Below are 54488 nucleotides of genomic sequence, written 5' to 3'. Positions count from 1 at the left end.
GGCTCGGCATGCTCGACGCCAACGGCCGGATCCGGCAGGTGGCGCCGCTGTCGTCACCGCTGCGCGCCCTGGCGGCGAACCGATGAAACCCACTGCGACGAAACCAGTTCTGCGCATCGTGCGATCGAACACCGAGCCGAGAGGACACGTCGTGGGCGAGCCGACACCGGACGAACGGGCCGAAGCCGCGGTGGCCCAGGAGTTCTGGCGCGATCTGCGGCGCAACACCCAGGCCAGGATCGGACTCGGCCGCACCGGCGACGCCCTGCCCACCACCGAGGTCCTGACCCTGCGGGCCGCGCACGCCGCCGCCCGCGACGCGGTGCACGTCCCGCTCGACGTGGACATCTTCACCGAGCAGATCGCGAGCATGGGCCTGGGCGACCCGGTGACGGTGACCAGCAAGGCTGCCGACCGCTCGGAATACCTGCGCCGTCCCGACCTCGGCAGGCTGCCCGCCGACCTGTCCGGCGTCGGCGACCACGGGGCCGACATCGGTTTCGTGCTCGCCGACGGGCTGTCCCCGCGCGCGCTCACCGACCACGGCGCGGGCCTGCTCGCGGCCCTGGCCGACGAACTCGCCGATCGCTACACCCTCGCCCCGCCGGTGATCGCCACCCAGGCGCGCGTCGCCCTGGGCGACCACATCGCCGAGGCCATGGGCGTGCGGACGGTGCTGGTGATCATCGGGGAACGCCCCGGCCTCTCGGTCGCCGACAGCCTGGGCATCTACCTCACCCATGCCCCGCGCCCTGGCCGCGCCGACGCCGAACGCAACTGCATCTCCAACATCCATCCGCCCGACGGCCTCACCTACACCGACGCAGCCCGCGTCGTGGCGGGCCTGGTGGCGGGCGCGCGCGAGCTCGGCCGCTCGGGCGTCGACCTCAAGGACACCTCGCGCACCGGCGCGCTCACCGCCGCCGACCCGCTGACCATCGACGGCGCTTGACTCTCCCCACGCGGGAGAGTCCACGCTGGGTGCCATGAAACTGGACCTGGCCAAGACCGACCGCCCCTACTACACCGCCCCGGCCGACCCCGTCCTGCGCACCTTCCCGACCTACTCCTACCTCACCGCGCCCGGCCGGGGCGCTCCCGGCGGAGCCGCCTACAGCGCGGCCGTCGAATCGCTGTACCGGGCCGCCTACGGCGCGAAGAAGCAGGCCAAGGCCGCCGGCGCCGATTTCGTCGTGCCCAAGCTGGAGGGCCTGTGGTGGGTGGAATCGGAGCTGCCGCCGCTCACCGTCCCGCGCGACGAATGGCACTGGAAGCTGCTGATCCGGATGCCAGAGACCGTTACCGCGGACATGGTCGACGGTGTCGGATTCGAGCAGCTCACCGAGGGCGAGGCGATCCAGGTGCTGCACGTGGGACCGTTCGCCGACGAGCCGGCGACCCTGGCGCGGATGGACGCGTACATGGCCGAGCACGACCTGACGATGAACGGCCTGCACCACGAGATCTACCTGTCCGACCTGCGCCGCACCGCGCCGGAAGCGACACGGACGATCCTGCGGCACCCGGTTCGGCGAGAGCGGGAGCCGATCGCTCCCTAGAGTGATCTCCATGATCCGCACCGCCGCCCTCGCCCATGTCCGCGACCGCAGGCTGATCCAGACGCGCCCGGAGGGCAAGGACGTCTTCTACATGGCGGGCGGCAAGATCGATCCGGGCGAAACCCCGTTAGAGGCGCTACATCGCGAAATCGAGGAAGAACTCGGCGTCGGGCTGTCCGGCGTCGCCGAACTCGGCATCTTCGAGGCCGAGGCCTTCGGCCACGGCCGCAACACCGGCCTGCACATGACCTGTTTCCTCGCCGACTTCACCGGCGAGCCCCACGCCACCGGCGAGATCGCCGAATTCCGCTACTTCACCGTCAGCGAATACGCCGCCATGGACCACGTGGCCCCCGGCTCCATGATGGTCTTCCGCCGCCTCCACGAACTCGACCTCATCGATTGGTGACCACCCGAGCGGTGCGCTGGATAGATCGGATCGCCGCGGTGGCCACCGGGATGGGCGCCGAGATCTCCGGGGTGGGCGACCGCGGCAAGTACGGCGCCGCGCTCGACGTGATCGATCCGGACGGGCATGTCGTCCGGTTCGTCGCCGACAACCCGTTCCGGGCCGACCGCTTCCTCGGCGTCGATTTCGACGGCGCGGGCGGGTTCGCGGTGTACACCGAGCCGACCCTGCCCACCGAGGGTTGACCACGCCCGTTTCGGCGAAACGTTGTGTCCCGGTGCGACGATCACACTCTCGTGACGGGGACAGAGATTTTAGCCAGCACCGAATTGTCCGCGGCCGAGCGCAGGGCGGCCCTGCGCAGGCTCGTGGTCATCTTCGGGTTGATGAACAAGATGATCGAGCTCAGCGCGACCGGCGCGCCACGGCAGCTGGCCGAGCACGCGGCCGCCGCCAGGGATCTGGTCGGCGAGCTGGTGACCGATATCGCGCAGCTGCCCTAGCTCAGTCGGTCTTCGGGGTCTGGGGAGCGCCGTCGCCGGTGTCCGGCTCGATGGCGCCCGGTTCCGTGCCCTCGTCGGCCTTCTGGTCCGGTTCCGGGTGCTCGGGCTCGAACGTCTCGGGCAGGCCCTTGAGATGCTTGTTCATCGAGCGCACGAGCAGCACGGTGCCCGCCAGCAGGATCAGGATGACCAGCAGGCCGAGCGGCGACGCCTTGCCGAACTCGGGGCCGGTCGGGGTGTTCTGAGCGAGGTAGACCAACATCACCGGTCGGCGTCCTCGATGCCGGCGAACAGGTCGGTCTCCGGGATGGCGGTGCTCACCCTCGTCTTGGCCAATTCGAACTCCTCGGTCGGCCAGAGCCGCTGCTGCATCTCCAACGGGATCGCGAAGAACGCCCCGTTCGGATCGATCTGGGTCGCGTGCGCGCGCAGGGCGTCGTCACGCTGGGGGAAGTATTTGGAGCATTCGATCTGGGTGGTGACCCGGCCCCAGGAATCGCCGCGCTTGAACTGCTTCATCCGGTCCAGCCACTCCTGCAGCGGGAACGGTTCGCCGATGCGCTCGTACTCCTCGGCGAAGGCCTCCAGGCGCTTCATGCTGAAGCCGTGGTCGTAGTAGAGCTTGAGCGGCGTCCACGGTGCGCCCGCCGCGGGGAACTTCGCCGGATCGCCCGCCGCCTCGTACGCCGCCATCGACACCTCGTGGCACCGGATGTGGTCCGGATGCGGGTAGCCGCCGTTCTCGTCGTAGGTGGTGATCACGTGCGGCTGGAACTCGCGCACGACGCGCACCAGCGCCTCGGTCGACTCCTCGAGCGGCACCAGCGCGAAGCAGCCCTCCGGCAGCGGCGGCAGCGGGTCGCCCTCGGGCAGGCCCGAGTCGACGAAGCCGAGCCAGTGCTGGCGCACACCGAGCGCGTGCGCGGCCGCGGCCATCTCCTCGCGCCGGACCTCCTCGATCCGGTCCAGGACGCCGGGGGTGTCCATCGCGGGGTTGAGAATGCTGCCGCGCTCGCCACCGGTCAACGTCACGACCAGGACGTCAACGCCCTCGGCCGCGTACCTGGCCATGGTCGCGGCGCCCTTGCTCGATTCGTCGTCGGGGTGTGCGTGCACCGCCATGAGGCGAAGGCCACTCACGTCTCGTTCACCATCGCTCTCGCTCGCGGGTGTCAGAACTTCGTTCCCTATAGTTCCATCCGACCCCCCGTTTGTTCCGACCACCCCCGGGAGCGAGAAACCGATGACCGAGCCCGCACCGGACTCCGCGGCGACCTCGGCCGCCGCCGCAGCCCGACACGCCGACCGTTACGGCACCAAACCACCGGCGCGTCGGACATGGCTGCTGGTCGTGCTCGGGATCGGCGTGCTGGTCGCCGGGGTCGGCGTCGCGTTTCTGGGGTTCCAGAAGTACGGCCCGAAGGCGATCGAGACCGAGCAGCTCGGCTACGTGGTCGTCGACGACTCGACGCTGACCGTGCGGATGAAGGTCACCCGGGACAACCCGGAGCAGGCCGTCGTCTGCTTCGTGCGGGCCATGGACCGCGACAGCGCCGAGGTCGGCAGGCGCGAGGTACTCGTCCCCGGATCGGACTCCACCAGCGTCCAGGTGACCACCACGGTCAAGTCCTCCGCGCGTCCGTCGGCGGGCGACATCTACGGCTGCACCGAGCAAGTACCGGGCTATCTGCGCGTGGAATAGCAGCCTCGCCTAGCCTGACCTGCATATTTATGAGACATGCTAAAATGGCCTGATACACGGTTCCGGGGCTCGGAGCCGTGTTTGCTGCATTGGCGGCCAGCGGTGCTGTTTCCGGGTTACGGGTTCACCCCCCAGGATCGCTCCAGCCGTCGGGCTGGTGCATGCCCTCCTCCGGAGGGTATCGCGCTGGTTTCAGGGAATCCCGGTGCGCCGGGAACAACTACTAGGGAGTGATCGAGATGACCGAGAATGTGACCTGGCTTACCCAGGAGTCGCACGACAGGCTCAAGGGCGAGCTGGACTCGCTCATTGCCAATCGTCCGGTCATTGCCGCCGAGATCAACGAGCGCCGCGAAGAAGGCGACCTCAAGGAGAACGGCGGCTACCACGCCGCGCGTGAGGAGCAGGGCCAGCAGGAGGCGCGAATCCGCCAGCTGCAGGAACTGCTGAACAACGCCAAGGTCGGCGTCGCCCCCACCAAGTCCGGTGTGGCTCTGCCGGGTTCGGTCGTCACCGTCTACTACGACGGCGACTCCGACGACACCGAGACCTTCCTGATCGCGACCCGCGAAGAGGGCCTCGGCGCCACCAACCTGGAGACCTACTCGCCGAACTCCCCGCTGGGCGGCGCGCTGATCGACGCCAAGGTGGGCGAGACCCGCGAGTACACGCTGCCCAACGGCAACACCATGAAGGTGACGCTGGTCAGCGCCGAGCCGTACCACGGCTGATCCTGGCCTGACCGAGCCCGCACCGACCGAACCCGAACGCGAACGGCCGCATCCGAACATCGGATGCGGCCGTTTCGTCATCTGGGGGTCCCGGTCAGCTCAGGGCCTGCTCGACATCGGCGAGGAGATCGCTGATGTCCTCGATACCGACCGAGAGCCGCACCAGGTCGGCGGGGACCTCCAGCGCCGACCCCTCGGTGCTGGCGTGGGTCATCGCGCCCGGGTGCTCGATGAGCGACTCGATGCCGCCCAGCGACTCGGCCAGGGTGAAGATCTCGGTGCGCGAGCAGAACTTCAGCGCCGCCTCGCGGCCGCCGGCCAGCCGCACCGAGATCATGCCGCCGCTGCGGCGCATCTGCTTCTGCGCGATCTCGTAACCGGGGTGGGTCGGCAGGCCGGGGTAGATCACCTGCGAGATGGCCGGGTGGTTGGTCAGGAACTCCGCGATCACCTCGGCGTTGTCGCAGTGTTTCTCCATCCGCACGGCCAGCGTCTTGATGCCGCGCAGGGTGAGGAAGGCGTCGAACGGGCCGGGCACGGCGCCCGCGCCGTTCTGCAGGAACGCGAACGCGGTGTCGAGTTCCTTGCTGTTGGTGATCAGCGCGCCGCCGACGACGTCGGAGTGGCCGCCCAGGTACTTGGTGGTCGAGTGCACGACGATGTCGGCGCCGAGCAGCAGCGGCTGCTGCAGGTACGGGGTGGCGAAGGTGTTGTCGACGACCAGCTTGGCGTCGGCCTCGTGCGCGATATCGGCCAGCGCGGGAATGTCACCGATGCTCAGCAGCGGGTTGGTCGGGGTCTCGATCCACACCAGCTTGGTGTTCGGGCGGATGGCCGCGCGCACCTCGTCGAGGTTCGCGATGTGGGCGGGCGAGTGCTCGATGCCCCACTGGCTGAAGACCTTGTCGATGAGCCGGAAGGTGCCGCCGTAGGCGTCGTCGGGGATCACGATGTGATCGCCGGGGCGCAGCGTGGCACGCAGCGCGCAGTCGGTGGCCGCCATGCCGGAGGCGAAGGCCCGCGCGAAGCTGCCCGATTCGAGGGCGGCGAGGTTGCCTTCCAGCGCGGTGCGCGTCGGATTGCCGGTGCGCGCGTATTCGTAGCCGCCGCGCATGCCGCCGACGCCGTCCTGGGCGAAGGTGGAGCTCGCGTAGATGGGCACGTTGACCGCACCGGTCTGAGGATCGGGTTCATATCCGGCGTGGATGGCCCTGGTCGAGAATCCCAGCTCACTCATGGCCCCAGACTAGTTGGCCGGTTTCGGGGCCGTGCGCAGGGGTATTCGCGGTGTACCAAGTGCCGGATTCGCCGAAGACCGTGCGGCTACGCTGGCGCCATGGTGACTGTCGAAGAGTTGTTCGCGATCGACCCGTTGCTCTCCCCGGAGGAGCGCGAGATCCGCGACACGGTGGCCCGTTTCGGCGAGCGCAGGCTGCGCCCGCACATTGCCGAGTGGTTCGAGGCAGGCACCTTCCCGGCCAGGGAGATCGCCCCCGAACTCGGCAAACTCGGCCTGCTCGGAATGCACCTGGACGGCTACGGCTGCGCCGGCGCGTCGGCGACCGCCTACGGCCTGGCGTGCCAGGAACTCGAGGCGGTCGACTCGGGCGTGCGCAGCATGGTCTCGGTGCAGGGCTCGCTGGCGATGACCGCGATCCATTTCTTCGGCTCCGAGGAGCAGAAGCAGCAGTACCTGCCCGCGATGGCGGCGGGCGAGGTGATCGGCTGCTTCGGCCTCACCGAACCCGATTACGGCTCCAACCCCGGCGGAATGCGCACCAGGGCCAAGCGCGACGGCGACGACTGGGTGCTCAACGGGTCCAAGATGTGGATCACCAACGGCTCGGTCGCCGATATCGCCGTCGTCTGGGCGTACGCCGAGGAACCGGGCCAGGACAAGCCGCGGGTGCGTGGCTTCCTGGTCCCGGCGGGCACCCCCGGTTTCACCACCCGCGAGATCCACCGCAAGCTATCGCTGCGCGCTTCCCTCACCGCCGCACTGGATTTCGACGACGTCCGGCTGCCCGCCGACGCGGTGCTGCCCGAGTCGGGCGGCCTGAGCTCGCCGCTGGCGTGCCTGAGCGAGGCGCGCTTCGGCATCGTCTTCGGCGCGCTGGGCGCGGCCCGGGACTGCCTGGCCTCGGCGATCGACTACGCGCGCACCCGCGAGGTGTTCGACAAGCCGCTGGCCGCCTACCAGCTCACCCAGGCCAAGCTCGCCGACATGGCTCTGGAACTCGGCAAGGGCCAGTTGCTGGCGCTGCACCTGGGCCGGTTGAAGGACCGGCACGAGATCACCGGCGAGCAGATCAGCGCGGGCAAGCTCAACAGCACTCGGGAGGCCATCGCGATCGCCCGCGAGTGCCGAACCATTCTGGGCGCCAACGGGATCACGCTGGACTACCCGGTGCTGCGGCACGCGAACAACCTGGAGTCGGTGCTCACCTACGAGGGCACCGCCGAGGTGCATCAGCTCGTGCTCGGCAAGGCGCTCACCGACGCCAACGCCTTCCGCTAGGCGGCTTCGGGCCGGCCGGGTCAGCGCCCGGCCGGCACTCCCGGCCCGCGTCCGGTGACCGGCGCGGGCCGAATCAGGCCGCCCGCGAAGGCGATCGCCAGTATCGCGAGCACGACGGTCAGGACCGTGAGCGCGATCGGCACGGTGATCGCTGCCGGGATGCCGAGCACCGTCAACGACGCCAACCCGCCGCAACCCCACGCGAACGCGGCGACGAGGCGGCCGAGCAGCGGGGCGTACGGCGACCGGCGCAGCGACCGGACGACGCCCTCACGCGCCAAATACCCTGCGACAGCAGGAAATATCGGGGTCATGCCGAGCAGCTGGATGGCCGGTTCGGTGACGTCCACTACAGGCCCCTTCGCTCGCCGTGCTGGTTAGCCGAAAGTTGTCTCGAGTCGGTGCTACCCGCTCAGAATCCCCCCGGCGCCCCGTTGACGCAACTCCGCCGCACCCCGCGACCAGCGATAAACCCTTGACGACGACAGTGATCTGCGCCACAATTCTAACTGTGTTAGGTGAAACTACTCGCGATAGGCAGGCCGAACGCCGTGAGGCGACGCGGCGGGAGATCCTGCAGGTCGCGTGGGAACTCGCCAGGGAGAACGGGCTGACGCAGATCACCCTGCGCGATGTCGCCGCCAGGGTCGGCATGCGCGCGCCCTCCCTCTACACCCATTTCGCGGCCAAACACGCGATCTACGACGCGATGTTCGAGCAGGCGTGGGCCGAATACGAGGCGCACGCGGCCCGGGTCACCGCCACGTTGCCCACCGCGCCGCGGCCCCGGCTGCTCGCGCTCGCCTACAGCTTCTTCGATTTCGCGGTGGCGGACCTGGCCCGCTACCAGCTGATGAATCAGCGCACGGTGCCCGGATTCGAGCCGTCGCCCGAGGCGTTCGCGCCGTCGGTGCGGGTGGTCCGCGAAGCCGTCGCCATGTTCGCCGAGGCAGGTGTCACCGATCGCGGTGACATCGAGATCTGGTTCAGCCTGATCGGCGGCCTCATCGACCAGCAACTCGCCAACGATCCGGCCGGCGACAGCCGACGCAGGCTGATCGAACGCGCGATGACCATGTGGGCCGACAGCGTCGGCCTGCCCCCGGAACCGAGGGACCCGCCATGACCACCACGACCCCGGCGCCGACCACTCCGCGCCGCAGCGCCCTGCCCCGCCCCGACTCGATGACGCTGGCCGCGACCGAATACACCCGCGTCGGCGCCGCCCTCGCGGCGCTCGACCCCGCCGACTGGGAACGGCCCACCGATTGCCCGGAATGGACTGTGCACCAGCTGATCGCCCACGTGGTCGGCATGGCCGCGATGACCGCGTCGCTCCCCGAGATGATCCGGCAGAACCGGGTCGCCGATCGGCGGCCGAACGGCGAGGAACAGCGCATCGACGCGCTGACCGCCTTCCAGGTCGCCCGCTACGGCACGCACTCCCCCGCCGAGCTCACCGCCCTGCTCGCCCGGCTCGGCCCGCGTGCCGCGGCCGCCCGGCGCAGGCTGCCCGGCTTCCTGCGCAAGCTGACGATGCCCGGGTCCGAGCGGGTCAACGGGGCCGACGAGCGCTGGACGGTCGGCTACCTGACCGAGGTGATCCTCACCCGCGACCCGTGGATGCACCGGATCGACCTGAGCCAGGCGACCGGGCGACCACTCGAGCTCACCGCCGACCACGACGGACGCATCGTCGACGATGTCGTGCGCGAGTGGGCCCAGCGCCACGGCGCCCCCTACCGGCTCACCCTGCACGGCCCGGCGGGCGGCACCTGGGCGAGCGGCCCGACCGCGGCACCGGCCATCGAGCTGGACGCGATCGAGTTCTGCCGCATCGTGTCCCGGCGCGCCGACGGCTCCGGTCTGCTGAGTACCGAGGTGCCGTTCTGACCCGCTAGCCGACCGCGGGCAGTTCCAGGTTCTCCCGGTAGGTGCCCGCCAGGTAGTCGGTGTCGACCAGTCCGCGCCTGCGCAGTTCGGGCAGCAGGCCGTTGACGACGAAGTCGCGGGTGCGCTCCTCGGCCAGGCCGCCGAGGGAGATCACGTCGAGCACGTCCGCCCGGTAGCGCTCCTCGATGGCGTCGGCGAGCTGTTCCGGGGTGCCCGCGGCGGCCCAGTGGCCGGTGTCCTTCGCGGCGACGATCAGCTCGCGCAGGGTGGCACCGGTGGCGGCGAGCTTGCTGAAGATCTCCACCCGGCCCCGGCGCCGATGCACCGTATCGAGTTGCGGGAGCAGGCTTTCCGGGAGCGGCTTGTCCAACGGCAGCTCGGACAGGTCCACGCCGCCGCCGAGCATGTCGGCCAGCTGGCGGCGGCCCGCGTCGAAGTCGGTGGCCTCGGCCGCCTCGCGGACCAGCCGGGCGGCCTCGGCCTCGGTGGCGCCGTAGGTGGCGTGGAAGGAACTGAAGATGAGCGGAAGCCCGTCGGGCCTGCCGAGTTCCGCGGCGCGGGTGCGGATCTTCTTCGTGTAGGTGACCGCGTCCTCGAGCGTCGGCAGCGAGGTGAACACCACCTCGGCGAACCGCGCGCCGAGCTCGATGCCGCCCGCCGACTGCCCGGCCTGGAACTGCACCGGCCTGCCCTGCGGCAGCGGCGGGATGTTCAGCGGCCCACGGACCGAGAAATACTGTCCCGCATGGTCGATCGGTCGCACGAGCGCGTCGTCGAGGACCGCGCCGCCGTGCCCGTCGGGCCGCAGCGCGCCGGGCCGCCAGCTGTCGAACAGCGCGTTGGTCACGGTCAGCACCTCGCTCGCGCGGGCGTAGCGCGCCTCCGGGCTCGGGAGGTCCCCGTCGCCGTAGTTCTCCTCGCCGAGGGAGGAGGTCACCGCGTTCCAGGCCGCGCGGCCGTTGCTGACGTGATCGAGGGTGCCGAACAGCCGGGCCAGATTGTAGGGGTGGTGGAAGGTCGTGGTGACCGTCGCGATGAGGCCGACGTGGGTGGTCACCGCGCTCAGCGCGGCCAGCTGGATCAGCGGTTCCTGCGCGCCGATCGCCCCCTGGGCGCCGAAGGCGAGCAGGTCGGCCGCGAACACCGCGCCGATCTTGTTGTCCTCGGCGATCCTGGCGATCCGCCGCGCCTCGTCGAGGGTGGAGCGAGTCGGATCGAGCGCGGCGGCGTAGACGTCACGCGACCCGCTCACGCCGGTGACCGTCTTCAACTTGCGGCGTTCGGTGCCCATGCCGCCAGTTCAGCAGGGCAGCCACGACCTCGACCATGGTTGCGCTCACCATAATTCGAGCGGAATACCGCACGCTGCCCCGGCGTGCGGCGGCGGACGCGGAAATTCGGTTGCGTGGGTGGCCGTCCGGTTCCTAACGTGTGCCGCATGTCGTGCCAAGTATTCATTCGCATCCGCTACGTCCGGGCTCTGGCCCGCTAGCGGACGCGGATACCTCTATCGGCGTCCACCGGCGCGCCCAGGGCCCATCGAGCTCTCATTCACTCGATGACCCGAAGGGGCAACTGCCGTGGCGCAGGATTTTGCACACCGAAACTACTCACACACCCAGCGCAAGGTCACCGGGCACAGCGGCGGCCGGACCTCGCGTGACCTGGCGAGACGGACGCTCTCGCAGAACTTCCTGGTGGATCGGACCGCCGTCGACACGATGATGACGGTCGCCGATCCGGCGGGCGAGGTCCTCGAGCCCGGCGCGGGCGAAGGGGTCCTCACCCGGGCGCTGGCAGGCCGTGGCGCACGGGTCACGGCCTACGAGATCGATCCGCTGCTGGCGGCGAAGCTCTCGGCGCAGACCAGGGCCGAGCGCGGAATCCGCGTGGTACGTGGCGATTTCACCAAGGCCAAGGCGCCGCGCACGCCGTTCGCGGTGGTGGGGAACATCCCGTTCTCGGTCACCGCCGAGATCGTCGACTGGTGCCTGGCCGCACCGGCGCTCACCTCGGCGACCCTGCTCACCCAGCGGGAGTACGCGCGCAAACGCACCGGCGACTACGGACGCTGGAGTCTGCTGACCGCGACGAGCTGGCCGTGGTTCGGCTGGTCCCTGCACGGCCAGGTGCACCGCACCAGCTTCCGTCCGGTCCCCGCCGTCGACTCCGCCATCCTGCGGATCGATCGCCGACCGGAACCGCTTGTCGCCCACCGGGATTCCTACACCGACCTGGTGCGCACCGGATTCTCCGGCATCGGCGGCACGGTGCGCGCCTCGCTGCGCACCCGCTATCAGGGCGTGGACGCGGCCCTGGCCGAGGCGGGCATCGCCCGCGACACCGTGGTCGCCTACGTCCACCCGGAGCAATGGGTGGCGCTGCACTCGGCGCTCACCCGCTAGCCGGACCCCGCTGCCGCCCCTCCACCACGGGGCGGCAACGGGATGCAGCTTCAGGTTCACTTACCTCGGCCGGATCGGTACATCCGAGCCTCCCTCACGAGAAGCGCACAGCCGCACGAAATTCACAGCGGTCGATACTTCATAGGGCTTTTGAGAATCCACGAGCTCACGCAGAGCAGGCATACGAAACGCACTCTGCGCCCACCGCATCGCGAAACCCCGAACCACTTCAGCGATTCCGGTGTAGTCGTCCGGGCTCGAATTTGTGCGAGCCCGGACGAACCTGGCTCAGTGGCCGATGGAGCCGGTGCTGAGGAAGCCGAGGAGGTCGTGGCGGGTGATGACGCCGACCGGCTTGCCGTCCTCGACGACCATCAGGGCGTCGGTGTCGGACAGGGCCTTGGTGGCCGTCGAGAGGGGTTCGCCCGAGCCGATCAGTGGGAAGGACGGGCTCATGTGCTGGGCGACGGAGTCGGTGAGCTGAGCGCGGCCCTCGAAGACGGCCGAGAGCAGGTCGCGCTCGGTGACGCTGCCCGCGACCTCGCCCGCCATCACCGGCGGCTCGGCGCCGACGACCGGCATCTGCGAGACGCCGTACTCGCGCAGGATCTCGATGGCGTCGCGCAGGGTCTCCGACGGGTGGGTGTGCACCAGGTCGGGCAGCTCGCCGGACTTGCCGCGCAGCACGTCACCGACGAGCGGTTCCGGACCGGCCTCCAGCGGGGTGGTGAGGAAGCCGTAGGAGCTCATCCACTTGTCATTGAAGATCTTCGACAGGTAGCCGCGGCCACCGTCGGGCAGCAGCACCACGACCACGGCGTCGGGATCGCGGCGGGCGACCTCGATCGCGGCGACCACGGCCATGCCGCAGGAGCCACCGACCAGCAGGCCCTCCTCGCGGGCCAGGCGGCGGGTCATCTCGAAGGAGTCGGCGTCGGAGACGGCGATGATCTCGTCCGGGATGGTCGGGTCGTAGGCGGAGGGCCAGAAGTCCTCGCCGACCCCCTCGACCAGGTACGGGCGACCGGTGCCGCCCGAGTACACCGAACCCTCGGGATCGGCGCCGACGATCTTCACCTTGCCGCCCGAGACCTCCTTGAGGTAGCGGCCGGTGCCGGTGATGGTGCCGCCGGTACCGACACCGGCGACGAAGTGGGTGACCTTGCCTTCGGTGTCGCGCCAGATCTCGGGACCGGTGGTCTCGTAGTGGCTGTCCGGGCCGCCCGGGTTGGCGTACTGGTTGGGCTTCCAGGCGCCCTCGATCTCGCGGACCAGGCGATCGGAGACGTTGTAGTAGCTGTCCGGGTGCTCCGGCGGCACGGCGGTCGGGCAGACCACGACCTCGGCGCCGTAGGCACGCAGCACGTTGCGCTTGTCCTCGCTGACCTTGTCCGGGCAGACGAACACGCACTTGTAGCCGCGCTGCTGGGCGACCAGCGCGAGACCGACACCGGTGTTCCCCGAGGTGGGCTCGACGATGGTGCCGCCCGGCTTCAGCAGCCCTTCCTCTTCGGCGGCATCGATCATCTTGACCGCGATCCGGTCCTTGGAGCTGCCGCCCGGGTTGAGGTATTCGATCTTGGCGGCGACCAGGCCCGCGTTCGGGCCGACCACAGAGTTCAGCCGAACCAGAGGGGTGTTCCCGATGAGGTCGACGACATGATCCGCGATACGCATGCCCCCCATCGTTGCAGAGCCGTAGCTCGGCGTCGCGACCTGGTCGGATCCTGTGAGCAGTGGCACCACCGGCGGCGCCGCGCTGGGCCGGTCCGGGATCTGCTGCCCGGCCGATTCGCGTCGTAGAATTTTCGGATGTGAGCGCACCTCGAATCAGCTGGCGGACCGCTGTCGTCACCGGTGCCACCACCGTGCTCGCCGGATCGAGCGCGGGCACCGTCTCGTGGGCGACCTATCGGCTGCTGATGACCCAGGCCGGCGCGGCGCGGGCGGTCATCGGGCGCGACACCTCCAAGCCGCCGGAGGCCGACGGCGTCTACGCCCCGGGAGCGCAATTACCCGAACCGTGGCGCAAGGGCGTGCCGAGCGACCTGCACCTGATGATCTTCGGCGACTCCACCGCCGCCGGGCTCGGCTGCCTCGGGGCCGCCGATGTGCCCGGGGTGCGGCTGGCGCGCGGGCTGGCCGAGGCGACCGGGCTGCGGATCCGGCTCAGCACCAAGGCGATCTCCGGCGCCACCTCCAAGGGGCTCGCCGGGCAGGTGGACGCGATGTTCGTCGCGGGGCCGCCGCCGGACGCCGCGGTCATCCTGGTCGGCGCCAACGACATCACCAAGAAGCACTCCATCCGGGCCTCGGCGCGCAGGCTGGCCGCCGCGGTGTCGCGGCTGCGCGAGGCCGACGCGCTGGTCGTCGTCGGCACCTGCCCGAACCTGGGCACCGTCACCGCGATCCAGCAGCCGCTGCGCACGGTGGTGGCGAACTGGAGTGTGCGCCTGGCCAAGGCGCAGACCGTCGCGACCACGCTGGCGGGCGGGATCGCGGTGCCGATGGGTTCTCCGCTGGTCGCCTCGGAGTTCCGCGCGGCCCCGGAGATCCTGTTCGCGACCGATGGATTCCATCCCTCCGCGGCGGGGTACGAATTGGCGGCGGCTCAGCTGTTGCCCGTCCTCGTCGAAGCCGTGCAGACCCGCCCTGGTCTTCCCGTCGCGCACGGCGAGACGTAGATTCCAGAAAGACCGGCTTGTAAACGCCGTTCACTGAACCACCCGAAAAGGAGTCCTCATGCCCGAGGCCGTAATCGTCTCCGTCGCCCGTTCCCCCATCGGCCGTGCCGTCAAGGGTTCCCTGGCGGGTATGCGTCCGGACGACCTGACCGCCCAGATGGTGCGGGCCGCGCTGGCCAAGGTCCCCGCGCTCGACGCGAGCTCGATCAACGACATCATGCTGGGCACCGGCTCCCCCGCGGGTGAGGGTGGCTTCGGCATGGCTCGCAACGTCGCCGTGCAGCTCGGCCTCGACACCGTGCCGGGCACCACCGTGCAGCGCTACTGTGCGTCGTCGCTGCAGACCACCCGGATGGCCTTCCACGCGATCAAGGCGGGCGAGGGCGACGTGTTCGTCTCCGCCGGTGTGGAGACCGTCTCCCGCTACGCCCGGGGTTCGGCCGACAGCTGGCCCGACACCAAGAACCCCGAGTTCGCGCAGGCCATGGCCCGCACCGCCAAGACCGCCGAGGGCGGCGCCGGCGTGTGGCACGACCCGCGTGAGGACGGCCTGCTCCCAGACACCTACATCGCGATGGGCCAGACCGCCGAGAACGTGGCGTCGCTGACCGGCATCTCCCGCGAGGACCAGGACCACTGGGGCGTGCGTTCGCAGAACCGCGCCGAGGAGGCCATCAAGAACGGCTTCTTCGAGCGCGAGATCACCCCGGTGACCCTGCCCGACGGCTCGGTCGTCAGCAAGGACGACGGCCCGCGCGCCGGCGTCACCTACGAGGCGGTCAGCCAGCTCAAGCCGGTCTTCCGTCCCGACGGCACCGTCACCGCCGGTAACTGCTGCCCGCTCAACGACGGCGCGGCCGCGCTGGTCATCATGAGCGACACCAAGGCCAAGGAGCTGGGCCTGACCCCGCTGGCCCGGATCGTCTCGACCGGTGTCTCCGGCCTGTCCCCCGAGATCATGGGCCTCGGCCCGGTCGAGGCCGTCAAGCGCGCACTGGCGCTGGCGGGCAAGTCGGTCTCCGACATCGACCTGTTCGAGATCAACGAGGCCTTCGCGGTGCAGGTGCTCGGCTCGGCGCGCGAGCTGAAGATCGACGAGGACAAGCTCAACGTCTCCGGTGGCGCCATCGCGCTCGGCCACCCGTTCGGCATGACCGGTGCCCGCATCACCGCCACCCTGCTGAACAACCTGCAGACCCACGACAAGCAGTTCGGCGTCGAGACCATGTGCGTCGGCGGCGGCCAGGGCATGGCCCTGGTGATCGAGCGCTTGAGCTAGGAACTCCGACAAACACGAAAGCGGCCCCGAGCAGATTGCTCGGGGCCGCTTTGTTGATCTCGTGAGCACATGGGTAACTCACCGGGTACCGGCTAACCCAACATCCGCTCCGCCGCCGGCCGCGTTCGTGGTCGCCACGCACCTAGGTCTGGCCAGAATTCGCGGAGAGGCGGAACAGCTCAGTCGCGCTGGAAGTAGCTCAGGAGACGGAGGATCTCGATGTAGAGCCAGACCAGGGTGACGGTCAGGCCGAGGGCGACGCCCCAGGCGGCCTTCTCGGGGGCCTGGGCACGGATCAGCTGATCGGCGGCGTCGAAGTCCAGCAGGAAGCTGAACGCGGCGATGGCGATGCAGACCAGGCTGAACACGATCGCCAGGACGCCACCGTCGCGCAGGCCGAAGCCGCCGTCGGTGAAGAAGCTCGCGATCAGGTTGCCGACCATCAGGACCAGCACGCCGACCATGGCGCCGAGCAGCATGCGGGTGAAGCGCGGGGTGACCCGGATCGCGCCCGTCTTGTAGACGACCAGCATGCCGAAGAACACGCCGAAGGTGCCGAGCACCGCCTGGCCGATCAGGGCGCTACCGCCGACGCCGCCGAAGGTGACATCGGTGAACATCAGCGAGATCGCGCCGAGGAACAGGCCTTCGAACGCCGCGTAGGACAGCACGATGGCGGGGTTGTCCATCTTGTTGCCGAAGCTCGCCACCAGGACCAGCACCAGGCCGATCAGACCGCCGCCGATGACGAACAGCGGAGCCAGCGCGGGGTTCGCCGAGGACAGCGCGAACGAGGCGATCGCCGCGACGGTCAGCACCGCGAGGGTGATGCCGGTCTTGGTGACCACGTCGTCGATGGTCATCGCACGGGTGGCGGGGGCCTGCTGGAACTGCTGGCCGTACTGCTGCCCGTACTCGCCGTACTGCTGCTGGCCGTACTGCTGGTTGCCCAGCTGGCCCGCGCCGGCGACGCCCGAACCGAAGTTCGCGTAACCGCCGACTCCCTCCTGGCGAGGTAAGTTCTTGAACACCGGATTCGATGAGGTACGCACCGTGCGCCTTTCTTGGAGTGATTAGTCGCTGTTCGCCTGTCGGCGGGCAACAGCTCCAACTGCCCTGTTCAACGCCTCGTGATCGGACAAAGTTCCCGGCGGACCGGTCGCCCGCCGAACGGACAAATCGGACTCTACCCGGTTCGACCGGCTCTATCGTTGTACGTCGCGCAGACCACGAACGGACCGCGTCACCGTGAACTTCTGGTTCCGGCCGATCACATCGGTGTGCCCGACCATCCGCTCGACCACCCCGCGATAGTTCAGATGCGAGTTGTAGACCGTCCACAGCTCGCCGCCCGGCCGCAGCACCCGGCCGGTCTCGGCGAACATCTTGATCGCCGAGCCGGTGTGCACGGCCGCGCCGACGTGGAACGGCGGATTGCACAGCACCAGGTCGGCGCTGTTGTCCGCGGCCGAGGACATCGCGTCGTCGCGCACCACCGTCACCCGGTCGGCCACGCCGTTGGCGGCCGCGGTGGCCCGCGCCGAGGCGACCGCCGCGGCGGACTGATCGGTGCCGACGACCCGCAGGTGCGGCCGCGACTTGGCCAGCGCCACCGCCAGGATGCCGGTCCCGCAGCCCAGGTCGATGGCCTCGCGCGCGTCGGGCTTCATCCGGTCCAGGTGCTCGAGCAGGAACCGGGTGCCGATATCGAGGCGGGGCCCGGAGAAGGCGGCGCCGTAGGCGAGGACGTCGCCGTCGATCTCGGCGATGTGCTCGGCCACCGGGAACCGCGACTCGCCGACCGGCAGCGGCTCGCCGACGACCAGCACCCGGGACTTCTGCCTGCCGCGCCCCGCGCGCACCTGCCCGAAGGACTCGGCGAGCACCTCGTTCATGGCCGGGGTGAGGTACTTGTCGCGCCCGCCCGCGAACACGACGACGTCCGGCGCGGCGTACCTGGCGACGGCCTCGGCGATCTCGGCCAGCCCCGACAGCATCCGCGGCAGGCGCATCAGCACCACCCGGGCGCCGGTCAGCAACCCGGCGTCGAGGCCGTGCGCGGTGTAGCGGTCGGTCAGGCCCAGATTCTTGGCGTTGCCCGCGAGCGCGAGTTCGCCGGTGAGCAGGTCCTGATGCACGCGCAGGCCGGTGAGATCGTGGCGGGTGGCCGCGCCGATGGTGAGCGCGCCGTAGGCGTCGCCGATCACCGCAACTTCGCCGCTACCCGCCGCCGACAGGGCATCGGCCGCGGTATCGAGGAGTAACCGGTCGGCGGCGTCGACGGCATAGAGGTTCGGCGCCTCCACGTCCGGATACCGGCGCAGCCGGGTGAATACGTCCTCGACTCTGTCCACGCGACAAGTGTGCTAGATCGTTGCCCCACCGTCACATCCGACCCTGATATCCGCCGGTGGCCTTGCTCACAGTGGGTAGTCGGAGCATGTATTCCGATGGGCACGAACAGCTTCCATCGATTTGCGACACCCTTGCAGGTCGACGAGGATCGGCCGATCTCACGAATCCCCTTGTTCCCCAATGTTTCGGCCAGGTGAACCGGCGGCCACCGGCCCCGAACATCGCGGTGACGGCGGTTCCCCGGGCGGGCGAATCCGTCGCCACCGCGGGCCGATCGGGGCACCAGCGCCGATCCGAGCGCCCCGCGCAGGGTCGAGCGCCCCAGCAAACTCACCGTAGCCCGAACACGCCCCGCGCCGGTTCGCCCGCCGGACCGCCGACGCTGAGTACCATCAGCCCCATGCGTAACGCTCTCGTGTTCGGATTGGTCGCCGTCGCCGCGCTGACACTGCCCGGCTGCGGCACCGAGGACGCGCCGGCGGCCACGCCACCCCCGACGAGCACCACCAGCACCTTCGCCGACGCCACCGGCGCGGCCCCGAGCGACAACGCCCCCAAGTCCGGCGCGGCGTCCGCGGGCGCGGCGCTGACCGTGACCGACATCAGGATCGGCCACCAGCCCGGCTTCGACCGGGTGGTCTTCGCACTCGGCGGCACCGGGACCCCCGGCTGGCAGGTCGGCTACACCGATCGCGCGGTGCAGGACGGCAGCGGCAAGACCGTCGATGTGGCCGGTCGCTCGATCCTCGAGGTGCGCATCCTCGGGTCGATCTATCCGTTCGACTCGCCGGTGCCGTCCTTCAGCGGACCCGATCCGGTGACCGACCCGAGCGTCCCGGAGATCACCGGCGTCTACAAGAAGACCGTGTACGAGGGCACCACCCAGTCGTTCATCGGCGTCGACGCCGACGCGCCCGCCTTCGCCGTCACGGCGCTGTCCGACCCGCCGCGCCTGGTCGTCGACATCGCGCACCCCTAGCCACTACCCCTACCGTGTGCGGGTATTGCGGGTCACTCGATCGCGCTGGTTAGACTGGGCGCCGTGACCGACCAGCATTCGCGCGTGCGCGCACCCGGCATCGCCAGGGTGCTCGCGCTGCTGGCGCTGCTGGCCGGGATCCTGGCCATGCACTCGGCGGTCTTCGGCACCGCCCACGCCGCACACCAGGGTGGCACCGAGTCGTCCCACCCCGCTGCGGCCGCGCACGCCGAACCGGCAGCGGCGGCGCCTCCCGGTCAGGTGCGCACCGGCGGCCACACCGCCGACGAGCTGCTCACGGCCGACCATCTCGCCGCCGCCCACGTCGCACTCCCCGGCGAGGACAGGCACGCCATGGGATCCGGCTGCGGGGCCTCGGGGTGCGACGAACGCGCGGGCATCCACGGCTGCGTCTTCGTCCTCGCGGCACTGGCCGCCGCGCTCACCCTGGTCCTGCTCTACCGGCTCTCCGACGACGGCACGGCGGGCGGCACCACCGCCACCCGGCCCTGGCGTGGCAGGCGCGAGCGCCCGCCGCCGTGGACCGTGCTCTCCCTCTCCCAACTGGCGATTCTGCGGATCTGACAGGTCCGCCGCCCCGGCATGCCCGGCGGCGGGACCGAATCACATCCACCCGAATCCCCAGGAGGATCACCCATGTCCATCAGCCGTACCCGCGCCACCCTGCTCGCCGTCACCGCCGCGAGCGCCCTGCTGCTCGCCGCGGGCTGTAGCGACGACAACGACCAGGCCGCGCACGACACCCACGCCGCGACGAGCACCACCAGCTCGGCCGCGCCCTCGGCGGCGGCCCGCACCGACTTCAACGACGTCGACGTCACCTTCCTGCAGATGATGTACCCGCATCACGCGCAGGCCGTCGACATGGCGAAGATGGTGCCGACGCACACCCAGAACGCGCAGCTGATCGCGCTGGCCGCGCAGGTGGAGAAGGCCCAGGCGCCGGAGATGCAGCAGATCACCACCCTGCTGACCAGCTTCGGCAAGCCGGCGCCGAGCGCGAGCGGCGGCCACGACGGGCACGCCATGCCCGGCATGATGACCGACGCGCAGATGACCGCGCTGCAGGCCGCCCAGGGCGCCGATTTCGACCGGCAGTGGCTGGAGATGATGATCGCCCACCACGAGGGCGCGGTCGACATGGCCCAGACCGAGCTGAACGGCGGCGTGAACCCGGAATCCCGGCAGCTGGCGACGGCGATCGTGGCCGATCAGCAGGCCGAGATCGCCACCATGCGCGGCATGCTCGGCCAGGGCTGAGCGGGAGCGGCGCCGGGACAGCCGGTCCCGGCGCCGCGCCCGGCCGACGTCTCGGTTGGTCATCGAAATCGCCACCGCGAGCTGACGTCACCCGCCTCCAGCCAGTACGGTCGATATGTTCGGCTCCGGCGCAATCCGCGAGCCGGCGGTCCCGAGGGAGGAGAGGGAGACATGAGACAACGGGAACGAATGGGGGTCGGCACGGCGCTCGTGGCCGTGGCGACGGGCCTGGTCCTGGTCGCCTGCACCAAGCAGGTGCCCGGCGACGCGCAGGCCAACCAGACCGACCTCGCCTCCTATACCTCCGAGGTCGCCGCGTCGTCGGCGGCGCGGGTGGCCAAGGCCAACGACGCGGCCTGCGACGGCCTGCGCGCGGCGAACAAGAGCTCGGTGACCGCGTTCAACGCCTACATCGACGCCAGCAACACCAGGGCCGCCGACACCGACGCCAAGGCCAACGACGCGGTCACCACGCTGCGCAACAACGCCAAGGACCTCGGCCGCAAGATCACCAACGACGTGATCTCGACGCTGGCCACCCCGTTGCGCGCCTACCGCGACAACACCAACACCCTCGCCGACACGCTCGAACGCCGCGCGCCCACCGACGAACTCAACGGCGTGATCGACACGTTCAACGATGCCAAGGACACCGCGATCGATGTCTGCAAACCGTACGGAAACTGAGCACAAGTAACGAGAACGTGACTGTTCACGATTCCCTTCCGAAATCTCTTTCTGGAGGGTGGAGTGCACGGCTATCTGAAACATGTTGTGGCGGTGGCGGTTACCGCGCTGACGCTGTCGTCGGGCGCGCTGCTGCCCACGGTGGCCCAGGCCGCGCCGGTCACCGCCAAGCAGTGTGAGGTCAGTTCGGGGCGCACGCCGCAGACCGCCACGCCCGCCGAGGCGGCCCTGGACCCCGCGCGGGTCGCCGACGCCATGAACCTGGCGGTCGACACCACCCGCTTCAACATCCAGCTGTACCGCAACAACTGCCTGATCGCCGGGGGCCCGCGCAACGCCGAATCCGGCGGCGTGGCCTGGAATCTGTGGAGCGGGACCAAGAGCGTGGTCGCGCTGGTCGCCGGGCTGGCCGTGGACGAGGGCAAACTGCTCATCGACGAGCCGATCGGCCGCTACCTGCCCGCGGGCCTCGGCGACGAGGCGCACCGGTCCATCACGGTGCGCAACCTGCTCACCGAGTCGTCGGGGATGGAGGTCGCGGTCGCCGCCGAGGGCGCGACCGGGCTGGCCGCGCTGGATCCGAACGTCGTCGCGCAGGCGCTGGCGATGCCGATCGAGCGCCCGCAGGGCACCATGTTCCGCTACAGCCAGCGCGCGGTCGACCTGCTCGTCTACGTCATCGGGCAGTCGGTCGGCGAGGACTTCCAGAGCTTCGCGCAGCGGAAGCTGTTCGACCCGTTGGGCATCGCCCGCGGCGACTACTTCTGGGCCCGCGACCGCGCCGGAAACACCTACGGCCACGCGCATCTGATCCTGCCGCCGGACGACTTCGCGAAACTCGGCCTGCTCGTGGGCAATCGGGGCCGCTGGAACGACCAGCAGGTGATCTCGGACGAGTACATGCGCGCGGCGCTGTCGCCCTCGCCGAGCATGCCCTGCTACGGCTTCCTGTTCGTGATCAACGGCACGCCGTGCGTGCTCGAGTTCCCCGGCCTGCCGCTGGACGCGGTGAAGATGTCGGGCATGCTGCGCAACGACAGCTACATCGTGCCCAGCCTGGGCCTGATGCTGAACTGGACCGGTGTCGCGACGCCGGGCGCCTCGTCCACCTACACCCACAACGTGCTGCGCACGCTGGTCTCGGCCTTCGTCGACCAGCAACTCCCCGATCCCGGCCCGTACCGGGAACGCCCGGACGTGAGCGTCACCGATCCGATGATCGCCCGGCCCGACGCGCTGTTGGGCACCTTCGGTATCGGGCCCTACGCCTACCCGGGGTGCAGTTTCGTCGACTGCCTCGGCGAGACCCCGAAGCCGCCGTTCTCCGACTGGCCGCCCGGCTGCGTCGTCCTCGGCTGCGTCGGCAACAACCCCGCCACACCCGGGATCCGCTGACCGACACGGGTGGCGGCGGTGTGCCGCCACCTGCGAGGGGGCCATCCGCGCGCGTACGCTGACGGGTACCCACCCTGCACAGGGTCAAAGAAACGCTCGACGACCGGCAATTTTCCAGCAAAAAGCGTGCTTCAATCGATCGCCCGCAACGGACGATCGATCCCTCTCCCCCTCGAGGTGTGCCATGTCATTCTGGGAAGTCATCTGGCTCATCATTGTGAGCTTCGCGTTTGTCGCCTATCTACTGATGGTCTTCATGATCATCGGGGACCTGTTCCGGGATCACAAGACATCGGGCTGGGTGAAGGCGGTCTGGATCATCTGCTTGATCTTCCTCCCCTTCCTCACGGCGCTGGCCTACCTGATCTTCCGGGGTCAGGGGATGGCCGAGCGCTCGAACGCCCAGGCCAAGCAGATCCAGCAGGCGCAGGATTCCTACATCAAGGAGACCGCGGGCACCAACCCCGCGGCGCAGATCGCCGACGCCAAGAAGCTGCTCGACGAAGGCTCGATCACCCAGGCCGAGTACGAACAGCTCAAGGCCAAAGCGCTGTCCTGATCGCCCGCTCCACCCGCGAGCCCCGCACCGAGACCCTCGGTCAGCGGGGCTTTCGGCGTTCCGGCGGAGAATTTCCTGGGCCGCGGGGGCGGGGTCGCGTATTCTCGAACACACCGGACAGGACCAGTAGGGACCGGTGCACCCTCACCGAAGGAGCCACCTTCATGCCCGCACCGCTGCGCGACAGCGCAGTGCCCAAACACGAACAGCTGCGCGCGATCCTGTTGCAGAAATGCACGCGCGAGCTACAGCCGGGCGACCTGATGACCAGCGAGCGCAACCTCATGCAGGACTACGGCGTCAGCCGGATCACCGTACGCGAGGCGATCGGACAGCTGGTCAACGAGGGCTATCTGGTCCGGGTCCGCGGCAAGGGCACCTTCGTCGCGCACCGGCCGGTGCAGTCCCGGCTGCATCTGGCCTCGTTCACCGAGGAGATGCGCACCCTCGGACATCAGCCGACCACCCTGGTGCTGGTCGCCGAGGAGGCGGTGCCGCCCGAGGCCACCGCCCGCGCGCTGCGCCTGCCACCGGAGACCGCGGCCTATCACGTACGCAGGCTGCGGCTGGCCGACGAGGAACCGGTCAGCGTCGACGACGCCTGGTTCAACCCCGAGCTGCTCCCCGGCCTGATCTCGCACGACCTCACCGGCTCGATCTACCGGACCACCGCCGATCGCTACGGCAGGCCGATCGAGCGGGCCGAGCAGACCGTCGACGCCCAGGCCGCCGAGGCGGGCGTCGCGGCGCTGCTCGGCGTCAAAAAGGGCGCTCCCGTCCTGCATTTCGACCGGGTGTCGTTCAGCGCGGAGGTGCCGATCGAGCACACCCACAGCTGGTATCGCGCCGACCGCTATCGCGTGCAGATGGAAGTCGGCCACCGATCGCAGGTATGAAACTGGCATATTTCAGATACTGTATGAGCGCTATCACAGCGAAGTGCTCGGAGGTATCACCCCATGTCCATCCGTAAGTCCACCACCCGGGCGGGCCTGCTGGCCGCGCTCGCCGCGGGAACCCTGCTCGGTGCGGGCGGCACCGCCCATGCCGCCGGCGGCCTCGATTGGGACCTGTGGCCCTCGGGCTCGGTCGAGATCGGCCCACCCACCGGCAGCTCGATGGGCTCGGTCGACGCCGACTTCGGCAGCGGCACCGGCTCCTTCGACGCCGACCTCGGCTCCGCCGGACCGCGTCCGCCCGCGACGGGCTCCGCGGTGCTGCCCATCCCGGGCTCCGCGGGCTGATCCACGTTCGGCGCGCCACCCTCGGCGGCGCGCCGAACCCCGCTCAGATCGCCGTGCCCACGTCGGTGCGGACCAGATTCGCCAGCGCGCGCTCGGCGATCGCGGCGATGGTCATCGACGGATTGCAGGCCGCGGTATTGCCCGGCATGAGCGCGCCGTCGAGGACGTATAGTCCGCGCTGCCCGAGGACGCGGCCGTCCAGATCGCAGACCGTACCCATATTGGCGCCGCCGAGCGGATGCCAGGTGGAGGGGAACAGGGCGTTGGTGTCGATGAGCGTGCTGTCCGGGCCCGCGATGCGCTGTACGGCGGGGCCGATGTGGTTGTCCTGGATCGCCTGGTCGCCGTCGCCCGGCCACCGCAGAGTCGCGATGTCGGCACCCGGCTCGTAGGCGAATTCGCCACGCCCGGAACTGACGCCGTAGCCGACCAGCATGGTGGCGCCCGGGTCGATCGGCAGCGACGGGATCGAAGCCTGGATGACGGTGAACGCCGACCGCGGGTCGTCCCAGTTCTTGCTGCCGTAGACCACCGGACCGCCCTGCGCCGCGCCGAATCCGGCGGAGGCGTTGCGCCACACATAGATCCGGTCGGCGTTGGTACCCCAGCCCCGGCCCAGTTCGTCGGGCAGATCGGGGATGTGGCCGAGCGCCTGCGCGCGCACCAGCATCCGGGTGGTGTTGAGACTGCCCGCCGCCAGCACCAGCGCGCCGGTGGTGATGACCTTGTTCTCCAGCACGGTGCCCGCGGTGTCGACCCGGTCGACGCGCACCACCCAGCGACCGTCGGCGGCGCGCTCGATCCCGGTCACCTCGTGCAGGGTCCGCACCTCGACCAGGCCGGTCGCCTCGGCCGCCGCGACGTAGGTGACGTCGACGGAGTGCTTGCCGCCGTTGTTCACACCCATGGCGCCGTCGCCGTTGGTGTAGGACGGGGTCATCTCCCCGCGCAGTTCGGCCAGCGCGTAGTTCCAGTCGATCGGCATGGGGATCTTCGACAGCGGCATCCCGGCGCCCCGCACCCGGTCGGCGAAAACCCGGGCCGCGGTGTAGTTCTTGTGTTCGATCAGTTCGTCCGGGGCGGTGGCGAGCCCGAGCATGCGGGCCACCGTCGGGTAGTGGACCCGGTCCATCCGGTCCCAGTCCAGCCCGGCCGGGAAGTGCGTCTCGAACACCTCGCGCGTCGGTTGCAGCGACATGCCCTGGTAGATCAGGGAACCGCCACCGAGCCCGGCGGCGCACAGCGCGGTCATCCCGGCGCCCGGAACCGCTTCCACCAGACCGGCATACGGCTCGAACACCAGCGGGCGCCCGAACACCATCGGGTCGGAGCGGTACCAGAGCAGGCGCTTGTCCGGGCGGGTGGCCAGCGGGAAGGTCTGGGCGTTCGGCCCGGTCTCCCAGCGCCTGCCGCGTTCGAGCAGCAGCACCGGGACGCCCGCCTCGGCCAGGCGCAGCGCGGTCACGCCGCCGCCGAAGCCCGAGCCGATCACGACGACCCGGCGGTCCTCGGTGGTGAGGGGGATGCCGCCGGTGCGGGCGGCGACGGGCCGCGCGCCCGCGGTCCCGGCGGCCGCCAGGGTGAGACCGGCGGCGGCCGCGCCGGTCAGCAGGGTACGGCGGGAGAACTTCGACATTCGGCAAACCTTCATCGGGGGTAGGGATTTTCGGGTGTCCGGCTTACGCGCGGCGGTCGAGCAGCAGGCCGAGCAGTCCGGCCTCGCGGCCCTGGCCGGTGATCATGTCGCGGGCGGCGCGCTCGACCTCGCCGCCGTCGAGCAGCGCGTCGGCGGTGGCGGCCATCTCGATGCCGCCGTAGTGATGGCGCTGCATGAGCCGCAGGAACAGCACCTCGGCCTGAGTGCCGGTGGCGGCGGCGAGCTCGTCGAGTTCGCCGGTCGTCGCCATTCCCGGCATCGCCGAGTCGTGCTGTGCGGCATCGGCGCCGGCGTGCCGATGCGCGCCTGCCGGGCGCATCCAGGCCATCGGATCGGTCCCGGCGACGGGCGCGCCCGCCAGCCGCAACCAGCCGAGCAGCATGCCCAGCTCGGTGCGCTGGGTGTCGGCGATCTGCCCGGCCAGCACCAGGACCGCGGGATCGACGCCCCGGTCCAGGCGCTGGACCAGAACCAGCGCCTGGCTGTGATGGGTGACCATGTCCTGGACGAAACCGATCTCGGTCGCGGTCAGCACCGGCGGCGCGGCGGGGGCGGGCAGCAGCGGCCGCAGCGCGGCGCCCATGGCGAGCAACAGTGCCGCGCCACACGCCAGCGCGGCCACCCGGAAGCCCTTGCGCCCGCTCATGATCCGGTGGTCGAGAGCTGGTCGGCGGGCGGGGTGTACACCTCGGGCGCGAGTTCAAGGGCGAGGAATCCGTTGTCCGCGCAGGTGGTCCACAGCTGGTTGCCGCGCCATTCCGGCGGCGAGAAGCACCAGTCGGTCGACAGGTCACCGAAGGCCAGGGTGCCGGTCCGCGCGCTGAGCGCCTGCGCCGGATCGAAGGCGCCTCCGAGCATCGCCTGGGCGACGGTCGGCGCCGCCAGCAGCGGCGGTCCGATGATCGAGGCGAGCGCGTGCGGCGAGTTCCACAGTTCGCTGTTCTCGCCGGTGCGGGCGGGCGGGTTGAAGTAGCCGATCTCCCGGATGGCGGCGGGATCGCGGACGTCGAAGACCCGGATGCCCGAGGATGTCCAGCTGCACGCCAGCGCGGTCGGGTCCGCCGGTCGATCGGCCGCGCAGTAGTGCGCGTCGTAGGCGAACAGCGAACCACCCGAGGCGGAGGCGAGCATACTGTCCTGGTTCTCGGGCAGGTTGATCGCGAGCTTGATCGACCGGGCGATCCGGGGATTGCGCTCGTCGGCGACGTCGATGAGCTTCACCCCGCCCGAGCCCGCCTCGTCGACGGCGAACACGTACGGCTTGCCCTGATAGGTCACCGGGACGGCGTGCTGGGTGGCCCAGCCGTCGGTCCAGGACAGGTCGGCGAGTTCGGGGACGTGCGGTCGCGGGTCGCGGCGCTGCACGGCGGCGACGTCGAGGACCTTCAGGCCGCCCAGGTTGTTCGCGAGGTACATCCGATTGCCGTCGGGCGAGAAGCCGAAGCCGTGCATGGACAGGCCGGGCAGGCCCTGCCAGATCACCCGGGGATTCGCCGGATCGGTGAGATCGACCGCGCTGAGCAGGCCCGGCGCCGTTCCCGACGCCCAGTAGGTGCGGCCGTCCGGCGAGAAGCCGCCCTCGTGCGCGGTGATCGGTACTGGCAGGGCGAGGTCGGTGCCCGGTCCCGGATTGAGCAGCCGGGGATGGGCGCAGTCGGAGATGTCGTAGACCGAGAGCAGACCAGCGCCGGTCAGGGCCGGAACACCAGCGCCGACAAGGAGTTTGCGCGCGGCGTTGACCTTCAGGCTCTCCCAGGTTCCGGCCAGCATCGCCGGCTCGGTGAGCGTGGTGGTGTGGACCGGGGCGGACGGGTCGGCGATATCGAGCACCCGCACACCCTCGTCCGGGCCGAGCAGGTTGCCGGGGAAGAACGTGCCGACGTAGGCGCAGTGGTCGAAGGTGACCGAGGTGATGCCGCCGCCACGGCCCGGCGCACTGCCGAGCAGCCGCATATTGCAGCGGAATCCGTCGCGGGAGCGGCCGCTGTCGCGGTCGGCGGCGGGGACGTCGCCCTGCAGGCCGGTCTCGGGCAGGGAGCCGGGCAGGCAGGCGGTTCGGTCGGTGGGTGCACCGGTCGCCGTCGGGACGGCGGCGCCGAGCGGTAGCAGCAGCAGCGCCACCGCGACGAGGCCGTAGCGGCGGGCCGCACGGGGGAACAAACGAGTCATGGAGTTGTCGTCGGCCCCGCGAACGGGGCCGCCTTCCTGTGTCCTGCGAGCACGCGGCGGCAGCGGGCGCCTCGGCTCGGGAGTGGTCGGGTGTCGCGTCGTGCGGACGGGGCGTGCACCGACCCCATCCAGCGGTAACTGGGTTACCGCTGCGCGACGCTACCATTCACCCGTGAGCAGCGGAACGGAATCGGACGCATCGGCGAAGATCATCGCGGTGGTGCTCGGCCTGCTGACCACCGAGGGCTACGACGCCGTCCAGCTCCGCGCCGTCGCCGCCGAGGCCCATGTCTCGCTTGCCAAGATCTACCGGCTCTTCCGCACCAGGGACGAGCTGATCATCGCCGCGCTGGAACAGTGGATGGCCGCCAACGCCTACGCCGACGTGACCCCACCCGAACCCGGCGAACCCTTACGCGAGAGCCTGATCCGCCTGCTGCGCACCGTCTTCGAGCCCTGGGAGCGCAACCCCAAGATGCTCGAGGCCTACCACCACGCCCGCACCGGCCCCGGCGGCGAACGCCTCGACAGCCAGGGCCTGATCGCGGTGCTCCCGGCCGCCGAGGTCGCCCTGCGCGACCTCGACCCCGGCTACCTCGACGACCTCGGCCTGATCCTGGGCAATATGGTGCTGGCGCTGATCGCGCGATTCGCCGCGGGCAGCCTGCCGATCACCGGCATCCTGCCGACCCTCGAACGCACCGTCTACCGGATGACCGCCGACAACGAGTCGGCCGCCCGCCGCCGCACAGCCACCCCGCCGTCGTCGCTCTGACCGCGCGGATCCGTTCCGGCGCGAACCAGAGCTGTTTCCGATCGACACAACGGGGCATATGCCCGATGTGACGTGCGATCCGGCACGTCACGACGTAGTACCCCGTATCGAACAGGTGAGCTCAAATGATTCTTCTAGGCGCAATACTCCTCATAGCCGGACTCGTTTTCGGCATCTCCCTGCTGTCCACCGTGGGTGTGGTCCTGCTGGTGATCGGCGTCGTCCTGCTCCTCGCCGGCCGCGTCGGCCGCCCGATCGGCGGCAGGCGCCACTACTACTGACCCCGGCCGGACCCTTCCGAGGAGGAACATCATGTCGGCGAATATGCCCCGAATACTGTCGATCCTGGTGCTGGTGTGGCTGGTGATCGGTGTCATCGCCGCGGGTCAACGCGGCTACTTCACCGATCGTGAACAGAACTGCGCCACCCTTGGCACCATCGCGGTGACGATGCTGGCCGGGCCGTTGAACTACCTGGGCGTCAACCCCAAGGTCGACGACTGCGCCTTGCCCGAACCCAGCCAGTAGCCCGGGCTCAGCCCTGACGCGGCCACTGCCTGCCGCTGTCGGACAGGGTGGCCGGGTCCGTGCTGCGCATGACCCCACCGGTCACGCGCACCGGATCCGGCCGCGCCCGGTCCCCGGCGTCGACGTCCAGTTCGGCCAGCCCGACCAGGATCACCAGCCCGGTGACCACCAGCGACACGCTCCCGATCAACGGCAGCAGCAGTTGCACCGGCGCCACCCCGTCGACCGGCCGCTCGGCGCCGCTGTGGTGCGCGCTCATCGCGGCCATCGCCGTGTAGTGCATGCCGCAGACCGCGACCCCCATCACCAGTGCCGCGCCCGCCGTCCGGACCAGACCGCGCACGTGCAGCATGAACCACAGCGCCGCGGTCGCCGCGACCACCGCGATGACGATCGAGAGCACCACCAGCGGCGGCCGATAGCCGATGACGGCCCCGCTGCGCATCGCGCGCATGCCCAGGTAGTGCATGGCGGCCACGCCGAGCCCGGTGATCGTGCCGCCCACCGGCAGGCTGAGCCATTCGCGCTTTCCCAGGGTCACGATGGTCAGCCCGGCCAGGACGACGCCGATCGAGATGACCGCGCTGAGCAAGGTCGTCGGCACGTCGTAGCGAATCGGTGTCCCATCGATACTGAATCCGAGCATGGCCGTGAAATGCATGACCCAGATCGCCGCCCCGCCGATCGCGACCGCCGCGGCGATCAACCACCCGATCGGCGCGGTCGACGTTTTGGCGTGCACCGCACACCGCAACCCCAATACCGAGCCGATGAACGACAGACTGAAAGCGAGAACCGGATTCATCCAGCCATTGTTGAAATGCTCGATGTGCAGCACATCATCCCCCGGAGGTCGATCATTTCCGCATGCGCGATGGCTAGAGACTAGACCATTCGACCTGGCCGTATCGGTTTTGCCGACGGTTCGAAATTCATGATTCGAATTCAGTTCCGGCACATTCTGTTTCGCAATTATCGAGATGAATCCAACGTGCGCGAACTCCTGGAACGACGCCCCTGGAAATAGGGGCATTCATTTCGAACCGACCGGTTGCGATCTTACGATCAGGAGTTCTGCGCCCGCGCCCTGATCAAATCCGCCAGCCGATCCAGCGATTCCTGATTGCGCGCGGCGAAGGCCAGATCCTGCGCCACCCCGGGAATCAGCCGCGCCGGCCCGCCGGACGCGCGCTCGGTCATCCGGATGGTGGTGTGCCCCGGCGTCGCCTCGGACAGGGTGAGCCGGATCCACGCCGAGCCGACCGACCACAGGCGCGCCTCCAGCTCCAGCCGATGCGGCGGATCGGCGGCGCGGACCACCGTGGTGTCGCTGATCAGTACCGGCCAGAGCCCGAAGCGATAGTGGATCCGGCTGCCGACGGCGGGCCAGTCGGGATCGACCCGGCCGATATGCGAGGCGCCGACCACCCAGCTCGCGTACAGCCAGCCGTCGGCCAGGGTCGCGAAGGCCGCCGCGCGGTCGACCGGCACGGTCACCTCGGCAGTCAGCATGTCTGATTTCCTCGTCCGTCGCGGGAATCCGGCCACTCCAGGGTAATTCGCGCGCGGGCCCGCCGCGCGCCGAGAACATCGGCGCCGAGACGGCGCGGCGCGCCGAAGCCGCGACGATGCGGGAAAATTGCTGTACACCGTTTGGACGTGGGATCGTTCCCGTATGTCCACCGAAGAAACGCGGCTCGGCGACCCGCCCGGCCCCGCCGACGAGGCTGGCGAACGGACCCTGTTCGGCCATCCGATCGGACTCACCAACCTGTTCGGTGTCGAGCTGTGGGAGCGTTTCTCCTTCTACGGCATGCTCACGATCCTGGGCTATTACCTCTACTACTCCACCACCGAAGGTGGACTCGGCCTCGACCAGAGCACGGCGCTCGGCATCGTCGGCGCCTACGGCGGGCTGGTGTACCTGTCGACGGTTCTCGGCGGCTGGATTGCCGACCGGGTGCTGGGTATGGAGCGCACCGTCTTCTACGGCGGTGTCGTGGTCATGGCGGGCCATATCGCGCTGGCGGTGCTGCCCGGACTGGCCGGGGTCGGCGTCGGCCTCGTGCTCGTCGCGTTCGGCAGCGGCGCGCTCAAGGCCAACGCCTCGTCCCTGCTCGGCACGCTGTACTCGCCGACGGACGCGCGCGTCGACGGTGGCTTCACCCTCTTCTATCTCGGCATCAATCTCGGTGCCTTCACCGGCCCGCTGCTGACCGGCCTGCTGCAACGCGAGTGGGGCTTCCACGCCGGTTTCGCCGCCGCCGCGGTCGGCATGGCCCTCGGCCTGACCCAGTACGTGGTCTTCCGGCGCAACCTCGGCACGCACGGCCGTGACGTGCCCAATCCGCTCACCCGCCGCGAGCTGAATCCGGTGCTGATCGGCGTGGCCATCGCCGCCGTCGCGGTGCTGGTGGCGGTGCTGACCGGGCTGCTCACCCTGGACAATCTGTCCGATGTCACCACCGGTGTCATCGTGGTCGCCTCGGTCGTCTACTTCGCTGTGCTGCTCACCAGCGCCAAGGTGACCCAGGTCGAGCGCACCAGGGTGCGCGCGTTCATCCCGCTGTTCATCGCCAACGCGGTGTTCTGGTCGCTGTTCCAGCAGATGTTCACCATGCTCGCGGTGTACTCCGACGAACGCGTCGACTGGCGCATCTTCGGCTGGGAGGCGCCGGCCAGCTGGATCGGCTCGGTGGAGCCGGTGTGGATCATCGCGCTCTCGCCGCTGTTCGCGCTGATGTGGACCAGGCTGGGCAACCGGGCGCCCAGCACCCCGATCAAGTTCGCGCTCGGTGTCATCGGGATGGGTATCGCCTTCTGGATGTTCGCGCTGCTGAGCGGTTTCGAGGGCAAGACCGTCCCGGTGCTCGCGGTCTTCCTCATCCTGGGCGGCTTCGCCGTCTCCGAGCTGCTGCTCTCGCCGATCGGTCTCGCGGTGACCACCCATCTCGCCCCCGCCGCGTACCGCTCGCAGATGATGGCCCTGTACTTCTTCTCGGTCGGTATCGGCACGTCCATGGCGGGCACCCTGGCCCGCTACTACAGCCCCGACAACGAGACCGCGTACTTCGGCATCAGCGGTGCCGCCGCCATCGTGGCCGGTCTCGTCGTGGCCGCGCTCGCGCCCTGGATCAAGCGCCATATGCAGGGCGTGCACTGACCTGCCGCCGGGTATCCCCCGAAGACGTTCGCACAGAAGGAGAAGACCGTGCCGACACCGGACGCCACGCCAGCGGCAGGCCGTTCCACAGGCCGAGGCAGCGGATTGTTCCGCACCAAATCCGTCGAGCAATCCATCCTCGACACCGATGAGCCCGATTCCAAACTCCGCAAAGACCTGACGGCCTGGGATCTGACGATCTTCGGTGTCGCCGTGGTGGTCGGCGCGGGCATCTTCACGCTGACCGCCCGCACCGCGGGCAATGTGGCCGGGCCGTCGGTCTCGCTGGCGTTCGTGTTCGCCGCCATCGCGTGCGGTCTCACCGCGTTCTGCTACGCCGAGTTCGCCTCGACCGTGCCGGTGGCGGGCAGCGCGTACACCTATTCGTACGCGACCTTCGGTGAACTGGTGGCCTGGATCATCGGCTGGGACCTCATTCTCGAATTCGCGCTCGCCGCGTCGGTGGTCGCGAAGGGCTGGTCGCAGTACCTCGGCACCGTCTTCGGCTTCGAGACCGCCACCGTGCAGCTCGGCTCGGTCACCTTCGACTGGGGCGCGGTCACACTGATCGCGGTGCTCGGTGTGCTGCTTGCCATCGGCACCAAGGTGTCCTCGCGGGTGTCGGCGATCGCGGTCGCGATCAAGCTCGCCGTCATCGCGCTGGTGCTGGTCCTCGGCATCACCTACTTCAAGGCGTCCAACCTGAGCCCCTACATCCCGCCGTCGCAGCCCGAGGAGGACGGCGCCAGCGGCCTGCACCAGTCGCTGTTCTCGTTCCTCACCGGCGCGGGCAACAGCAACTTCGGCTGGTACGGCCTGCTCGCCGCGGCCAGCCTGGTGTTCTTCGCGTTCATCGGTTTCGACGTCGTCGCCACCGCCGCCGAGGAGACCAAGAACCCGCAGAAGGCGGTGCCGCGCGGCATTCTCGGCTCGCTGCTCATCGTGACCGTGCTCTACGTCGCGGTGTCGCTGGTGCTCACCGGCATGGTGCCCTACACCGATCTGGCGGGCGAGAACGCAACGCTGGCCACCGCGTTCGCCATCCACGGCGTGGACTGGGCCAAGAACGTCATCTCCATCGGCGCGCTGGCCGGTCTGACCACCGTCGTGATGGTGCTGTTCCTCGGACAGACCCGCGTGCTGTTCGCGATGGCGCGCGACGGGCTGCTGCCGCGCTGGCTGGCCCACACCGGTTCGCGCGGCACGCCGGTGCGGCTGACCGTCATCGTCGGCATCGTCTGCTGCGTGCTGGCCGGCTTCGTCGACTTCGGCACGCTCGAGGAAATGGTGAACATCGGCACCCTGTTCGCCTTCGTGCTGGTCTCGGTCGGCGTGATCATCCTGCGCCGCACCCGCCCCGACCTGCCGCGCGGTTTCCGCGTCCCGTTCGTCCCGCTGATCCCCATCCTGGCCGTGCTCTCCTGCCTGTGGCTGATGGTCAACCTCTCGGTGGAGACCTGGCTGCGCTTCATCGTCTGGATGATCCTCGGCTTCGCCGTCTACTTCGCCTACGGCCGCCGCCACTCCGTCCTCGGTAATCGCCCGCCGACCGGCTGACCAGCCCCATCGGCGATAAGGTCGGTTCGGCGCTGTCACCGGCGACACGCCGGGCCGACCTTGTATACCGACACGATTCCGGTACACCCGTACGAGTCGCTAGGCTGTCCCGGACGCCCCTATAGCCCAATTGGCAGAGGCAGCGGACTTAAAATCCGCCAAGTCAGGGTTCGAGTCCCTGTGGGGGCACTTCATCAGGGCTGGTAGGCGCGTCGCGCCGCAGTTCAGGGGCGCAAACATGCGCCGCCACCCCGGCACCACCCCGGCGCGCGAACGGTTTGGCCGGGCTTGTCGGAGGTCGGTGGCACAATCGGCGCGTGGACCATGAACGCAAGATCGCCACCATTCAAAAGCAGATCGACGCGGTGGATGGCAACGGCGACGTAGCCGACCTTGAGCATTGGCAAGCACAGAACGAGGTCGCGCTACGCACGACACTTGGCGTTGACAACCCCACGTACAAGAAGCTGATGACGGTGGGATTCACTCCTGGCATCGCCTACGCCGGTATGTCCAATGACGTCTACGTTCGATCCCGTCGAAGCGGGGTTAAACAGTCGGTCGCTCTGATGAAGGCTGCTATCGGGGAAATCGAGTTGCTGGCACCCGCCGACGTTACCAAGGGCGAGACCACTGCGCCGGGAGGGACGAAGGTGTTCATTGTTCATGGGCACGACGATGTCCGGAAGCTTGAGGTCGCGACGCTGGTCCGCGACCTAACTGGTGTCAAGCCAACGATTCTGAGCGAGTATCCCAACCAAGGCGACACGATCATCGAGAAATTCGAGCGTGCGGCGAACGAGGCCGCCTACGCGATCGTCATCGCCAGCAGCGACGACGTCGGGGCTGCGAAGGGTGCCGCCGACAAACCTGCCCCCCGCGCACGGCAGAACGTGATTCTCGAGCTCGGCTACTTCATCGGCAAGCTTGGACGATCACGTGTTGCGTTCCTCGTCGAGTCCGGTATCGAGCGACCATCGGACACTGACGGCATCGTATACATCTCGCTGGACCCCCATGGCGGGTGGAAGTTGCCCCTTGCAAAGGAACTGAATAGCGCGGGCGTGGTGGTCGATTTTCAGGCCCTGGCCGACTGAAATGCCGCCTACCCCGACCGACGACCAAACGATGGCACCACATTCGACGGAACCTCAACCGCCGGAACAGGAGTAACGGCCGGGGCTGGCGGCTCGGGCAGCCGCGCTGCCGTCCTCCTCGGGGATCCAGTCACCGTAGGGTGTTCAGGGTCAGGGTGAACGTGCTGTGCCCCAACCACTTGGACACCTGCATGAAGTGCACGGCGCTCATCAGCTGCATCGCCGCGAATGTGTGCCGCAGGTCGTGCAGGCGTTCGCCACGTTGAGCGGGGATGGCCGGGGTAGTAGCGGTGGCGGGTACCTCGGGCGCGCTAGCCGGCGGGGACTCCCACCACATACCGCCGAACGGCGCCTCGTCGGTCCGGGCTACGCATCCTCGCGAGCAAGCCGACCGGACTGCGAGCATGCTCCGGCGGTCGGCGCGCTGCAACACCTTGAGCGCTGAGAGTCGACTTGTCCTGTCGGTGCTGGGTGAGTGCAGCACAACGCCCGCTCGCTGGGTTACGAACCACGGCGGAAGGGCGTCGTCGTGTGGCTGCTACCGGCCCCGGTTGGAGTCCTCAGTAAAAGCGAACATGATGCTCGTGGTGATGTCGCCGGTCGGCAGGAACTTGGCGCAGGCGAGCCGTAGAGGCGAGTTCGCCTGCGACGGGATGCAAACGTCCCGCCAGTACTCCAGATCAATGATCTCGGCCTGTATCGCTTTACGCGTGCTGGGCTCGCCGTTGTGCAGCCGCCCGTACCACTCGTTCAACGCGAAGATCGTGGACGTGATCGCTTGCGAGCACTGAGGAGACATTGCATTCACCGCGCTGACAGCGCCGTTGGAGAAACAGGGCGCGATCCGCTGGTCAACGGCGGTCACGTACGGCTGCGCTTCCTGAGCTAGCGAAATCGGCGGCATCTTCGTTGTGCTGGCAGACGCCGAGGCGCTAGCGGTTCCCGTCGCTGCATCTTGTTCATCGCCACCGCACCCAGCCAATCCCATCACGGCAACCGCCCCCACAGCGAATACGTACCTGTTCACGATTCCCTCGCTGTCTCATGTACCCGACCTGCGAGGAAACCTAGCATGACCTGGCGATAAGACGATTCCACTCTGGATCAATGCGCGCTAGACACATGTGCTTGGTTTGTCATGCCCAAGCCGGGCAAACCGCCGCTCAACCCGACGCTCAAGCCGTTCGGGGATCGGGTGCGTGCCCGGCGCTTGGAATTGGGATGGAGCCAGGAAACAGCCGCCGATGAGATCGGCGTGCACTGGACTCATCTCGGACAGGTTGAACGCGGACAACGAAGTGCGCGGGTTGAGAACGTACTTCGGTTCGCGGCTGGGCTGCAATCTACCCCCGGCGTGATGCTGGACGGGCTACCCGCGCCGGCTGAATATCGCCCGGCCACTCCGGCATTCGGCGGGCAATCGGAGGTGCGCGGCCGATGACCAGCGGTGCGCAAACGGTGGCGATTTAGTGCCCTCTACCTGCGGCGATACGACCACCGTCCGACCGTTTGCCTAGGTAGTCGGGGTGGTCCGTAGGCGGGCTGGAGGTACCAAAAGTCCGCCAAGTCAGGGTCGAGTCCCTGTGGGGGCCCTCAGCACGGCCCGGGTCGAGGGGTCACTGCGGGATGACGATGGGGCAGGACATGGCGCCGACGGCGCAGGCGAAGGCCTCGATGAGGTCTTGGGCGGAGCCGGTGCCGAGTGAGCTGCTGCCCGTGCCGGGGGTTTCTGCGGTGGCCGGGGCTGCCGCGAGGAGGAGTCCGGTGGTGAGGGCGAGCGCCGCGACACCGACGTGCGATATCCGAGTCAGGGGATTCATGACCGAATCGTAGAGTCGGGCCTGCGAATTCGATTGCCCCGAATGTCGGGGTCAGGGGTCGGATCGGGCTGAATGCCTCGTTAGAATCGCCTATGACATCGACGCACCCCTTCTTTCAGCTGGGAGCCGACAGTCGACGACTCGTTCATCTCTCGCTGTGCGACGATGCCCTGCTGACCTGGAACGATTACGTCCGGGGAAAGTCCGCCGCGCTTCGCTACCGCGACTCGGTGGTCGGGATGTGGCACGACGTCGATGTCGAGTTGCCCGCCGATGCCCTGCGCGCGGCGCACGCCGGTGTGGATCACGCGGATGTCGACAGCCGGTATCTCGAGCCCCTGGCCGCGCTCCAAGACGACGATCTGGCCTTTCCCGATTCGATCGAGCTCGGCTACTACGCGATCTACAACTGTTTCCGCAAATATGTCCGCGGTGACGACATCGCGGATTGGCTGATCGTCAACCAGGCTTTGTCGATTCATCCCCAGGGCGAGGTCGCCCAGCGACTGACGCGCGCGGTCGACGGGACGCGCTGATCGGCGTCCCCGCGGGGTTCTTCGGCCGTGGGGTGGTCTATGTTGGGTCGCGAGCCGACCGCGGTGACGTGGACGTGCGGATTCTTCGACAGTTCGACAGTTCGAGCGCAGCGGAGGGATCGTCATGCATTCGGTTGTTGCCTTGTTCGTCCGGCTGGGGTGCGTCGTCGCCCTGATCTCGGGAGTGGTCGGGTTCGCCGCGCCCGCCTCCGCGGGGCCGCCGGACTCGGCGCTGTGCGCGTGGCGGTTCATGTCGAACGACACCGTGCTGAATGTGGCGTTCCCCGACGCGAACTCGACGTACTGGCTGATGCCGTACGCGCTGGGGCCGGGCGACTCGATCGAGTTGTCGGGGACCTATCCGGCCGCGCGGTACTTCTCGCTGAACACCTACGGGACCGATCTGAACACCGTGGACACGTTGCGCGACAACCAGATCGCCCCTGACCCGGGTAGCGGCAACCCGTATGTCGACGCCTCCGCCGCCGCGCTGCCGACGGACCAGCAGCGGTGGCACGCCAGGTTGGTCAACGGCCCGGCCGACCACAGCCGCAACGAGATCCAGGCGGTCGCGAGCGGGCAGAGCACGCCGATCGGGTTCGTCATCGTCCGGGTCTACGTGCCGACCGATCCGGCCTCGCTCAGCGGTGGTGTTCCCCTGCCGGACGTGCGGCTGACCCTCGCGGGCAACCAGGTTCCGGCCCAGCCGTGCGAGCAGCCGTTCAACCCGGCGACCTACACCGGTCCCGTCGCCGACGCCGCGAAGGCGGTCTTCGATCAGGGCATTGCCGCGGCCGCCTCGGGCGCGTTCCCCGGCAATGCCCCGGAGGCCATTTTCGGCAATCCGGCCAGCACCGCCGGGCTCTTCCCGAACGGTGACAACAAGTACGTCGGGACCCGCATCAGCTATCAGCCGGGCCGCCTGGTGGTGGTGCGAGCGAAGGCCCCGACCTTCCCGGACACCAGGGCCGGGCAGTCACCGACCGAGCCGACCCAGGTGCGGTACTGGTCGATGTGCCAGAACGACCTGCGGACCCCGTACCCCGTCGTCGCCTGCGCGTCCGACTTCCAGACCGCGCTCGACGCCGACGGCTACTACACCTATGTGCTCGCCGCGCCCGCGGACCTGCCCGCGAATCTCCCGTCGACCGTGACGACGATTCCCTGGGGCAGCACCGACGTGGACAAGGTGCTGTTCCTGCGGAACATGACCCCGAGCGCGGCGTTCTACCCGAACTCGGTCCAGGCGTCGCAGGATTCGGGAACCGACCCGGCCGTCACGATGGGCCCGTACTACCCGAAGGCCGCCTATTGCAGCACCGAGACGTTCGCCGCGGGCGGCGCCGGGGCCTGCCTCGGCGCCTGACCACCCCTGCCACCGATCCGACGGTGTCGAAGCGCGGCTCGGCATCGGCGACCGCCCCGCCGTGACCGCCGGATAAGTCACCGCGGGGTCGGCAGCCCGCCGACTACGGACAGTCCGGGGCGGGAGCGTCGACGAAGAGCGGTTCGTTCGCGCGATTGAGGTAGGCGACGTACAGCTCGGCGGGCACGGCGCCGAGATTGCGGCCGACATGCACGTGGTCGGGACCGACCGTCTCGGACAGGCCCTGACCGGCGAAATACGTCACCGGCAGGCAGTCCGCCGCCTCGTACCGGGTGACCTCACCCGCGGTGACGAACGCGAGGACGTTGCCGTCGTGATAGTGCCAGCCGAGGGTGCCGCCGGGAGCGAGGGTGATCCGGCGGAAGGTGAACTTGCTCGGTAGCGAGGCGAACGGGCTGAAGGCGCTCACATCGACCTGCGCGAGCGGTTCGACCGTGACTCCGGACGACGGCGTCGCCGCGGCCGCCGGCGCGAGGCTGACCGCCGCGGTGACCACCGCGGCGCCGACGAGGACAACCCGACGGATTCGCATCTCCGCAGTATACGAGCCCGCCACCTGCGCGAACAGCGAAAACCCGCCATCCGCGCGGTAGCGCGCCCCGAGCTATCCGGCGATCAGACCCTTCGCGATGTGGGTGACCTGGATTTCGTTGCTGCCCGCGTAGATCATCAGGGACTTGGCGTCACGGGCGAGCTGCTCGACCTTGTACTCGGCCATGTAGCCGTTGCCGCCGAAGAGCTGGACGGCCTCCATCGCCACCTCGGTGGCGGCACGCGAGGAGTAGAGCTTCATCGCCGAGGCTTCGGCGAGGGTCACCTTGTCGCCCGCGGCGGTGCGCTCGATGGCGTTGAAGACCATGTTCTGCACATTGATCCGCGCGATCTCCATCTCGGCGAGCTTGAGCTGGATGAGCTGGAACTGCGCGATCTCCTTGCCCCACAGCTTGCGGGACTTGGCGTAATCGATGCACAGGCGGTGACATTCGTTGATGATGCCCAGCGCCAGCGAGGCGATGCCGATGCGCTCGGCCGCGAAAGACTCCTTGGCACTGTCTTTTCCGTCGCCCTTGGCCGGGTTCTCGGTCTCGCCGAGCAGGCGGTCGGGGGTGATGCGGACGTTCTCGAAGAACAGCTCGCCGGTGGGCGAGGAGTTCATGCCCATCTTCTTGAACGGCGGGCTCTGCACGAAACCGGGCATGTCCTTGTCCAGCACGAACGCGAGCACCTTGCGGTCGCGGCGGTCGGTGCCGTCCTCTTCGTCCAGCTTGGCGTAGACGACGGTGACGTCGGCGTACGGGCCGTTGGTGATGAAGGTCTTGCGGCCGTTGAGGATGTAGTCCGCGCCGTCACGCCGGACGTAGGACTTCATCCCGCCGAAGGCGTCGGAGCCCGAGTCCGGCTCGGTGATGGCCCAGGCGCCGACCTTGGCCATGGTGACCAGCTCGGGCAGCCAGCGCTTCTTCTGGGCGAGGGTGCCGCGGCTGCGGATGGTGCCTGCGGTGAGGCCGAGGCTCACGCCCATCGACGCCACCAGGCCCAGGCTGACCCCGGCCAGCTCGCTGTTGAGGATGACGCCCATGCTGCCCGCGCCACTGAACCCGCCGCCCGATTTGCCCGATCCGGTGGTGCCCGCCTCCTCGCGGGCGAGCGCCTTGTCCAGCCCTTCGCGCGCCATCTCGTCCAGACCGAAGGTGGCGTAGAGCTTGCGAATGATGTCGAACGGCGGCAGCGCCCCGCTCTCCAGCTGGTCGACGTGCGGGGTGATCTCCTTGGCGATGAACCCGCGCACAGCGTCGCGGAACATCAGGTCTTCGTCGGACCACTGGTACATATCTGGACTCCCGAGGGATCGCCGGAACTTTCCTCGAATATAGAACACGTTCTAGTTGAGGAGGGGGAGTAGGTTCGGGGTAGACGAATCGTCGACACGAAGGGGTGGTTTCGATGCGAGTGGTCGAGCGGATCAGGGGATACGCCACGGTGATCGGGCAGGCGCAGCGCAATCGCGGCGATCTGGTCGGCTGGCTGGGCCGACGCCCGCAGATCGGGGCGGCGACCATGGCCTACGAGACGGCGCTGCTGTTCAGCAACAAGCTCGATCCCCGGCTCAAGGAACTCGCCGAGCTGAAGACGGCGGGGCTGGTGGCCTGCCAGTTCTGTCTCGACATCGGCTCGGCGCTGGCGCACACCTCCGGACTGACCAGGGCCCAGATCACCGAGCTGCCCCGCTACCGAACCAGCGACGCCTACACCGAGCTGGAGAAGCTGGTGATCGAGTTCGCCGAGGCGATGACCTCGACCCCGGCGGTCGACCTCGACGAGCTGCGCGCGACCCTGCTCACCCACCTGTCCAAGGCCCAGCTGACCGAGCTGGCCGCGTCGATCGCGTGGGAGAACCAGCGGGCGCGGCTCAACCAGGGCCTCGGTGTGCAGCCGACCGGCATGGCCGACGGGATGGCGTGCGCGATGCCGGAACCGCGCGTCGCCCACCTCGACCGGAAGACCGCCGAACCGGGGCGCTGACTCAGCGGTCGGCCCAGGTGGGGGCGGCGCGCGTGACGATCGGGGCGACGTATTCCCGCAGCATCGCGCGTTCGTCGGCGTCGTCACGGCCCGGCGTGGCCAGGAACGAGACGATGACGCGGGTCAGCCAGCGGGCCAGCCTGCTGCGTTCGGGGTCGCCGAGGTCGATGTCGGCGAAGATGGTCGCGGCCAGCGACTCGATGACGTCGGAGTCCTGGCTGATGCGACCGGCCGTGCCGGAATCGCCGGGGCGGAACCAGGCGATGAGCAGCGGGTCGGCGCGGACCGCGGCGATCGCGGCGAGCATCGCGGCGATGATCCGCTCCCCCGGGTCGGCGATGCCGCGCACCTGATCGGTGAGCCCGGCGACGATGCGCCGGGTTTCGCGGTGCACGAAGGCGATCCGCACGGCCTGCCGATTGTCGAAGTAGCGGTACAGGGTGGCCCGGGAGCACCCGGCCGCCGCGGCGATATCGCGCATGCCGACCGCGGCCACCCCGCGCTCGGCGAACAGTTCGGCGGCCGCGTCGAGAATCCGCTCGGCGGCCAGATCCGCGCGGTCGGTGGCCAGCCAGTCGCCGCTCACGCCGCACCCGTCGCGTGGAACGGCACCGACAGCGGCCAGCGGACGTAGTTGCCGTGGGCCCACCGCACGGCGTCGAGGTCGACGGTGAAGTCGGGGCAGCGGGCCAGCAGTTCCTCGAGCGCGACGCGCGCCTGCATGCGGGCCGCGGCCGCGCCCAGGCAGTGGTGGTGCCCGTGACTGAACGTGAGGATGCGCTTCGGATTGCGGCGGATGTCGAGTTCGGCTGCCGTTGTACCGAATTCGCGCTCGTCCCGGTTGGCCGAGCCGTAGAGCAGCAGCACGCGCCGCCCGGCGGGGATGGTGGTGTCGTGCAGTTCGACATCGCGGGTGGCGGTGCGGGCCAGCCCCTGCACCGGCGAGGTCATGCGGAGGAATTCCTCGATGGCGACCGGGATGAGCGACGGGTCGTCGGCGAGCTGCCTGCGCTGGTCGGGGTAGGCGGTGAGGAGCTGGACCGCGCCGCCCAGATTGCCGGTGGTGGTGTCGTTGCCGCCGGTGATCATGGTGAACGCGAAGCCGAGGATCGCGATCAGGCCGTCGTTGTCGCCGTCGGCGCCGAGGCCGGAGGCCAGCAGGTGCGAGATTGTGTCGTCGCCCGGTTCGACCCGGCGACGGGCGATCAGCTCGGAGAAGTAGCCGACCAGCTCACCGACGGCGGTGAAGGCGTGCTCATCGCCCGCGGCCAGCCCGGCGCCGGCGACCGCGCCGCCGACGATGTTCTCGGTCCACTCGTCGAACTTGCCGTGATCGCGTTCCGGCACACCGAGATAGTGCGCGACGACCATGGTGGGCAGCGGCTTGAACAGCTGCTCGACAATGTCGCCCCCGCCCGCCGCGCGCAGCCGCTCGATCCGCTCGACGACGAACCGGCGGACCGCGGGCTCCACCGAATTCACCTGGCGCGGAGTGAATCCCGGAGCCACCCGGCGCCGGAAATCGGTGTGCTCGGGCGGGTCCATGAAGACGAACGGCTTGACGGCGCCGAAGCCCGCCGCCGCCAGGTCGACGTAGTCGACGGTCAATCCCGCCGCGGAGGAGAAGGTCTCGGGATCCTTGGCCGCGGCCCAGACATCGGCGTGGCGGGACAGCACGTAGAAGTCGTCGGCTTCCCGCCCGTCGGGGATCACCCGGTGGACCGGGTCCTGGTCACGCAGCGCGGAGTACATGGACCAGGGGTCGCGCCAGGTTTCCCCGGAGCGCAGCTCGAACCCGACCACATGAGACGTCGTTGAACTCATGCCTCCAAGGTAAGACAAACACTCACATATGTCTAACACTAGTTTCTGTCGGTGGCGGCGGGGAATATCTGGGCATGGGTTCCGGGGAGGATTTCGGCAGTTGGGGGGCGGCGCTCATCTGGGCGGTGCTCGCGGCGACGATCGGCGTGCCGATCTGGCTGTGGACCGGGCAGGAACTGTGGCTGGTGCTGCTGCTCCTGCCCGGCATCGGGTTCACCGGCGCGGGCCGGGCGGCGGTGTGGCTGGCGCTGGCCGCGCTGCCGCGGCGCGGAATACTGCTCGCCGGTTGGTCTTTCGTGGCGGTGGCGGTGGCGGACGTGGTCGCGGTGGTGGTGTGGAAGCTGTCGCCGTCGGGCTGGACGTGGCCGGTCGCGGTGGTGTCGGCGCTGGTGATCGCGGCGGTGATGTATCTCGCGGTCGCCGCCGAGGTGGTCGGCGGGTGGACGCTCACCCACGGTGCCGCCCTGCATCTCGTGGACAGCGGAATCGCCTGGGACAAGGCGCATCCGCAACCGGATCGCTACAGCTCGCTACTGTCCGCCGGGCGCACGGCGGAGGTGATCGGGCTGCGGCCGCCGCCGTTCGCGATCGGCACCCACGTCCTCGCCGACAAGCTCGGCGAGTTCCACAGCCGGATCGCGCGCAGGCACTGGGTCGTCGACGATACGGCCGCGGCGCTGCGGCACGCGGCGGAGTCGACGGCGGTGCGCCGCGAGATGGTCGCGATGCCGCTCGGCCGCGCCAAGACGACCAGCTTCGCGCAGTCGCTCTACGAGGAGGCGTTCTACCTCGACGAGCTCGGCCGGACGCGGGACGCCGTCGCCCTGCGGGCCGAGGAGATCGAACTGCGCCGCTGGATCGTCGGCCGATTCGACAAGAAGTTCCCGGCCCTGGTAGCGAAAGCGACGCGGCCGCAGGCGAAAACGACAACGAAGCGCCTGGTGATCGAGGTCGAGAAGCTCGGGCGGAGCATGAAGGACGCGCTCGCCCTCGCGCTGCGCGCCCAGGCGGACGGCCTGTCCGCACTGGACCGCGCCGACGAGGCGACCGCGCTGCGTGCCGAGGCTGACACCATCGCGCCACTGCCCGGCTAGCCGCACCGCGCCCCGACCCGGCAGCGACGAATCATGGGGAACACCTGGTCGGACGGCATCCCTGGAATCACTCGCGCGAGGACTTCTGGCACGGAACCGGTGGCGGAATGCCGCGGAGCCGTGCGGTAGGAGGTCAGAGTTGCCCTGGTGTGGTGCTCGGGGTGGGTGGTGCGTCGGGTTCACGCACCATGCGGAACGAATTGAGCAGGCCGAGGAGTCCGGCCAGGATCGGGACCAGCAGCGCCGCTTGGAGCGCGAGTGGCCGCGCGTCGGTGTTGATCCGGATGATCTCCTCGCTGATCGCCGGCGGCTGGCCCGCGAGCAGGGACTCGAGTTCGGTGTTGCTCATGACCTGCGCGTCGTCCTCGAGGACCTGGGCGACGTGCGCCTGCTCGGCGGGCGGGAGCACCTCGCTCGACTCCGCCATCGCGGTGAAGGTCAGCGACAGCGTGGCCAGCATGATCGCGCCGGCGAACGCCAGGCCGAAGGAGAGCCCGAACGACCCGGCGGCGGAGTTGGTGCCCGAGGCTTCGCTGACCCGCTCCTCCGAGATCGGCGCGAGCGTGTAGTTGTTCAGCTGCGAGACGAGCAGACCCAAGCCCGCGCCCGCCACGACGAGCGGCGCCAGCAGCGCCCACCCGAACTCCGCGCGCGGCACCAGCGGGAGTAGCACCGCGATACCGACGGTGACCAGGACGAACCCCCACCGGATGATCGGCGCCGAGCGCCGCGCCCCCGCCCGCCGACCCGCGATCAGCGCGACAGCGAACATGCTCAGCGAGAGCGGCGCCAGCGACAGGCCCGCCTGCATCGCGTTGTACTCGAGCACCATCTGCAGATAGATCGGCAGCGCGATCATCGTGCCGCCCAGCGCGATCTGCTGGAGCATCTGCCCGATGACCCCGAGCCGGAACGCCTTGGACCGGAACAGGTCCGGATCCATCAGCGCGGGTTCGCCCCGCCGCTTCCGGCGGATCAGCCAGTACGCCAGCCCGATCAGCGCGGCCGCACCGGCCACCAGCAAGGCCGCGACGGCCTCGCCGCCCTCCTGCCACACCAGGATCCCCAGCACGATGCCGCCCATGCCGAGGACCGACAGCGCGGCACCGACCACATCCACGCCGCGCGACCCCGTGTAGGGCACATCGCGAACCAGCCCGATCCCGGACAGGACGGCGACGATGATCACCACCTCGAGCGCGAACCCGACCCGCCACGACAGGAAGGTCGTGACGAAGCCGCCGAGCAGCGGTCCCACCGCGGCGGCGATCGCGGCCGCCGCGCCGACGAGCGCGTACACCTTCTTCTGCGCCGGCCCGTGGAAGTTGCCGTGCACCAGCGACTGCATGGCGGGCAGCAGCAGGGACGCGCCGATGCCACCGACCACGGCCCACAGCACGATCACCGCGGTGAGGCTCTGCGCGAACGTCATCGCGGTCGCGCCGGTCGCGTAGCCGAGCAGGCCGAGCACGTAGGCACGGCGGCGGCCGATCAGGTCACCGACCTTGCTGCCGATCAGGATGAAGGCCGCCGACACCAGCGCCTCGAGCGCGATCGCGGATTGCACGCCGCTGACGGTGGTGTCGAGGTCACGCACCACCGCCGAGATCGACACGTTCATCAGCGAGGTGTCCACGACGAGGACGAACATCGCCATCGCCAGCAGAATCGCCAGCAGCCGCCTGCTGCCCGACAACTGATCAGCACCCCCGGCAACCGCCCCGTCGACCATGGCAGTCCCACCACCTCACGCGTCGTGAACCGGCGGCAACCCGGTTCGGGCCAACCCAGTGCTCACCCCGACACTAAGCTCCCGGCGACCCGGAAAGCCGCAACCAGCCACGAACCGTTACGCCAGGCCCACCTCGGCGCTGCCACGCGGAAAAGCCGTTGCCCGCGCGCGGGGCGATGTGGCCTCCTTGGGGGGATGAAAAGACAACGGCCGGGGAATGCCCGGGATATCTCGGACGGGTTGAAACTGCACCGGCATTCGGTGCGGGGAGTACGTGGTGTGCGGACGGTGATCGCGCCGCGGCCGGGGACGCGCGCCCGGTTCAGCACGAATCGGTTCCACGAGACGTGGCATGTGCTGTCGGATGACCACGGCGCGAAGCTGCTGGCCAGGCTGCTGTGGGGGCTGTCGTATCAGTCGCGGCCGGGGACCGTGATCCTCCTCGACCGGGAGTTCCTGGTGCCGACGCCCTTCGACGCCGACCCTGCCGACCCCATCGTGCTGGTGCCGGGCTGGCACACCCGATTCGACGATCAGGCCGCGGCGGCACTGAAGCGGCAGACACGGGCAGGCGGGTCGGCGGGGACCGTCCGCTGGCAGACGTTCGGCCTGGACCGGACGCTGGAGCCCCGCGCCGCGGACGCGTGGTCGGCCGAGCACCGCCATCGCCGGGTCGGCGGGGACATCACGCGCCGCCGCGGGATGCTGGTGCTCACCCCACGCACCCCCGACGACTGCCGGGTCTGGGCGCTCGACGCCGCACGACTCGATTCCGCCGGATTCGGCACCGACCACGTGTATCTGGACGAATGGCGGCACGGTCACGACGGCGAGATCCAGATCTTCCGGGCCTTTCGCCCGATGGTCGGCGTCGCCCGGCAGGCGCGTGCCCGCGTTCTCGCCCGCGCCGACCGTCCGGCCTCCCCGGACGCCTTGCGCGCCGAAGTCTGGAGCGAAGCCGAAACCGTCCGGGGTGACGCCCATTTGCGTATTCGCGAATATCGCGGGCGCGGCGCCGAACTCGGGCACGCGGCGGCGGCGATGCTCGCGCACGCGGACGTGCGTTCGCTCGACGAACTCGCCGAACTCGGCGCGGTGGAAACCTATCGGCGGCTGCGCGCGGCGCAAGTGCGCGGCCTGAATCCGGAAATGCTCTGGGCGATGGAGGGCGCGCTCACTTTTCGCGACCGGCGATTCATCGGGCCCGAGCGGCGCCGGGAATTGGTCGCCGCCCTCGGTCCGGCACCCGTCCCCGCGCGGGTGTCCCCGCCGCGTTACCGCGCACCGGTCCGGCCGGGCCCGCGCGCAACACTCCGCGCCACGCCCGGGCGGAATTAGCCCGGCCGGGAATTCCATCCAAGACGGCGGGGCAATCCGAATCATCTGTGTTCATCGACCACGATATTTCGGATTCACCCGGGGGGCCGATTTCTTCGGGCGAATTCGGAGAGGGAGTTTCTCCGATATGTTCCAGAACTCGAGTTCCGGCCTCGGCCGGCGGCTGCTCGCCGCCGCCCTGCCGGTCGCCGTGGCCGTCACCTGCGCCGGGGTGGCCTCGGCCGATGTCGATGCCGATCAGCAGGCCCGGTTCGTCCAGGGGCTGGCCTCGCACGGCCAGGCCGAGGGCATCGCCTACCGCACCGACGTCACACCGGATCTGCGGACCGTGTCGGCGACCGTCGACGACGGACGATTCGTCCTCGGCCAGGACGGCATGCTGACGGTCGAATCGGCGACCGGCAGCCCGATCGCGCAGGTGCCCACCACCTTCGGCACCGTCGGCGGCAACACCATCACCGTGGCCACCGAGATCTCCGCCGACGGGCGCACGCTGCGGGCGACCCCGCAGGTCTCGCAGGCCGCGGCCACCGAACTGAAGACCATCGCCACCAACCCGACCGCGCAGAATTCCGATCCGGTGCACAATGCCGCCGCGATCGGCGCAGGCGTCGGCCTGATCGCCGCCGCAGTGGTGTGCGTGCCGATGATCACGACGATGATCCTGTACCTGCCGTGCGTCGGGCTGGTCGGCCTGCCCAACGCCCTGGTCGGCGCGCTCATCGGCGCGGCCGTCGGTGCCGTGGCGCCGGAGGTCATTCCCCAGGTGCTGCCCTGATCCGACGGTCCACGTCGCCGCGCATCGGAAGCCTTCCGGTGCGCGGCGCTGTCGTGTCGCTCAGGCGATGACGGACATCGCGATGCCGTCGAGGATGTCGTGCTCGCTGACGATCAGCTCGGAAACGCCCGCGCGCCTGGCCAATTCGTCGGCCAGCACCTCGGTGATGACGGCGCCGCCGCCGATGACGTCGACCCGGCCGGGGTGCATGGGGCCCAGCGCCGCGCGCTCGTCGTGGTTCATGGCGATCAGGCGGTCGCACACCTGGTGCACCTCGGCCAGGCTCAGCCGGGTCAGGTGGACCCGGGTCGAGTCGTATTCGGGCAGGTCCAGCGCGACGGCGGTGATGGTGGTCATGGTGCCCGCGACACCGACCCAGGTGTGCACCCGGTCCACCGGAACCTTCGCGAACGCCTCGTCGAGCTTGGTCTGCGCGAATTCCCGCGCCGCGTCGACCTGTTCGGGCGTCGGCGGATTGCCGGGCAGACAGCGTTCGGTGATCCGCACGCAGCCGATGTCGGCGGAGTAGGCCGCCTGCACGCCGTCGCCGTCGCCGACGACCAGTTCGGTGGAGCCACCACCCAGGTCGACCACCACGAACGGCCCGGCGTCGGCGGACAGTTCGCCGACCGCGCCGGCGAAGGACAGCCGCGCCTCCTCGTCGCCGGTGATCACCTCGGCGACCGCGCCCGGCACCACCCGGCCCAGCTCGGCGCGGGTCATGTCGAAGAAGTCGTCGCGGTTGGCGGCATCGCGGGTGGCGGAGGTGGCGACCATGCGCACCCGGGAAACGCCCTGGGCGAGCATCACATCGACGTAGTCGGCCAGCGCGACGCGCGTGCGCTCGATCGCCTCGGGCGCGAGCCTGCCGGTCGCGTCGACCCCCTGGCCGAGCCGCACGATGCGCATCTCCCGGTGCACGTCGGTGAGGCCGCCGTCGGCGCCGACCTCGGAGATCAGCAGACGAATCGAGTTGGTACCGCAGTCCACCGCGGCGATGCGCTCGGTCATGATGTTCCTCCTGGTCGGCCCGATCGCCCGGCGCCGGTGCGAATCCGGCGCCACGCGCTGTCCGCGATTATGCCGATTCTTCGGGCGTGCGTGCGGCGGGCCAGTCGGCGGGGATGGCGGTGCCGCGCAGGCCCGCGTCGGCGGCCAGGGCGACGGCCTCGTCGCCGAAGGGGTTCAGGCCGGGGCCCTTGGCCAGCGAGTGCGCGATCAGCACGTGCAGGCACTTCACCCGGTCGGGCATGCCGCCGCCGGTGAAATCGGTACCGAGCGATTCGATCTCGTCGCGTTCGGCCAGGTAGCTCTCGTGCGCGGCGCGGTAGGCCGCGGCCAGCTCGGGATCGGCGGCGAGACGTTCGGTCATCTCGCGCATCACCCCGGCGGATTCCTGCCTGCTCGCCTCGGCGGTCAGCCGGGGGTCGGTCAGGTAGTACAGGGTGGGGAACGGGGTGCCGTCGGGCAGCCGCGGCGCGGTCTTCACCACGGCGGGCAGGCCGTCGGGGGTGCGGTAGGCGACGGCGAGGACACCGCGCGGCTCGCGGCCCAGCTGCTGGGCGATGATCTCGAGGTCGCGCTCGTTCGGTGCGGTCACCTTGGTCCTTCCGGGGCCGGTTCGGAGATGCTGCGCCACAGGTCGGTGTACCAGGGGTCGGGCGCCGCTGTTCGGGTGCTCATCGGCGGCGGCGCCGGTGCTTCGATGCCGGGGATCTGCACGATGTAGGGGGTTTCGCCGGGCATCACCAGACGCAACCGGTCGCGGGCCTCGGAGCGGATGTAGGCCGGGTCCTGCTGCTGGGCCCGGCGATCACGCAGGGCCGCCAGGTCGGCGTCGAGTTCCGCGCGCTGCTGGGCCAGCGCGGCCGCCTCGGCCCGCTGACTGAAGTAGGTGCGGGTCGGTACGGCCAGGGTCAGCGCCAGGCCGCACAGCACGGCCGCGAGGATCACCGCCTTGCCGGTCGAGAGACCGAGGATGGTGTGCTCGCTGCGTTCGAGCCTGCCGCTGGTCTTGCGCTTGCCCGTGGTCGCGCCGGTGGCGGACTCGGGACGGCGCCGGGTGGTGCGTTTGGCCGCGGCGGGGCGGCCGGGGGCGTCGAGATGACTGGGGCGGGAGCGCGCGGCCCGCGACGTGCGGCGGTCGCCTCGTCCACCCGGACTGGTTCCACGCGCACGTCGCTCGGTCATTCGCTACCGCCCCGTCATCTCACTGCCTGTCTTGCGGTACTGCTACTGCTCAGAAAACGCCGGTGAAGCGCGGGAAGGCCACGTCACCCGCGTAACGCGCCGAGTCGCCGAGGGCGTCCTCGATGCGCAGCAGCTGGTTGTACTTGGCGACCCGCTCGGAACGGGCGGGGGCGCCGGTCTTGATCTGGCCCGAGCCCACCGCGACCGCGAGGTCGGCGATGGTGGTGTCCTCGGTCTCGCCCGAACGGTGCGACATCATGGTCTTGTACCCGTTGCGGTGCGCCAGCTCGACGGCGTCGAGGGTCTCGGTCAGGGTGCCGATCTGGTTGACCTTCACCAGCAGCGCGTTGGCCGCGCCCTTGGCGATGCCCTCTTCGAGGCGCTCGGGGTTGGTGACGAACAGGTCGTCGCCGACCAGCTGCACCTTGTCGCCGATGGCGTCGGTCAGCGCGACCCAGCCGTCCCAGTCGTCCTCCGACAGCGGGTCCTCGATGGAGACCAGCGGGTACCGGGTGAGCAGGTCGGCGTAGAACTCGCCCATCTCGGCGGCCGTGCGGACCTGGCCCTCGAACTTGTAGCCCTCGCCCGCGGTGTAGAACTCGGTGGCGGCCACGTCGAGCGCGAGCGCGACATCGGTGCCGAGCTTGTAGCCCGCGCGCTCGATGGCGACGCTGATCAGGTCGAGCGCCTCCACGGTGCCCGCGACGTCGGGGGCGAAGCCACCCTCGTCACCGAGGCCGGTGGACAGGCCCTTCTCCTTGAGCACGGCCTTGAGCGAGTGGTACACCTCGGTGCCCCAGCGCAGCGCCTCGCGGAAGGTGGGCGCGCCGATCGGGGCGACCATGAACTCCTGGACATCGACGCCGGTGTCGGCGTGCGCGCCACCGTTGAGGATGTTCATCATCGGCACGGGCAGCACGTGGGCGTTCGGGCCGCCCAGGTAGCGGAACAGTTCCAGGCCCGAGGACTCGGCCGCACCGCGCGCGACGGCCAGCGAGACGCCGAGCAGGGCGTTCGCGCCGAGGCGGGACTTGTCGGGGGTGCCGTCCAGATCCAGCAGGACCTGGTCGACGGTGCGCTGCTCGACGGCGTCGAGGCCGATGATGGCGGGCGCGATCTCGTCGAGGACACCCTCGACGGCCTTGGTGACACCCTTGCCGTTGTAGCGGTCGCCGCCGTCACGCAGCTCGACGGCCTCGTGCTCACCGGTGGACGCGCCGGACGGGACATCCGCCCTGGTCAGGGTGCCGTCGTCGAGGGCGATCTCGACCTCGACAGTGGGATTGCCGCGCGAATCCAGAATCTCGCGCGCTCCGACCTGTTCGATGATGGCCACGAAAACGACTCCTTACGACTGAAGGCACGGTAGGTCTCACGGGATGGGCCGTGCGGTGCCGAGCCTATCGTCTCGGCGTGACGTGGAGTAACCGGCACTCCGGCCGGTCGGTAACTACACCCGGCGGCCGATGCTGTAGGTGGCGGCGCGGTCGCGCACGACCCGCATGTATTTGTTCGACTGGTTGTAGGCGAACAGCGCGCGCTGCCAGCCGTCGGCCGAGGTCAGGTCGCCGCCGCGGACGCACAGGTACCGCGCGGCGGTGAGGGCCGCGTCGTCGATGTTCTGCGGGTCGACGACCCCGTCGCCGTTGGCGTCGACACCCCAGCGCCGCCAGGTCTCGGGGATGAACTGCAGCGGCCCGACCGCGCGGTCGTAGGTGGTGTCGCCGTCGAGGGTGCCGCCGTCGGTGTCGCGGATGTCGGCATTGCCCTTCGTGCCGTCCAGGGCGACCCCGATGATCGCCGGGCGCACCGTCCCGTCGGCGTCGACGCCGGCGCCGCGATGGGTGCCGTGCCCGCTCTCCACGCTGGCGATCCCGGCCAGCGTGGTCCAGGCGATCCCGCATTCGGGCTTGGACCTGGCCAGCACCGCCGCCGCGTACCCGTAGGCCTCCAGCGCCACCGGTTCGATCCCGACCGCCCCCGACTGCTCGTCGGCCCACGCGCGCAACTGCTCGGACGCGCGCCCCGGCGCGTCGACATCGATCGCGGGCAGCGCGGCACCCGGACCGGGCGGCATGTCACCGGGGATCGACGCGAGCGAACTACACCCCGCGAGCAGCGCGGTCACCGCCACGGCGGCGAGCACGCCGACTTTCTGCACAGACACCCCATCCATCATCCAGGTCGGTCGCATCCCTGGCACCTCTCACAGCGACTTCTCAGAGTGGAGTGGGACCGATCGTCGCGCCCTCACCATAGGAAAGCGCCTGGTCAGCCCAGCAGTGCGGCGGTGGCCTGGTGGGCCGGATCAGCGAAAACAGCGGCCGGGCTGCCGGATTCGACCACCCGGCCGTGGTCGAGCACGACCAGTTCGGTGCAGTGCGTCGTGACCAGCGCCATATCGTGGCTGATCAGCACGAGGGCGGTGCCCCGCGCGGCGCGCAGGTGGTCGAGCAGGGTCATGATCGCGGCGGCGGTGGAGCTGTCCAGGGCCGTGGTGATCTCGTCGCAGATCAGTACGGCGGGGTCGGCGGCGAGGGCGCGGGCCAGGGCCACGCGCTGGCGTTGACCGCCGGAGAGTTCGTGCGGATGTCGCGCGGCCAGATCGGTGGGGAGTTCGACGGCGGTGAGCAGGGATTCGACCCGGTCGCGCAGCTCCGCCCTCGGCACGCGGGCGATGCGGAGCAGCGGGCGCGCGAGGGTCTGTTCGACGGTGCGGCGGGGATTCAGTGCGGCGAGCGGGTTCTGGGTGACCAGTTGAATACCCTTGGCCCCCACCTTGATCCGACGTCGACGATCGACAGTTATTCGCGCACCGGCCAATTCGAGCGAACCCGCGCCGACGTGCAGACCCGCGATCACCCGGGCGAGCGTCGTCTTGCCCGCGCCCGACGGTCCGACCACGGCCAGCGCTTCGCCCGCGCGCACGGTGAAGTCGATGCTGGCGAGGATCTCGTGCCCGTCGGCGACCGCGCCGATCCCCTCGACGCGCAGGGTCGGCGGCTCTGCCGCGCCCCCGGCGTCGACCGTGTCTTCCTCGAGTAGGTCCGGCGTCGATTCGCGGTTCGCGCCCGCGACAACGGTCACCGGTGCGGGCGCGCGCCCAGCCGAACGCCCCACCTGATCGGACGGCTGGTCGTGGCGATCGGACGGTGTGCCGGTGTCGCCCACCGGTGCCCGGCCCGGCGGAGACACCTCGATCACGGTGTCGGCGATGGCGTGCACGGTGGCGGTGTCGTGGCCGGAGAGCAGGACGGCGGTGGATTCGCGGGCGGCGACTTCGGCGATGAGGCGGGCGATGTCGGTGCGGAGCGCGCCGTGCAGGCCGGCCAGGGGTTCGTCGAGGAGGAGGACCTGGGGCTTGCGGAGTAGTGCGCGGGCGAGCGCGACGCGGCGCTGCTGGCCGCCGGAGAGGCGGGCGCAGCGGCGGCGCAGGTGCGTGGCGTCGAGGCCGACGAGCGCGAGGGCGGCGTGGCGCTCGGCGTCGGTGGCCGTGGGCGCGGCCTCGGCGAGGAGGGCGCGCACGCGCAGCAGCGGGTTGAGTTCGGAGCCAGGGTCCTGGCCGACGTAGGCGACCCGGGACCGCCGAAACTTCCGCAGCGCACCGGAATCCAACGCGAACACGTCGTGCCCGGCGACCAGCACAGCCCCTTCCTGCCTGGTACCGGCGGGAAGATGACCGAGCAGCGCACGCATCGCGGTCGACTTGCCCGCACCCGACGGCCCGGTCAGCGCGGTCACGGTCCCGGCCTTCAGCCGGAAGGACAACGGCGACACCAACAACGCACCGCTATCGGTGATCACAGTCAGTCCTTCGACTACCGCGGCGTCCCCGGCATCGACCACCGAGATCCCGCAGTCCTCGTGCCGCCGGCCCGTCGGCCGATCCCGACCCCCGGCCCGGGTACGACTCACCACAGCAGGCCTGGCGACACCGGTCGCCGTGTCGGCGGGCCGCGGGGCAGTCACGGATTCAGCGGCCTGGCGATCGGGTTTCCGGGCCATCCCACCGGTGACGACGAGGTTGACGCCGACCGCGACGACCGCGATGGCCGCACTGGGCGCGAGCACCGCCCAGGGGTTCAGCAACAGACCGGAGGCGTTGTCGCGCACCATGTTCGCCCAATTGTCGTCGTC

Annotated in this window: 61 protein-coding genes and 1 tRNA gene (2 of these 62 running past the window's edge); 36 read left to right on the top strand and 26 right to left on the bottom strand. The window is 69.6% G+C overall.

Annotation, left to right across the window (positions count from 1 at the left end; all coding sequences use genetic code 11):
- The 6 genes from ACFYWJ_RS10460 to ACFYWJ_RS10435 form a co-directional block, all read left to right on the top strand.
- Positions 1-86: the 3' end of an ethanolamine ammonia-lyase subunit EutB gene (locus ACFYWJ_RS10460; protein ID WP_355273155.1), read on the top strand. The gene continues 1327 nt to the left of window position 1, outside the view; only the last 86 of its 1413 coding nucleotides appear in the window; its start codon lies off the left edge, out of view; it ends in the stop codon at positions 84-86.
- Between the two features lie 65 nt (positions 87-151).
- Positions 152-952 carry an ethanolamine ammonia-lyase subunit EutC gene (gene eutC, locus ACFYWJ_RS10455; protein WP_387161363.1) on the top strand — a complete coding sequence of 267 codons (801 nt, stop codon included), beginning with the start codon at positions 152-154 and terminating at the stop codon, positions 950-952.
- Between the two features lie 34 nt (positions 953-986).
- Complete coding sequence (locus ACFYWJ_RS10450) at positions 987-1559, top strand: GyrI-like domain-containing protein (protein ID WP_355273158.1); 573 nt, start codon at positions 987-989, stop codon at positions 1557-1559.
- 10 nt (positions 1560-1569) lie between these two features.
- Positions 1570-1968 carry an NUDIX domain-containing protein gene (locus ACFYWJ_RS10445; protein ID WP_355273161.1) on the top strand — a complete coding sequence of 133 codons (399 nt, stop codon included), beginning with the start codon at positions 1570-1572 and terminating at the stop codon, positions 1966-1968.
- Positions 1965-2213, top strand: coding sequence for a hypothetical protein (locus ACFYWJ_RS10440; RefSeq protein WP_355273163.1), 249 nt, complete (start codon positions 1965-1967; stop codon positions 2211-2213). The genes ACFYWJ_RS10445 and ACFYWJ_RS10440 overlap by 4 nt, the downstream gene beginning before the upstream one ends.
- 84 nt (positions 2214-2297) lie before the next feature.
- Positions 2298-2471 carry a hypothetical protein gene (locus ACFYWJ_RS10435; protein ID WP_355273166.1) on the top strand — a complete coding sequence of 58 codons (174 nt, stop codon included), beginning with the start codon at positions 2298-2300 and terminating at the stop codon, positions 2469-2471.
- Between the two features lies 1 nt (position 2472).
- On the opposite strand, the gene ACFYWJ_RS10430 is transcribed toward ACFYWJ_RS10435, so the two are convergent.
- Positions 2473-2733, bottom strand: a complete 261-nt coding sequence (locus ACFYWJ_RS10430; RefSeq protein WP_355274601.1) for a hypothetical protein — start codon at positions 2731-2733, stop codon at positions 2473-2475.
- Positions 2733-3593 (bottom strand): mycothiol conjugate amidase Mca, encoded by an 861-nt coding sequence (gene mca / locus ACFYWJ_RS10425; protein ID WP_355273168.1) that lies wholly within the window; start codon positions 3591-3593, stop codon positions 2733-2735. Before mca ends, ACFYWJ_RS10430 begins: the two co-directional genes overlap by 1 nt.
- 121 nt (positions 3594-3714) lie before the next feature.
- Between mca and ACFYWJ_RS10420 the strand changes: the two genes are divergently transcribed.
- Both ACFYWJ_RS10420 and greA read left to right on the top strand, forming a co-directional pair.
- The gene (locus ACFYWJ_RS10420) at positions 3715-4173 is read left to right on the top strand and encodes a DUF4307 domain-containing protein (RefSeq protein WP_355273171.1); all 459 of its coding nucleotides are present in this window, start codon (positions 3715-3717) and stop codon (positions 4171-4173) included.
- 239 nt (positions 4174-4412) lie between these two features.
- Complete coding sequence (gene greA / locus ACFYWJ_RS10415) at positions 4413-4904, top strand: transcription elongation factor GreA (RefSeq protein WP_110036717.1); 492 nt, start codon at positions 4413-4415, stop codon at positions 4902-4904.
- Between the two features lie 94 nt (positions 4905-4998).
- Here greA and ACFYWJ_RS10410 read toward each other — a convergent pair whose 3' ends face one another.
- The gene (locus tag ACFYWJ_RS10410; protein WP_355273174.1) at positions 4999-6141 is read right to left on the bottom strand and encodes a cystathionine gamma-synthase; all 1143 of its coding nucleotides are present in this window, start codon (positions 6139-6141) and stop codon (positions 4999-5001) included.
- A gap of 99 nt (positions 6142-6240) precedes the next feature.
- Here ACFYWJ_RS10410 and ACFYWJ_RS10405 point away from each other — a divergent pair, with 99 nt between their 5' ends.
- Positions 6241-7422 carry an acyl-CoA dehydrogenase family protein gene (locus ACFYWJ_RS10405; protein WP_355273177.1) on the top strand — a complete coding sequence of 394 codons (1182 nt, stop codon included), beginning with the start codon at positions 6241-6243 and terminating at the stop codon, positions 7420-7422.
- 20 nt (positions 7423-7442) lie between these two features.
- Here ACFYWJ_RS10405 and ACFYWJ_RS10400 read toward each other — a convergent pair whose 3' ends face one another.
- Complete coding sequence (locus ACFYWJ_RS10400; protein WP_355273179.1) at positions 7443-7772, bottom strand: hypothetical protein; 330 nt, start codon at positions 7770-7772, stop codon at positions 7443-7445.
- A gap of 161 nt (positions 7773-7933) precedes the next feature.
- Between ACFYWJ_RS10400 and ACFYWJ_RS10395 the strand changes: the two genes are divergently transcribed.
- Together ACFYWJ_RS10395 and ACFYWJ_RS10390 are read left to right on the top strand one after the other, a co-directional pair.
- Positions 7934-8548 carry a TetR/AcrR family transcriptional regulator gene (locus tag ACFYWJ_RS10395; RefSeq protein WP_355273182.1) on the top strand — a complete coding sequence of 205 codons (615 nt, stop codon included), beginning with the start codon at positions 7934-7936 and terminating at the stop codon, positions 8546-8548.
- The gene (locus tag ACFYWJ_RS10390) at positions 8545-9315 is read left to right on the top strand and encodes a maleylpyruvate isomerase family mycothiol-dependent enzyme (protein ID WP_355273185.1); all 771 of its coding nucleotides are present in this window, start codon (positions 8545-8547) and stop codon (positions 9313-9315) included. The genes ACFYWJ_RS10395 and ACFYWJ_RS10390 overlap by 4 nt, the downstream gene beginning before the upstream one ends.
- Positions 9316-9319: 4 nt before the next feature.
- Here the strand turns inward: ACFYWJ_RS10390 and ACFYWJ_RS10385 are convergent, their stop codons facing one another.
- Positions 9320-10606 carry an NtaA/DmoA family FMN-dependent monooxygenase gene (locus ACFYWJ_RS10385; protein WP_355273188.1) on the bottom strand — a complete coding sequence of 429 codons (1287 nt, stop codon included), beginning with the start codon at positions 10604-10606 and terminating at the stop codon, positions 9320-9322.
- A 373-nt stretch (positions 10607-10979) separates the two neighbouring features.
- Here ACFYWJ_RS10385 and erm point away from each other — a divergent pair, with 373 nt between their 5' ends.
- The gene (erm, locus tag ACFYWJ_RS10380) at positions 10980-11720 is read left to right on the top strand and encodes an ErmE/ErmH/ErmO/ErmR family 23S rRNA (adenine(2058)-N(6))-methyltransferase (RefSeq protein ID WP_387161458.1); all 741 of its coding nucleotides are present in this window, start codon (positions 10980-10982) and stop codon (positions 11718-11720) included.
- A gap of 288 nt (positions 11721-12008) precedes the next feature.
- Here the strand turns inward: erm and ACFYWJ_RS10375 are convergent, their stop codons facing one another.
- The gene (locus ACFYWJ_RS10375) at positions 12009-13397 is read right to left on the bottom strand and encodes a cystathionine beta-synthase (RefSeq protein WP_355273193.1); all 1389 of its coding nucleotides are present in this window, start codon (positions 13395-13397) and stop codon (positions 12009-12011) included.
- 137 nt (positions 13398-13534) lie between these two features.
- Here ACFYWJ_RS10375 and ACFYWJ_RS10370 point away from each other — a divergent pair, with 137 nt between their 5' ends.
- Together ACFYWJ_RS10370 and ACFYWJ_RS10365 are read left to right on the top strand one after the other, a co-directional pair.
- Positions 13535-14404 carry an SGNH/GDSL hydrolase family protein gene (locus ACFYWJ_RS10370; protein ID WP_355273195.1) on the top strand — a complete coding sequence of 290 codons (870 nt, stop codon included), beginning with the start codon at positions 13535-13537 and terminating at the stop codon, positions 14402-14404.
- Between the two features lie 58 nt (positions 14405-14462).
- Positions 14463-15683 carry an acetyl-CoA C-acetyltransferase gene (locus tag ACFYWJ_RS10365; RefSeq protein ID WP_355273198.1) on the top strand — a complete coding sequence of 407 codons (1221 nt, stop codon included), beginning with the start codon at positions 14463-14465 and terminating at the stop codon, positions 15681-15683.
- 179 nt (positions 15684-15862) lie between these two features.
- On the opposite strand, the gene ACFYWJ_RS10360 is transcribed toward ACFYWJ_RS10365, so the two are convergent.
- Together ACFYWJ_RS10360 and ACFYWJ_RS10355 are read right to left on the bottom strand one after the other, a co-directional pair.
- Positions 15863-16735 (bottom strand): Bax inhibitor-1/YccA family protein, encoded by an 873-nt coding sequence (locus ACFYWJ_RS10360; RefSeq protein WP_355273201.1) that lies wholly within the window; start codon positions 16733-16735, stop codon positions 15863-15865.
- Between the two features lie 153 nt (positions 16736-16888).
- Entirely contained in the window at positions 16889-18037 is a 1149-nt protein-coding gene (locus tag ACFYWJ_RS10355; protein ID WP_355273204.1) for a methyltransferase, read from the bottom strand.
- Positions 18038-18438: 401 nt separating this feature from the next.
- Between ACFYWJ_RS10355 and ACFYWJ_RS10350 the strand changes: the two genes are divergently transcribed.
- From ACFYWJ_RS10350 to ACFYWJ_RS10315, 8 genes are all read left to right on the top strand, one after another.
- Positions 18439-19017 (top strand): hypothetical protein, encoded by a 579-nt coding sequence (locus tag ACFYWJ_RS10350; protein ID WP_355273206.1) that lies wholly within the window; start codon positions 18439-18441, stop codon positions 19015-19017.
- 63 nt (positions 19018-19080) lie between these two features.
- Complete coding sequence (locus ACFYWJ_RS10345; RefSeq protein ID WP_355273209.1) at positions 19081-19602, top strand: hypothetical protein; 522 nt, start codon at positions 19081-19083, stop codon at positions 19600-19602.
- 72 nt (positions 19603-19674) lie between these two features.
- The gene (locus tag ACFYWJ_RS10340; RefSeq protein ID WP_355273211.1) at positions 19675-20298 is read left to right on the top strand and encodes a DUF305 domain-containing protein; all 624 of its coding nucleotides are present in this window, start codon (positions 19675-19677) and stop codon (positions 20296-20298) included.
- A 171-nt stretch (positions 20299-20469) separates the two neighbouring features.
- Positions 20470-20985, top strand: coding sequence for a hypothetical protein (locus ACFYWJ_RS10335; RefSeq protein WP_355273213.1), 516 nt, complete (start codon positions 20470-20472; stop codon positions 20983-20985).
- A gap of 93 nt (positions 20986-21078) precedes the next feature.
- Positions 21079-22380: a serine hydrolase domain-containing protein gene (locus tag ACFYWJ_RS10330; protein WP_355273216.1), complete on the top strand. Its 1302-nt coding sequence runs from the start codon at positions 21079-21081 to the stop codon at positions 22378-22380.
- 184 nt (positions 22381-22564) lie between these two features.
- Positions 22565-22939 (top strand): SHOCT domain-containing protein, encoded by a 375-nt coding sequence (locus tag ACFYWJ_RS10325; protein ID WP_355273218.1) that lies wholly within the window; start codon positions 22565-22567, stop codon positions 22937-22939.
- A gap of 164 nt (positions 22940-23103) precedes the next feature.
- Positions 23104-23835, top strand: coding sequence for a GntR family transcriptional regulator (locus ACFYWJ_RS10320; RefSeq protein ID WP_355273220.1), 732 nt, complete (start codon positions 23104-23106; stop codon positions 23833-23835).
- Positions 23836-23898: 63 nt separating this feature from the next.
- Entirely contained in the window at positions 23899-24183 is a 285-nt protein-coding gene (locus ACFYWJ_RS10315) for a hypothetical protein (protein WP_355273223.1), read from the top strand.
- A 43-nt stretch (positions 24184-24226) separates the two neighbouring features.
- Here ACFYWJ_RS10315 and ACFYWJ_RS10310 read toward each other — a convergent pair whose 3' ends face one another.
- From ACFYWJ_RS10310 to ACFYWJ_RS10300, 3 genes are read right to left on the bottom strand one after another with little or no spacing between them, the layout of a single operon-like run.
- Positions 24227-25819 carry a GMC oxidoreductase gene (locus tag ACFYWJ_RS10310; protein WP_355273227.1) on the bottom strand — a complete coding sequence of 531 codons (1593 nt, stop codon included), beginning with the start codon at positions 25817-25819 and terminating at the stop codon, positions 24227-24229.
- 43 nt (positions 25820-25862) lie between these two features.
- Entirely contained in the window at positions 25863-26486 is a 624-nt protein-coding gene (locus tag ACFYWJ_RS10305) for a DUF305 domain-containing protein (RefSeq protein ID WP_355273229.1), read from the bottom strand.
- Positions 26483-28009 (bottom strand): hypothetical protein, encoded by a 1527-nt coding sequence (locus ACFYWJ_RS10300; protein WP_355273232.1) that lies wholly within the window; start codon positions 28007-28009, stop codon positions 26483-26485. Before ACFYWJ_RS10300 ends, ACFYWJ_RS10305 begins: the two co-directional genes overlap by 4 nt.
- Positions 28010-28181: 172 nt before the next feature.
- On the opposite strand from ACFYWJ_RS10300, the gene ACFYWJ_RS10295 reads away from it, so the two are divergent.
- The 3 genes from ACFYWJ_RS10295 (at position 28182) to ACFYWJ_RS10285 (ending at position 29312) form a co-directional block, all read left to right on the top strand.
- On the top strand, positions 28182-28784 hold the full coding sequence (locus ACFYWJ_RS10295; RefSeq protein WP_355273235.1) for a TetR family transcriptional regulator: 603 nt from the start codon (positions 28182-28184) through the stop codon (positions 28782-28784).
- Between the two features lie 125 nt (positions 28785-28909).
- Positions 28910-29065, top strand: coding sequence for a DUF6131 family protein (locus tag ACFYWJ_RS10290; RefSeq protein ID WP_355273237.1), 156 nt, complete (start codon positions 28910-28912; stop codon positions 29063-29065).
- A gap of 31 nt (positions 29066-29096) precedes the next feature.
- Complete coding sequence (locus ACFYWJ_RS10285; protein ID WP_387161350.1) at positions 29097-29312, top strand: hypothetical protein; 216 nt, start codon at positions 29097-29099, stop codon at positions 29310-29312.
- Positions 29313-29319: 7 nt separating this feature from the next.
- Here ACFYWJ_RS10285 and ACFYWJ_RS10280 read toward each other — a convergent pair whose 3' ends face one another.
- Positions 29320-30117 carry an MHYT domain-containing protein gene (locus ACFYWJ_RS10280; RefSeq protein ID WP_355273240.1) on the bottom strand — a complete coding sequence of 266 codons (798 nt, stop codon included), beginning with the start codon at positions 30115-30117 and terminating at the stop codon, positions 29320-29322.
- 260 nt (positions 30118-30377) lie between these two features.
- Positions 30378-30824, bottom strand: coding sequence for an SRPBCC family protein (locus tag ACFYWJ_RS10275; RefSeq protein ID WP_355273243.1), 447 nt, complete (start codon positions 30822-30824; stop codon positions 30378-30380).
- Between the two features lie 163 nt (positions 30825-30987).
- On the opposite strand from ACFYWJ_RS10275, the gene ACFYWJ_RS10270 reads away from it, so the two are divergent.
- The 4 genes from ACFYWJ_RS10270 to ACFYWJ_RS10255 all read left to right on the top strand — a co-directional run bounded on the left by ACFYWJ_RS10270 (position 30988) and on the right by ACFYWJ_RS10255 (position 35129).
- A complete protein-coding gene (locus ACFYWJ_RS10270; protein WP_355273246.1) occupies positions 30988-32475 on the top strand; it encodes an oligopeptide:H+ symporter in 1488 nt (495 codons plus the stop codon).
- A 48-nt stretch (positions 32476-32523) separates the two neighbouring features.
- Positions 32524-34032, top strand: coding sequence for an amino acid permease (locus ACFYWJ_RS10265; protein ID WP_355273248.1), 1509 nt, complete (start codon positions 32524-32526; stop codon positions 34030-34032).
- Positions 34033-34147: 115 nt separating this feature from the next.
- A tRNA-Leu gene (locus ACFYWJ_RS10260) sits at positions 34148-34221 on the top strand.
- Between the two features lie 128 nt (positions 34222-34349).
- Positions 34350-35129 carry a nucleotide-binding protein gene (locus tag ACFYWJ_RS10255; RefSeq protein WP_355273251.1) on the top strand — a complete coding sequence of 260 codons (780 nt, stop codon included), beginning with the start codon at positions 34350-34352 and terminating at the stop codon, positions 35127-35129.
- A gap of 538 nt (positions 35130-35667) precedes the next feature.
- On the opposite strand, the gene ACFYWJ_RS10250 is transcribed toward ACFYWJ_RS10255, so the two are convergent.
- Positions 35668-36156 carry a hypothetical protein gene (locus ACFYWJ_RS10250; RefSeq protein ID WP_355273252.1) on the bottom strand — a complete coding sequence of 163 codons (489 nt, stop codon included), beginning with the start codon at positions 36154-36156 and terminating at the stop codon, positions 35668-35670.
- Positions 36157-36267: 111 nt separating this feature from the next.
- Between ACFYWJ_RS10250 and ACFYWJ_RS10245 the strand changes: the two genes are divergently transcribed.
- Positions 36268-36570, top strand: a complete 303-nt coding sequence (locus tag ACFYWJ_RS10245; protein ID WP_355273255.1) for a helix-turn-helix transcriptional regulator — start codon at positions 36268-36270, stop codon at positions 36568-36570.
- A gap of 175 nt (positions 36571-36745) precedes the next feature.
- On the opposite strand, the gene ACFYWJ_RS10240 is transcribed toward ACFYWJ_RS10245, so the two are convergent.
- A complete protein-coding gene (locus ACFYWJ_RS10240) occupies positions 36746-36949 on the bottom strand; it encodes a hypothetical protein (protein ID WP_355273257.1) in 204 nt (67 codons plus the stop codon).
- A 92-nt stretch (positions 36950-37041) separates the two neighbouring features.
- Between ACFYWJ_RS10240 and ACFYWJ_RS10235 the strand changes: the two genes are divergently transcribed.
- Both ACFYWJ_RS10235 and ACFYWJ_RS10230 read left to right on the top strand, forming a co-directional pair.
- Positions 37042-37485, top strand: a complete 444-nt coding sequence (locus ACFYWJ_RS10235) for a hypothetical protein (protein WP_355273260.1) — start codon at positions 37042-37044, stop codon at positions 37483-37485.
- Positions 37486-37609: 124 nt separating this feature from the next.
- Entirely contained in the window at positions 37610-38851 is a 1242-nt protein-coding gene (locus tag ACFYWJ_RS10230) for a hypothetical protein (protein ID WP_355273262.1), read from the top strand.
- A 103-nt stretch (positions 38852-38954) separates the two neighbouring features.
- Here ACFYWJ_RS10230 and ACFYWJ_RS10225 read toward each other — a convergent pair whose 3' ends face one another.
- Positions 38955-39404, bottom strand: coding sequence for a cupin domain-containing protein (locus ACFYWJ_RS10225; RefSeq protein WP_355273265.1), 450 nt, complete (start codon positions 39402-39404; stop codon positions 38955-38957).
- 72 nt (positions 39405-39476) lie between these two features.
- A complete protein-coding gene (locus tag ACFYWJ_RS10220; RefSeq protein WP_355273268.1) occupies positions 39477-40703 on the bottom strand; it encodes an acyl-CoA dehydrogenase family protein in 1227 nt (408 codons plus the stop codon).
- Between the two features lie 113 nt (positions 40704-40816).
- Between ACFYWJ_RS10220 and ACFYWJ_RS10215 the strand changes: the two genes are divergently transcribed.
- Positions 40817-41395 carry a carboxymuconolactone decarboxylase family protein gene (locus ACFYWJ_RS10215; RefSeq protein ID WP_355273270.1) on the top strand — a complete coding sequence of 193 codons (579 nt, stop codon included), beginning with the start codon at positions 40817-40819 and terminating at the stop codon, positions 41393-41395.
- Between the two features lies 1 nt (position 41396).
- Here ACFYWJ_RS10215 and ACFYWJ_RS10210 read toward each other — a convergent pair whose 3' ends face one another.
- Positions 41397-41981, bottom strand: coding sequence for a helix-turn-helix domain-containing protein (locus ACFYWJ_RS10210; RefSeq protein WP_355273272.1), 585 nt, complete (start codon positions 41979-41981; stop codon positions 41397-41399).
- Positions 41978-43219 carry a cytochrome P450 gene (locus ACFYWJ_RS10205; protein ID WP_355273275.1) on the bottom strand — a complete coding sequence of 414 codons (1242 nt, stop codon included), beginning with the start codon at positions 43217-43219 and terminating at the stop codon, positions 41978-41980. The genes ACFYWJ_RS10210 and ACFYWJ_RS10205 overlap by 4 nt, the downstream gene beginning before the upstream one ends.
- Before the next feature lie 74 nt (positions 43220-43293).
- On the opposite strand from ACFYWJ_RS10205, the gene ACFYWJ_RS10200 reads away from it, so the two are divergent.
- Positions 43294-44313, top strand: a complete 1020-nt coding sequence (locus ACFYWJ_RS10200) for a hypothetical protein (RefSeq protein ID WP_355273277.1) — start codon at positions 43294-43296, stop codon at positions 44311-44313.
- 133 nt (positions 44314-44446) lie between these two features.
- On the opposite strand, the gene ACFYWJ_RS10195 is transcribed toward ACFYWJ_RS10200, so the two are convergent.
- Positions 44447-46045 (bottom strand): MFS transporter, encoded by a 1599-nt coding sequence (locus tag ACFYWJ_RS10195; RefSeq protein ID WP_355273278.1) that lies wholly within the window; start codon positions 46043-46045, stop codon positions 44447-44449.
- 279 nt (positions 46046-46324) lie between these two features.
- Here ACFYWJ_RS10195 and ACFYWJ_RS10190 point away from each other — a divergent pair, with 279 nt between their 5' ends.
- Positions 46325-47383, top strand: a complete 1059-nt coding sequence (locus ACFYWJ_RS10190) for a TfoX/Sxy family DNA transformation protein (RefSeq protein ID WP_355273279.1) — start codon at positions 46325-46327, stop codon at positions 47381-47383.
- Positions 47384-47510: 127 nt separating this feature from the next.
- The gene (locus tag ACFYWJ_RS10185; protein ID WP_355273281.1) at positions 47511-48161 is read left to right on the top strand and encodes a hypothetical protein; all 651 of its coding nucleotides are present in this window, start codon (positions 47511-47513) and stop codon (positions 48159-48161) included.
- 60 nt (positions 48162-48221) lie between these two features.
- Here ACFYWJ_RS10185 and ACFYWJ_RS10180 read toward each other — a convergent pair whose 3' ends face one another.
- The 6 genes from ACFYWJ_RS10180 to ACFYWJ_RS10155 form a co-directional block, all read right to left on the bottom strand.
- Positions 48222-49172 carry a Ppx/GppA phosphatase family protein gene (locus ACFYWJ_RS10180; RefSeq protein WP_355273284.1) on the bottom strand — a complete coding sequence of 317 codons (951 nt, stop codon included), beginning with the start codon at positions 49170-49172 and terminating at the stop codon, positions 48222-48224.
- Between the two features lie 67 nt (positions 49173-49239).
- Positions 49240-49761 (bottom strand): DUF501 domain-containing protein, encoded by a 522-nt coding sequence (locus ACFYWJ_RS10175; protein WP_355273287.1) that lies wholly within the window; start codon positions 49759-49761, stop codon positions 49240-49242.
- Positions 49758-50351, bottom strand: coding sequence for a septum formation initiator family protein (locus ACFYWJ_RS10170; RefSeq protein ID WP_355273290.1), 594 nt, complete (start codon positions 50349-50351; stop codon positions 49758-49760). The genes ACFYWJ_RS10175 and ACFYWJ_RS10170 overlap by 4 nt, the downstream gene beginning before the upstream one ends.
- 49 nt (positions 50352-50400) lie before the next feature.
- Positions 50401-51687 carry a phosphopyruvate hydratase gene (gene eno / locus ACFYWJ_RS10165; RefSeq protein WP_355273293.1) on the bottom strand — a complete coding sequence of 429 codons (1287 nt, stop codon included), beginning with the start codon at positions 51685-51687 and terminating at the stop codon, positions 50401-50403.
- A gap of 114 nt (positions 51688-51801) precedes the next feature.
- Entirely contained in the window at positions 51802-52527 is a 726-nt protein-coding gene (locus tag ACFYWJ_RS10160; protein ID WP_355274605.1) for a lytic murein transglycosylase, read from the bottom strand.
- A gap of 95 nt (positions 52528-52622) precedes the next feature.
- On the bottom strand, positions 52623-54488 hold the 3' portion of the coding sequence (locus tag ACFYWJ_RS10155; RefSeq protein ID WP_355273295.1) for an ATP-binding cassette domain-containing protein. It continues 645 nt past the right edge of the window; only the last 1866 of its 2511 coding nucleotides appear in the window; the start codon falls outside the window, past its right edge; the stop codon is at positions 52623-52625.

This window comes from Nocardia sp. NPDC003269, assembly GCF_042888005.1.
Classification (GTDB): Bacteria; Actinomycetota; Actinomycetes; order Mycobacteriales; family Mycobacteriaceae; genus Nocardia.
Note: the sequence above shows the minus strand (reverse complement) of the source record. Positions and strands in the feature narration are given on the sequence as shown.

What these genes read in the sequence shown, in the direction of transcription:
- ACFYWJ_RS10450 (WP_355273158.1), top strand. Translation starts at nt 987, where the DNA reads ATGAAACTGGACCTGGCCAAGACCGACCGCCCCTACTACACCGCCCCG.
- ACFYWJ_RS10445 (WP_355273161.1), top strand. Translation starts at nt 1,570, where the DNA reads ATGATCCGCACCGCCGCCCTCGCCCATGTCCGCGACCGCAGGCTGATC.
- ACFYWJ_RS10430 (WP_355274601.1), bottom strand. Translation starts at nt 2,733, where the DNA reads ATGTTGGTCTACCTCGCTCAGAACACCCCGACCGGCCCCGAGTTCGGC.
- mca (WP_355273168.1), bottom strand. Translation starts at nt 3,593, where the DNA reads ATGGCGGTGCACGCACACCCCGACGACGAATCGAGCAAGGGCGCCGCG.
- ACFYWJ_RS10420 (WP_355273171.1), top strand. Translation starts at nt 3,715, where the DNA reads ATGACCGAGCCCGCACCGGACTCCGCGGCGACCTCGGCCGCCGCCGCA.
- greA (WP_110036717.1), top strand. Translation starts at nt 4,413, where the DNA reads ATGACCGAGAATGTGACCTGGCTTACCCAGGAGTCGCACGACAGGCTC.
- ACFYWJ_RS10410 (WP_355273174.1), bottom strand. Translation starts at nt 6,141, where the DNA reads ATGAGTGAGCTGGGATTCTCGACCAGGGCCATCCACGCCGGATATGAA.
- ACFYWJ_RS10405 (WP_355273177.1), top strand. Translation starts at nt 6,241, where the DNA reads ATGGTGACTGTCGAAGAGTTGTTCGCGATCGACCCGTTGCTCTCCCCG.
- ACFYWJ_RS10390 (WP_355273185.1), top strand. Translation starts at nt 8,545, where the DNA reads ATGACCACCACGACCCCGGCGCCGACCACTCCGCGCCGCAGCGCCCTG.
- ACFYWJ_RS10385 (WP_355273188.1), bottom strand. Translation starts at nt 10,606, where the DNA reads ATGGGCACCGAACGCCGCAAGTTGAAGACGGTCACCGGCGTGAGCGGG.
- ACFYWJ_RS10375 (WP_355273193.1), bottom strand. Translation starts at nt 13,397, where the DNA reads ATGCGTATCGCGGATCATGTCGTCGACCTCATCGGGAACACCCCTCTG.
- ACFYWJ_RS10365 (WP_355273198.1), top strand. Translation starts at nt 14,463, where the DNA reads ATGCCCGAGGCCGTAATCGTCTCCGTCGCCCGTTCCCCCATCGGCCGT.
- ACFYWJ_RS10350 (WP_355273206.1), top strand. Translation starts at nt 18,439, where the DNA reads ATGCGTAACGCTCTCGTGTTCGGATTGGTCGCCGTCGCCGCGCTGACA.
- ACFYWJ_RS10340 (WP_355273211.1), top strand. Translation starts at nt 19,675, where the DNA reads ATGTCCATCAGCCGTACCCGCGCCACCCTGCTCGCCGTCACCGCCGCG.
- ACFYWJ_RS10335 (WP_355273213.1), top strand. Translation starts at nt 20,470, where the DNA reads ATGAGACAACGGGAACGAATGGGGGTCGGCACGGCGCTCGTGGCCGTG.
- ACFYWJ_RS10325 (WP_355273218.1), top strand. Translation starts at nt 22,565, where the DNA reads ATGTCATTCTGGGAAGTCATCTGGCTCATCATTGTGAGCTTCGCGTTT.
- ACFYWJ_RS10320 (WP_355273220.1), top strand. Translation starts at nt 23,104, where the DNA reads ATGCCCGCACCGCTGCGCGACAGCGCAGTGCCCAAACACGAACAGCTG.
- ACFYWJ_RS10315 (WP_355273223.1), top strand. Translation starts at nt 23,899, where the DNA reads ATGTCCATCCGTAAGTCCACCACCCGGGCGGGCCTGCTGGCCGCGCTC.
- ACFYWJ_RS10310 (WP_355273227.1), bottom strand. Translation starts at nt 25,819, where the DNA reads ATGTCGAAGTTCTCCCGCCGTACCCTGCTGACCGGCGCGGCCGCCGCC.
- ACFYWJ_RS10305 (WP_355273229.1), bottom strand. Translation starts at nt 26,486, where the DNA reads ATGAGCGGGCGCAAGGGCTTCCGGGTGGCCGCGCTGGCGTGTGGCGCG.
- ACFYWJ_RS10300 (WP_355273232.1), bottom strand. Translation starts at nt 28,009, where the DNA reads ATGACTCGTTTGTTCCCCCGTGCGGCCCGCCGCTACGGCCTCGTCGCG.
- ACFYWJ_RS10290 (WP_355273237.1), top strand. Translation starts at nt 28,910, where the DNA reads ATGATTCTTCTAGGCGCAATACTCCTCATAGCCGGACTCGTTTTCGGC.
- ACFYWJ_RS10285 (WP_387161350.1), top strand. Translation starts at nt 29,097, where the DNA reads ATGTCGGCGAATATGCCCCGAATACTGTCGATCCTGGTGCTGGTGTGG.
- ACFYWJ_RS10280 (WP_355273240.1), bottom strand. Translation starts at nt 30,117, where the DNA reads ATGAATCCGGTTCTCGCTTTCAGTCTGTCGTTCATCGGCTCGGTATTG.
- ACFYWJ_RS10275 (WP_355273243.1), bottom strand. Translation starts at nt 30,824, where the DNA reads ATGCTGACTGCCGAGGTGACCGTGCCGGTCGACCGCGCGGCGGCCTTC.
- ACFYWJ_RS10270 (WP_355273246.1), top strand. Translation starts at nt 30,988, where the DNA reads ATGTCCACCGAAGAAACGCGGCTCGGCGACCCGCCCGGCCCCGCCGAC.
- ACFYWJ_RS10245 (WP_355273255.1), top strand. Translation starts at nt 36,268, where the DNA reads ATGCCCAAGCCGGGCAAACCGCCGCTCAACCCGACGCTCAAGCCGTTC.
- ACFYWJ_RS10240 (WP_355273257.1), bottom strand. Translation starts at nt 36,949, where the DNA reads ATGAATCCCCTGACTCGGATATCGCACGTCGGTGTCGCGGCGCTCGCC.
- ACFYWJ_RS10235 (WP_355273260.1), top strand. Translation starts at nt 37,042, where the DNA reads ATGACATCGACGCACCCCTTCTTTCAGCTGGGAGCCGACAGTCGACGA.
- ACFYWJ_RS10230 (WP_355273262.1), top strand. Translation starts at nt 37,610, where the DNA reads ATGCATTCGGTTGTTGCCTTGTTCGTCCGGCTGGGGTGCGTCGTCGCC.
- ACFYWJ_RS10225 (WP_355273265.1), bottom strand. Translation starts at nt 39,404, where the DNA reads ATGCGAATCCGTCGGGTTGTCCTCGTCGGCGCCGCGGTGGTCACCGCG.
- ACFYWJ_RS10220 (WP_355273268.1), bottom strand. Translation starts at nt 40,703, where the DNA reads ATGTACCAGTGGTCCGACGAAGACCTGATGTTCCGCGACGCTGTGCGC.
- ACFYWJ_RS10215 (WP_355273270.1), top strand. Translation starts at nt 40,817, where the DNA reads ATGCGAGTGGTCGAGCGGATCAGGGGATACGCCACGGTGATCGGGCAG.
- ACFYWJ_RS10205 (WP_355273275.1), bottom strand. Translation starts at nt 43,219, where the DNA reads ATGAGTTCAACGACGTCTCATGTGGTCGGGTTCGAGCTGCGCTCCGGG.
- ACFYWJ_RS10200 (WP_355273277.1), top strand. Translation starts at nt 43,294, where the DNA reads ATGGGTTCCGGGGAGGATTTCGGCAGTTGGGGGGCGGCGCTCATCTGG.
- ACFYWJ_RS10195 (WP_355273278.1), bottom strand. Translation starts at nt 46,045, where the DNA reads ATGGTCGACGGGGCGGTTGCCGGGGGTGCTGATCAGTTGTCGGGCAGC.
- ACFYWJ_RS10185 (WP_355273281.1), top strand. Translation starts at nt 47,511, where the DNA reads ATGTTCCAGAACTCGAGTTCCGGCCTCGGCCGGCGGCTGCTCGCCGCC.
- ACFYWJ_RS10180 (WP_355273284.1), bottom strand. Translation starts at nt 49,172, where the DNA reads ATGACCGAGCGCATCGCCGCGGTGGACTGCGGTACCAACTCGATTCGT.
- ACFYWJ_RS10170 (WP_355273290.1), bottom strand. Translation starts at nt 50,351, where the DNA reads ATGACCGAGCGACGTGCGCGTGGAACCAGTCCGGGTGGACGAGGCGAC.
- ACFYWJ_RS10160 (WP_355274605.1), bottom strand. Translation starts at nt 52,527, where the DNA reads ATGGATGGGGTGTCTGTGCAGAAAGTCGGCGTGCTCGCCGCCGTGGCG.